This window comes from Streptomyces sp. NPDC050564 (genome assembly GCF_044457265.1).
GTDB lineage: Bacteria > Actinomycetota > Actinomycetes > Streptomycetales > Streptomycetaceae > Streptomyces.
This window is the reverse complement of the sequence record NZ_JBITGS010000022.1, coordinates 1-57671: the sequence shown is the minus strand read 5'-3', so window position 1 is coordinate 57671 and position 57671 is coordinate 1. Positions and strand designations below refer to the sequence as shown.

At 70.1% G+C, this 57671-nt stretch carries 49 protein-coding genes and 1 pseudogene; 22 read left to right on the top strand and 28 right to left on the bottom strand.

Annotation, left to right across the window (positions count from 1 at the left end):
* Window positions 1–270: 270 nt before the first annotated feature.
* On the bottom strand, window positions 271–660 hold the full coding sequence (locus ACIBK0_RS31250; protein ID WP_399087296.1) for a VOC family protein: 390 nt from the start codon (window positions 658–660) through the stop codon (window positions 271–273).
* 160 nt (window positions 661–820) lie between these two features.
* Entirely contained in the window at window positions 821–1474 is a 654-nt protein-coding gene (locus ACIBK0_RS31245; RefSeq protein ID WP_399087293.1) for an HAD family hydrolase, read from the bottom strand.
* A gap of 129 nt (window positions 1475–1603) precedes the next feature.
* Between ACIBK0_RS31245 and ACIBK0_RS31240 the strand changes: the two genes are divergently transcribed.
* Window positions 1604–2344: a class I SAM-dependent DNA methyltransferase gene (locus tag ACIBK0_RS31240; protein ID WP_399087291.1), complete on the top strand. Its 741-nt coding sequence runs from the start codon at window positions 1604–1606 to the stop codon at window positions 2342–2344.
* Here ACIBK0_RS31240 and ACIBK0_RS31235 read toward each other — a convergent pair.
* The 7 genes from ACIBK0_RS31235 to ACIBK0_RS31205 all read right to left on the bottom strand — a co-directional run bounded on the left by ACIBK0_RS31235 (window position 2341) and on the right by ACIBK0_RS31205 (window position 13750).
* A complete protein-coding gene (locus ACIBK0_RS31235; RefSeq protein ID WP_399087500.1) occupies window positions 2341–3396 on the bottom strand; it encodes an ABC transporter ATP-binding protein in 1056 nt (351 codons plus the stop codon). The two genes, ACIBK0_RS31240 and ACIBK0_RS31235, sit on opposite strands and share 4 nt — an antisense overlap.
* Window positions 3397–3494: 98 nt before the next feature.
* Entirely contained in the window at window positions 3495–4559 is a 1065-nt protein-coding gene (locus tag ACIBK0_RS31230) for an ABC transporter ATP-binding protein (protein WP_399087289.1), read from the bottom strand.
* 20 nt (window positions 4560–4579) lie between these two features.
* A complete protein-coding gene (locus ACIBK0_RS31225) occupies window positions 4580–5557 on the bottom strand; it encodes an ABC transporter permease (protein WP_399087287.1) in 978 nt (325 codons plus the stop codon).
* An 81-nt stretch (window positions 5558–5638) separates the two neighbouring features.
* Window positions 5639–7435 (bottom strand): ABC transporter substrate-binding protein, encoded by a 1797-nt coding sequence (locus ACIBK0_RS31220; RefSeq protein WP_399087285.1) that lies wholly within the window; start codon window positions 7433–7435, stop codon window positions 5639–5641.
* 114 nt (window positions 7436–7549) lie between these two features.
* Window positions 7550–8578, bottom strand: a complete 1029-nt coding sequence (locus tag ACIBK0_RS31215; protein WP_399087283.1) for an ABC transporter permease — start codon at window positions 8576–8578, stop codon at window positions 7550–7552.
* Window positions 8579–9198: 620 nt separating this feature from the next.
* Entirely contained in the window at window positions 9199–11106 is a 1908-nt protein-coding gene (gene typA, locus ACIBK0_RS31210) for a translational GTPase TypA (RefSeq protein WP_399087281.1), read from the bottom strand.
* 373 nt (window positions 11107–11479) lie between these two features.
* The gene (locus tag ACIBK0_RS31205; RefSeq protein WP_399087279.1) at window positions 11480–13750 is read right to left on the bottom strand and encodes an ABC transporter family substrate-binding protein; all 2271 of its coding nucleotides are present in this window, start codon (window positions 13748–13750) and stop codon (window positions 11480–11482) included.
* A 505-nt stretch (window positions 13751–14255) separates the two neighbouring features.
* Between ACIBK0_RS31205 and ACIBK0_RS31200 the strand changes: the two genes are divergently transcribed.
* From ACIBK0_RS31200 to ACIBK0_RS31185, 4 genes are all read left to right on the top strand, one after another.
* A complete protein-coding gene (locus ACIBK0_RS31200; RefSeq protein ID WP_399087277.1) occupies window positions 14256–14543 on the top strand; it encodes a hypothetical protein in 288 nt (95 codons plus the stop codon).
* A gap of 109 nt (window positions 14544–14652) precedes the next feature.
* The gene (locus tag ACIBK0_RS31195; protein WP_399087275.1) at window positions 14653–15474 is read left to right on the top strand and encodes a hypothetical protein; all 822 of its coding nucleotides are present in this window, start codon (window positions 14653–14655) and stop codon (window positions 15472–15474) included.
* Window positions 15474–17417, top strand: coding sequence for a fumarate reductase/succinate dehydrogenase flavoprotein subunit (locus tag ACIBK0_RS31190; protein WP_399087273.1), 1944 nt, complete (start codon window positions 15474–15476; stop codon window positions 17415–17417). Before ACIBK0_RS31195 ends, ACIBK0_RS31190 begins: the two co-directional genes overlap by 1 nt.
* Window positions 17414–18184: a succinate dehydrogenase/fumarate reductase iron-sulfur subunit gene (locus ACIBK0_RS31185; RefSeq protein WP_399087271.1), complete on the top strand. Its 771-nt coding sequence runs from the start codon at window positions 17414–17416 to the stop codon at window positions 18182–18184. Before ACIBK0_RS31190 ends, ACIBK0_RS31185 begins: the two co-directional genes overlap by 4 nt.
* Here the strand turns inward: ACIBK0_RS31185 and ACIBK0_RS31180 are convergent.
* Genes ACIBK0_RS31180 through ACIBK0_RS31165 form a run of 4 tightly spaced genes read right to left on the bottom strand, consistent with a single transcriptional unit; the run spans window position 18165 to window position 21255 of the window.
* Window positions 18165–18503 carry a hypothetical protein gene (locus ACIBK0_RS31180; protein WP_399087269.1) on the bottom strand — a complete coding sequence of 113 codons (339 nt, stop codon included), beginning with the start codon at window positions 18501–18503 and terminating at the stop codon, window positions 18165–18167. The two genes, ACIBK0_RS31185 and ACIBK0_RS31180, sit on opposite strands and share 20 nt — an antisense overlap.
* An 11-nt stretch (window positions 18504–18514) precedes the next feature.
* Window positions 18515–18808, bottom strand: a complete 294-nt coding sequence (locus ACIBK0_RS31175) for a hypothetical protein (protein WP_399087267.1) — start codon at window positions 18806–18808, stop codon at window positions 18515–18517.
* 42 nt (window positions 18809–18850) lie between these two features.
* Window positions 18851–19912: a phosphotransferase family protein gene (locus tag ACIBK0_RS31170; protein ID WP_399087265.1), complete on the bottom strand. Its 1062-nt coding sequence runs from the start codon at window positions 19910–19912 to the stop codon at window positions 18851–18853.
* Window positions 19909–21255, bottom strand: a complete 1347-nt coding sequence (locus ACIBK0_RS31165) for a hypothetical protein (RefSeq protein WP_399087263.1) — start codon at window positions 21253–21255, stop codon at window positions 19909–19911. Before ACIBK0_RS31165 ends, ACIBK0_RS31170 begins: the two co-directional genes overlap by 4 nt.
* A gap of 178 nt (window positions 21256–21433) precedes the next feature.
* Here ACIBK0_RS31165 and ACIBK0_RS31160 point away from each other — a divergent pair, with 178 nt between their 5' ends.
* Window positions 21434–23029, top strand: coding sequence for a hypothetical protein (locus ACIBK0_RS31160; RefSeq protein WP_399087261.1), 1596 nt, complete (start codon window positions 21434–21436; stop codon window positions 23027–23029).
* Window positions 23030–23209: 180 nt separating this feature from the next.
* Here ACIBK0_RS31160 and ACIBK0_RS31155 read toward each other — a convergent pair whose 3' ends face one another.
* The 6 genes from ACIBK0_RS31155 to ACIBK0_RS31130 form a co-directional block, all read right to left on the bottom strand.
* The gene (locus ACIBK0_RS31155; protein WP_399087259.1) at window positions 23210–25816 is read right to left on the bottom strand and encodes a SpoIIE family protein phosphatase; all 2607 of its coding nucleotides are present in this window, start codon (window positions 25814–25816) and stop codon (window positions 23210–23212) included.
* 246 nt (window positions 25817–26062) lie between these two features.
* On the bottom strand, window positions 26063–26494 hold the full coding sequence (locus tag ACIBK0_RS31150) for an ATP-binding protein (RefSeq protein ID WP_399087257.1): 432 nt from the start codon (window positions 26492–26494) through the stop codon (window positions 26063–26065).
* 131 nt (window positions 26495–26625) lie between these two features.
* Window positions 26626–27033, bottom strand: a complete 408-nt coding sequence (locus ACIBK0_RS31145) for a (deoxy)nucleoside triphosphate pyrophosphohydrolase (RefSeq protein WP_399087255.1) — start codon at window positions 27031–27033, stop codon at window positions 26626–26628.
* A 91-nt stretch (window positions 27034–27124) separates the two neighbouring features.
* Complete coding sequence (locus ACIBK0_RS31140; RefSeq protein ID WP_399087252.1) at window positions 27125–27307, bottom strand: SPOR domain-containing protein; 183 nt, start codon at window positions 27305–27307, stop codon at window positions 27125–27127.
* 515 nt (window positions 27308–27822) lie between these two features.
* The gene (locus ACIBK0_RS31135) at window positions 27823–28575 is read right to left on the bottom strand and encodes a GntR family transcriptional regulator (RefSeq protein ID WP_399087250.1); all 753 of its coding nucleotides are present in this window, start codon (window positions 28573–28575) and stop codon (window positions 27823–27825) included.
* A 147-nt stretch (window positions 28576–28722) separates the two neighbouring features.
* Entirely contained in the window at window positions 28723–29946 is a 1224-nt protein-coding gene (locus tag ACIBK0_RS31130; protein WP_399087249.1) for a DUF4190 domain-containing protein, read from the bottom strand.
* A 349-nt stretch (window positions 29947–30295) separates the two neighbouring features.
* On the opposite strand from ACIBK0_RS31130, the gene ACIBK0_RS31125 reads away from it, so the two are divergent.
* Window positions 30296–31402: a threonine synthase gene (locus ACIBK0_RS31125; RefSeq protein WP_399087247.1), complete on the top strand. Its 1107-nt coding sequence runs from the start codon at window positions 30296–30298 to the stop codon at window positions 31400–31402.
* A gap of 159 nt (window positions 31403–31561) precedes the next feature.
* On the opposite strand, the gene ACIBK0_RS31120 is transcribed toward ACIBK0_RS31125, so the two are convergent.
* Window positions 31562–32008, bottom strand: a complete 447-nt coding sequence (locus ACIBK0_RS31120; RefSeq protein WP_399087245.1) for a MarR family winged helix-turn-helix transcriptional regulator — start codon at window positions 32006–32008, stop codon at window positions 31562–31564.
* A 151-nt stretch (window positions 32009–32159) separates the two neighbouring features.
* Between ACIBK0_RS31120 and ACIBK0_RS31115 the strand changes: the two genes are divergently transcribed.
* On the top strand, window positions 32160–33143 hold the full coding sequence (locus ACIBK0_RS31115) for an SMP-30/gluconolactonase/LRE family protein (protein WP_399087243.1): 984 nt from the start codon (window positions 32160–32162) through the stop codon (window positions 33141–33143).
* Window positions 33144–33150: 7 nt separating this feature from the next.
* On the opposite strand, the gene ACIBK0_RS31110 is transcribed toward ACIBK0_RS31115, so the two are convergent.
* From ACIBK0_RS31110 to ychF, 3 genes and pseudogenes are all read right to left on the bottom strand, one after another.
* Window positions 33151–35523 carry an SNF2-related protein gene (locus tag ACIBK0_RS31110; RefSeq protein WP_399087241.1) on the bottom strand — a complete coding sequence of 791 codons (2373 nt, stop codon included), beginning with the start codon at window positions 35521–35523 and terminating at the stop codon, window positions 33151–33153.
* A 550-nt stretch (window positions 35524–36073) separates the two neighbouring features.
* A pseudogene (locus ACIBK0_RS31105) lies at window positions 36074–36269 on the bottom strand (Txe/YoeB family addiction module toxin).
* A 142-nt stretch (window positions 36270–36411) separates the two neighbouring features.
* Window positions 36412–37500: a redox-regulated ATPase YchF gene (gene ychF, locus ACIBK0_RS31100; protein ID WP_399087239.1), complete on the bottom strand. Its 1089-nt coding sequence runs from the start codon at window positions 37498–37500 to the stop codon at window positions 36412–36414.
* A gap of 223 nt (window positions 37501–37723) precedes the next feature.
* Here ychF and ACIBK0_RS31095 point away from each other — a divergent pair, with 223 nt between their 5' ends.
* Window positions 37724–38272, top strand: coding sequence for a DUF6542 domain-containing protein (locus ACIBK0_RS31095; protein ID WP_399087237.1), 549 nt, complete (start codon window positions 37724–37726; stop codon window positions 38270–38272).
* A gap of 53 nt (window positions 38273–38325) precedes the next feature.
* Here the strand turns inward: ACIBK0_RS31095 and ppgK are convergent, their stop codons facing one another.
* Together ppgK and ACIBK0_RS31085 are read right to left on the bottom strand one after the other, a co-directional pair.
* Entirely contained in the window at window positions 38326–39075 is a 750-nt protein-coding gene (gene ppgK, locus ACIBK0_RS31090; RefSeq protein WP_399087235.1) for a polyphosphate--glucose phosphotransferase, read from the bottom strand.
* A 29-nt stretch (window positions 39076–39104) separates the two neighbouring features.
* On the bottom strand, window positions 39105–40133 hold the full coding sequence (locus ACIBK0_RS31085) for a 4-hydroxy-3-methylbut-2-enyl diphosphate reductase (RefSeq protein WP_399087233.1): 1029 nt from the start codon (window positions 40131–40133) through the stop codon (window positions 39105–39107).
* 95 nt (window positions 40134–40228) lie between these two features.
* Between ACIBK0_RS31085 and ACIBK0_RS31080 the strand changes: the two genes are divergently transcribed.
* The 5 genes from ACIBK0_RS31080 to ACIBK0_RS31060 all read left to right on the top strand — a co-directional run bounded on the left by ACIBK0_RS31080 (window position 40229) and on the right by ACIBK0_RS31060 (window position 44220).
* On the top strand, window positions 40229–41608 hold the full coding sequence (locus tag ACIBK0_RS31080; RefSeq protein WP_399087231.1) for an APC family permease: 1380 nt from the start codon (window positions 40229–40231) through the stop codon (window positions 41606–41608).
* 34 nt (window positions 41609–41642) lie between these two features.
* Window positions 41643–41978: a MarR family winged helix-turn-helix transcriptional regulator gene (locus ACIBK0_RS31075; protein ID WP_399087229.1), complete on the top strand. Its 336-nt coding sequence runs from the start codon at window positions 41643–41645 to the stop codon at window positions 41976–41978.
* Window positions 41979–42031: 53 nt separating this feature from the next.
* On the top strand, window positions 42032–43240 hold the full coding sequence (xseA, locus tag ACIBK0_RS31070) for an exodeoxyribonuclease VII large subunit (RefSeq protein ID WP_399087227.1): 1209 nt from the start codon (window positions 42032–42034) through the stop codon (window positions 43238–43240).
* Between the two features lie 9 nt (window positions 43241–43249).
* A complete protein-coding gene (locus ACIBK0_RS31065) occupies window positions 43250–43489 on the top strand; it encodes an exodeoxyribonuclease VII small subunit (RefSeq protein WP_399087225.1) in 240 nt (79 codons plus the stop codon).
* Window positions 43490–43629: 140 nt separating this feature from the next.
* Window positions 43630–44220 (top strand): malonic semialdehyde reductase, encoded by a 591-nt coding sequence (locus ACIBK0_RS31060; protein ID WP_399087223.1) that lies wholly within the window; start codon window positions 43630–43632, stop codon window positions 44218–44220.
* Window positions 44221–44289: 69 nt separating this feature from the next.
* On the opposite strand, the gene ACIBK0_RS31055 is transcribed toward ACIBK0_RS31060, so the two are convergent.
* Window positions 44290–44808: a DUF4245 domain-containing protein gene (locus ACIBK0_RS31055; protein WP_399087221.1), complete on the bottom strand. Its 519-nt coding sequence runs from the start codon at window positions 44806–44808 to the stop codon at window positions 44290–44292.
* A gap of 126 nt (window positions 44809–44934) precedes the next feature.
* Between ACIBK0_RS31055 and glpX the strand changes: the two genes are divergently transcribed.
* Window positions 44935–45969: a class II fructose-bisphosphatase gene (glpX, locus tag ACIBK0_RS31050; protein ID WP_399087219.1), complete on the top strand. Its 1035-nt coding sequence runs from the start codon at window positions 44935–44937 to the stop codon at window positions 45967–45969.
* A 75-nt stretch (window positions 45970–46044) separates the two neighbouring features.
* On the opposite strand, the gene ACIBK0_RS31045 is transcribed toward glpX, so the two are convergent.
* Entirely contained in the window at window positions 46045–46416 is a 372-nt protein-coding gene (locus tag ACIBK0_RS31045; RefSeq protein WP_399087217.1) for a WhiB family transcriptional regulator, read from the bottom strand.
* Window positions 46417–46615: 199 nt separating this feature from the next.
* On the bottom strand, window positions 46616–47368 hold the full coding sequence (locus ACIBK0_RS31040) for a DUF1707 domain-containing protein (RefSeq protein WP_399087215.1): 753 nt from the start codon (window positions 47366–47368) through the stop codon (window positions 46616–46618).
* A gap of 165 nt (window positions 47369–47533) precedes the next feature.
* On the opposite strand from ACIBK0_RS31040, the gene ACIBK0_RS31035 reads away from it, so the two are divergent.
* The 7 genes from ACIBK0_RS31035 to ACIBK0_RS31005 all read left to right on the top strand — a co-directional run bounded on the left by ACIBK0_RS31035 (window position 47534) and on the right by ACIBK0_RS31005 (window position 57402).
* Window positions 47534–49201 (top strand): fumarate hydratase, encoded by a 1668-nt coding sequence (locus ACIBK0_RS31035; RefSeq protein WP_399087213.1) that lies wholly within the window; start codon window positions 47534–47536, stop codon window positions 49199–49201.
* Between the two features lie 156 nt (window positions 49202–49357).
* The gene (locus ACIBK0_RS31030) at window positions 49358–49903 is read left to right on the top strand and encodes an SH3 domain-containing protein (protein ID WP_399087211.1); all 546 of its coding nucleotides are present in this window, start codon (window positions 49358–49360) and stop codon (window positions 49901–49903) included.
* Window positions 49904–50120: 217 nt separating this feature from the next.
* Entirely contained in the window at window positions 50121–50930 is an 810-nt protein-coding gene (locus tag ACIBK0_RS31025) for a DUF2690 domain-containing protein (protein WP_399087209.1), read from the top strand.
* 107 nt (window positions 50931–51037) lie between these two features.
* Window positions 51038–52441, top strand: coding sequence for a class II fumarate hydratase (locus ACIBK0_RS31020; protein ID WP_399087207.1), 1404 nt, complete (start codon window positions 51038–51040; stop codon window positions 52439–52441).
* A gap of 116 nt (window positions 52442–52557) precedes the next feature.
* A complete protein-coding gene (locus ACIBK0_RS31015) occupies window positions 52558–53250 on the top strand; it encodes a DUF402 domain-containing protein (RefSeq protein WP_399087205.1) in 693 nt (230 codons plus the stop codon).
* A gap of 310 nt (window positions 53251–53560) precedes the next feature.
* Window positions 53561–55786 carry a SpoIIE family protein phosphatase gene (locus tag ACIBK0_RS31010; RefSeq protein WP_399087203.1) on the top strand — a complete coding sequence of 742 codons (2226 nt, stop codon included), beginning with the start codon at window positions 53561–53563 and terminating at the stop codon, window positions 55784–55786.
* 152 nt (window positions 55787–55938) lie between these two features.
* Entirely contained in the window at window positions 55939–57402 is a 1464-nt protein-coding gene (locus ACIBK0_RS31005; protein WP_399087201.1) for a catalase, read from the top strand.
* The last annotated feature ends 269 nt before the right edge of the window (window positions 57403–57671 follow it).

Below are 57671 nucleotides of genomic sequence, written 5' to 3'. Positions count from 1 at the left end.
TCACCTGCGTGGGTACGACGCCGGTGTCACCGCCCTCGCGGCACGGACTCCGCGCCCTTCGGAAACGTCGCCACCGCGGTCGACCATCTCGTGGCCGCCGGACTGCCGGCCGAGACCGCGGTCGGCGCCGCGAGCTGGACCGCCCGCACCTTCCTCGGCCTGATCACTCTGGCGGAGGGGGCCTCGCCGACATCACGGTCCACGACACCGACCCCCGCCTGGAACTCGGCACCCTGCGCCATCCCCATCGCATCGTGCTGCGCGGCCGTATCATCCGCTGACGCGGGCCACCAGCTCCACCTCGAACCCGTCCGCGTTCTCCAGATACGCGGCGCAGTGCTCGGGCCCGCCGGCGTACGGGTGCCGGTCCGCGAACAGTAGCGACCATCCGTACGCCGGTGCCTCCGCGACCAGCGCGTCGAGCTCCGCGCGGCTCGCGACGTGGAAAGCGAGGTGGTTGAGGCCGGGGCGCAGCCGGTCGTAGCGGTCTCCGGTCAGCGCGGGCGACTGCTCGACCACCAGGTACGTCTCGCCCTGGCGCCGGCTACGGCCGTCCGGCCAGTTCTGGTACGGGGTATGGCCGAGCCGTTCCAGGAGCCATCCCCACGCCTGGACGGCTCGGTCCAGTTCGGGTACCCACAGCTCGATGTGATGCAGCATCCGTGCTCCCCTCGCTCATTCGATGGGCAGCGTGTCAGAGACCTCTGAGCTGGGGGCCATTCGGATCCTCAGGCGGTCTTGGCCGGGGTGCCGGTGGGATGCGGCTCAGGCCGGGAGGTGGGGGCGTTGTGACGGAAATCGGGCTCGGCCATGCGCTGGATCACTCCTCCGACGGATGTGCGGCGGTCAGTTCACGGGCTGCGGCGCGCAGCGAGGGGAAGCAGGCGTGGGCGCGGCCGAGTTCGGCGAGGCGGTGTGTGGAGGCCACGGCGTACACCGTGCAGCCGGCGGCGAGGCCCGCCTCGACGCCGGCGGGCGAGTCCTCGACCACCACGCAGCGGCTCGGGTCGACCGCCAGCCGTGCGGCGGCGGTGAGGTACCCCTCCGGGGAAGGCTTGCCCTCCACGACGTCCTCGGCGCAGACGCGCACCGCGGGCACGGGGAGCCCGGTCCGGGCGAGGCGGGCCGCGGTGGGCGTAGCACGGCTGGAGGTGACGACCGCCCACCGGTGCGACGGCAGGGCCCGCAGCAGGGCGGCGGCCCCGTCGAAGGCGCGGAATCCCGGCTCCTCGGCGGCCATCAGCCGGTCCAGGACCCGGTGTTCCTCGGCGGGATCCAGGGCCGGGGCCACGAGACGGAGGATGTCCGTTCTGCGCTTGCCCTGCGTGACCCGCCAGACCGTCTCGGGGTCCAGGCCGCGCAATCGGGCCCAGGCGCGCCAGACCCGGGCGTGCGCGTCCGCTGTGTCGATCAGTACGCCGTCCACGTCGAACAGGACGGGTGTCGCCGTCCCGACGTCGTCCTTGTGCCGCAACTCCCCACCTGTTCCGGATAGTTGACCGCGACCGCTCCAGCCCGACGCTACGCGACACCACACGGGCGCGCGGGGATTTCCTTTCCGATCAGTGGTTCGACCGAGCCCGCGGACTGAGACACTGCTGCGATGGCTGACCGATCGTTCAGTGACGTCTCACTCGCCGCCCTGTACGACGCCCTCAATCCGTGGGGGCCGAGCGACGACTTCTACCTGGACCTGGTGATGACCGCGCGGTCCGTGCTCGACGTCGGGTGCGGGACGGGGCGGCTGTTGGGGCGGGCCCGGGAGGCCGGGCACCGGGGGCGGCTGTGCGGGCTCGATCCCGCCGCGGCCATGCTGGTGCAGGCGCGGCGCCGGGCCGCCGTCGAGTGGGTGCTCGGGGATCTCGCCTCCTCCCGCTGGGAGCGCGAGTTCGACCTCGTCGTGATGACCGGGCACGCCTTTCAAGTGCTCGTCGGCGACGAGGAGTTGCGCTCCTCGCTGGCCGCGGTCCGGGAAGCCCTCACCGACGACGGCCGGTTCGTCTTCGAGACGCGTAATCCCGCCGCCCGCGCCTGGGAGTCCTGGACCCCGGAGCGTGTGCGCGAGGTGAGCGACGCCCAAGGCGATGTCGTACGCGTCCGGCACGAGGTCGAGACGCCCGTGCCCGGGGACCGCGTGACGTTCACCGAGACGTTCGAGCGCCCGGGGTGGGAGCGGCCGCGGGTCAGCCGCAGCACGCTGCGGTTCCTGGGGGCGGACGCGCTGTCCGGGTTCCTCGGCGACGCCGGGCTCGCCGTCCACCAGCAGTTCGGCGACTGGGGGCGGGGGCCGCTCTCACCCACCGCCCCCGAGATCATCACCGTCGCCCGCCACAGCGGCAGCTAGGGCCTGTCGTCGTCGCTGTCACCCTCCAGCGCCGCCAGCGCCGGATCCAGCACGATGTCCTCCGCGCGGGCCTCGATCGTCGGGTCCTCCGGAAAGTGGCAGGCCGTCAGATGTCCCTCGACGTTGCCCGACAGCTGGATCAGCGGCGGCTCCTCCTGCGCGCACTTGTCCTGCGCTTTCCAGCAGCGCGTACGGAAGCGGCAGCCGGAGGGCGGGGAGATGGGGGAAGGTACGTCGCCCTCCAGGCGGATGCGTTCCTTCTTCTCGGCGTCGATGTCCGCGTCGGGAACGGCCGACATGAGGGCATGGGTGTAGGGGTGGCGCGGGCCGGTGTACAGCGACGTACGGTCCGCGATCTCCACGATCTTGCCGAGGTACATCACCGCGACGCGCTGCGAGAAGTGGCGGACGACCGCCAGGTCGTGGGCGATGAAGACGAACGCGATGCCCATCTCCCGCTGGACTTCCTGGAGCAGGTTCACCACCTGCGCCTGGATGGAGACGTCCAGGGCCGATACCGGCTCGTCGGCCACGATGAGCTTGGGCGCGAGCGCCAACGCCCGGGCTACCCCGATGCGTTGGCGCTGACCGCCGGAGAACTCGTGCGGGAAGCGGTTGTAGTGCTCGGGGTTGAGACCGACCGTCTCCAGCAGTTCGCGCACCCGGGCCTCGCGGCCGCCGGGCGGATTGATGCCGTTGATCTCCATCGGCGAGGAGATGATCGTGCCCACCGTCTGGCGGGGGTTGAGGGAGGCGTACGGATCCTGGAAGATCATCTGGATCTCGGAGCGGATCGGGGACAGCTGGCGCCGGGTGGAGCGGCTGATGTCCTTTCCGCGGTACGAGATCGTGCCCTGCGTGGGCTCCATGAGACGGGTCAGCAGTCGTCCCGTCGTGGACTTGCCGCAGCCCGACTCGCCGACCAGACCCAGTGCTTCGCCGGGGAAGACGTCGAACGACACGCCGTCCACGGCCTGCACCGCGCCGATCGTGCGCTTGATCGGGAAGCCTCCCTTCACCGGGAAGTACTTCTTCAGGTCGCGCACCCGCATCAGCGGTTCGGCCGGGTCCACGTCCCGCTGACCGGGGATGGTGTCGGCCGCGACCGCGGTCTTCTCGTCGCTCACAGCGTCGCTCACAGTCAGTCCCCTCAGCCCAGCCTGGGCCGAATCGTCTCGGTGAAGATGCGGCTCTTTTGTTCCAGCGTCAGATGGCAGGCCGCTCCCCGGCCCTCGGGCAGTTCGGGCCGGACGTCGACGCACCGGTCGGAGCCCTCGACCTCGCTCCGGAAGGCGCATCGCGGATGGAACGGGCACCCCGAGGGCGGGTTCAGCAGCGACGGAGGCGCGCCCGGAATGGGGGTCAGCGGCTCGTCCACGTCCGCCGAGAGGCGCGGCATGGACGCCAGCAGGCCCCAGGTGTACGGGTGTTGCGGAGACTTGAGGACCTCGCGGACCGTACCGCGCTCCACCGCGCGGCCCGCGTACATCACGAGCAGGTCGTCCGCCATGTTCGCGACCACCCCGAGGTCGTGGGTGATCATGATGATCGCGGAGCCGAACTCCTGCTGGAGGTCCTTAAGGAGGTCCAGGATCTGCGCCTGGACGGTCACGTCCAGGGCCGTCGTCGGTTCGTCGGCGATCAGGAGGTCCGGGTTGCAGACCAGGGACATCGCGATCATCGCGCGCTGACGCATACCGCCGGAGAACTGGTGCGGATAGTCGTCCACGCGCCGCTGGGCGTGCGGGATGCCGACCTTCTCCAGCATCTCGATGGCCCGCTCGCGCGCCTCCTTCTTGGAGGCCCCGGTGTGCTTGCGGAACGGCTCGCCGATCTGCCGCCCCACGCTGTGGTACGGCGACAGCGCGGTCAGCGCGTCCTGGAAGATCATCGCCATCTTGTTGCCGCGGAGCTTCTCCAGCTCGGCCTCGGTGGCGGTGATCAGTTCCTTGCCGTCGAGGACGATCTCGCCCTCGATCGTGGTGGTCAGCGGATTGTGCAGGCCCAGGATGGTCAGGTTGGTGACGGACTTCCCCGATCCGGACTCGCCGACGATGCCGAGCGTCGTACCGCGCTCCAGGTCGAAGGAGAGACCGTCGACCGCCTTGACGATGCCGTCTTCGGTGGAGAACCGCACATGCAGGTCACGGACCGACAGGAACGCGTCGGATCCGTCCGGCGCGGGGGCGTCCTCGGGCTTGGTGAGTGTGGTCACTTCAGAGGGCTCCTCAAGCACTAGGACAGCCGCACACGCGGGTCGATCACGGCGTACAACGCATCCACGATGACGTTGAGCAGGAGGATGAACGCGGCGCTGAAGAGCATCACGCCCATGAGTTTCGGCAGGTCCTTGCCGACCACGGACTCCACGGCGAGCCGGCCGATGCCCGCGAGACCGAAGGTGAACTCGGTGACGACGGCGCCGCCGAGCAACGCGGAAAGGTCCATGCCGAGGATGGTGAGGATCGGGATGAGCGAGCCGCGCCAGGCGTACCGGAAGAAGACGTATCTGCCGGTCATGCCCTTCGCGCGGGCCGCGCGCACATGCTCTTCCTGAAGCTGCTCGATCATCGTCGAGCGCGCCATACGGGTGTAGTTGGCGGTGAAGATCACGGACATGACGACCCAGGGGATCAGCAGGCCCATGAACCACTGCGCGGGATTCTCGCTGAACGGCACGTACTTGGGCTTGTCCAGCCAGCCGGTGCTGTAGACGAAGATGCCGAGGACGATCGGGCCGAGGAAGTAGATCTGGAACGAGCTCAGCACCAGCGAGATGGAGCTGAAGACCTTGTCCAGCCAGGTTCCCCGGTAGCGGGCGGCGATCATGCCGGTGCCGAGGCCGACGATGAGGAAGACGATCAGGCCGCCGATCGTGAGCGACAGCGTCAGCGGGAAGCGGTCCATGATCGTGGACCAGACCATCTGCTGGTCACGGAAGGAGACGCCGAAGCAGGGGGCCGGGCAGTGCCCCACGGCGAAGTCCCGCCCGACGAAGATGCCGGAGAGGAACTTCCAGTACTGCACCGGGATCGGGTCGTCGAGTCCCAGGTTCTTGTGGATGATCGCCAGCGCGTCCGGGGTGCAGTTCTTGCCGCACGCGAGAGTGGCCGGGTCCTGGGGGATCGCGTAGTACATGAAGAACGTGAAGGCGCTGATCAGCAGGAGGATGAGCATCGCGCCGAACGTCCGGCGAAGGATGAATCGAAGCATGGCGGAACGCTGCTCTCAGGACGGCGGCCAGGGACAGGAGCGCCCGGGGCGCACTCCGCTGAGTGCGCCCCGGGAGGGTGGTCAGCTCTTGAGGAAGACCCGGGTCGGGTCGGTGTAGCTCGTCACCGTGGAGTAGCGCAGGCCGCCCACATTGGTGCCGGCGATCTGGAACACCTTGGTGTAGTAGATCGGCGACGCCGGGTTGACCTTCTCACTGATGTACTGGTTGAGGGCGGTCCAGGCCTTGGTGGCCTCGGCGGTGTCCGTGATCTTCAGGATCCGCTTGATCTCGGAGTTCACGTGGTCGTCGTTGATGTGCGCGTAGTTCGACGCGCCGTCCTGGATCTGCGTGCCGTCATACAGCGGCGGGAAGACGGTGCTGGCGGAGGACCAGTCCTGGCCCCAGCCGGTCATGTAGATGTCGAAGCCGTTGTCGACCTTGCCGATCTGCTCGTACCAGGTGGCGGCGTCGACTTCCTTCTTCTGGACGTCGAGGCCGATCTTGGTGAGGGCGTTCTCGACGAGGACGGCCTGCTGCTGGCGGACCGGGATGTTGGCGTAGGCATAGACGATCTTCTTGCCCTTGGCGCCGGCTTCGTCGATCAGCTTCTTGGCCTTGGCGATGTCACCGTTGGGGTGCTTGCTCCGGTCGAAGGGGTCGTAGTTCTTCTGGTAGCCCGGAGTGGTGGGCGACATCAGGCTGTTGGCGACCTCACCGCCGTACGCGCCGCCGTCTGCCTTGTAGACCGCGGTGGACGGCATGGCGTAGGTGATCGCGTCGCGGATCTTCTTGTCCTTGATGCGGTCCATGTTGAAGTTCATCTGCCACACGTACGGGGCGTAGCCCTGGATCGTGCGCTTCATCGCCGCGGGGTCGGAGACGACCTTCTGGACCTGGGTGGTGGCGACCTGACCGGTCATCATGATGGCGTTCTTGGCCTCACCGCGGTCGGCGAGGATCGTCTTGGTCTGGTCCTCGTCGTCGTGGTTGATGTCGATGTTGAAGCCGTCGACGTACTGGTGACGCATGGCGTCCGACTTCGGGTCCCAGTTGGTGTTCTTGACCAGCTTCACGCTCTTGCCGGCCTTGAACTCCGAGATCTTGTACGGGCCGACGGCGACGGGCTTGGTGTCGTACTTGGCCTTCGTGTCCGTCTTCTCGGGGACGACGGAGTAACCGGCCATGGCGAGCGCCTGCGGCAAGTCGGGCTGCGCGTCCTTGAAGTGGAAGACGACCGTCTTGTCGTCGGGCGTGGCCAGGACCGTGTCCGGCAGGTGCTTGCCCTTGAACGGGCCCTCGTACGCCTTGCGGTAGGTGGTGCCGGCACCGGACAGCCACTGCTGGATGTACGACGGGCCGTCCGTGATGAACGGGTCGTAGAGCCGCTCGAAGGTGTGGCGGATGTCGGCCGAGTCGATCACATGACCCGTCTCGTCCTTGACGCCGTCCTTCAGCGTGTACGTCCAGGTCTTGCCGCCGTCCGACATCTTGCCGGGGTCGGTGGCGAGGTCGCCGACAACCGTGAGGCCGCCCTTGGCGTCCTCCTTGTAGGTGGTCAGGCCGCGGAAGATGAGCTTGGAGAGCAGACCGGCGTCGCTGACGTAGATCTGGCCCGGGTCGAGGTGCGAGAAGTCGTCCTCCTCGTACACCTGGACCGTGCCGCCGGGCTTGGCGCCGGTGACCTCTTCGGCGGGACCCGTCGAGTCCGCCGCGGTGCCCATCTTCACCGCCGCGGCCTGGGACGCGGCCTCCTCCTTGTTCTTGCTCTTGTCCTTGCCACTGCCGCTGTCACTGCTGCTGCAGCCGGCCAGCGCGAGGGCGCCGGCCGCGACCGCGACGACGGCGGTTCGCGCTCTGCGGGAACTGAGGATGCTCATGGAGTCGAGTCCACCTGCCTGTGAGTTGTGATCAGTGATCCACTGGTGCTGCTTGGCAGTGCACGGCCGGTCGTCGCCGGCTCCCGGGTGGCAGCGGCACCCCCGAACTCGGAGTCAGCGGCCCGTCTTGGGATCGAAGGCGTCCCGGACCGAGTCACCGAGGAGGTTGAACGCCACGACGAAGACGACCATGGCGACACCCGGGAAGAACATGTAGACCGGGTCCTGTTCGTAGATGCCCGACCCGATGGCGAACATCCGGCCCCAGTCGGGGGTCGGTTCGGTGTAACCGACACCGACGAAGGAGAGAAAAGCGACCGACAGGATGGTGCTGGGCAGCATGTAGGTGCCCTGCACCAGGATCGGTGTGACGAGGTTGGGCAGCAGTTCCTTGCGGATGATCCGCCACGGTGAGGCGCCCGCGACCTTCGCGGCCTCGACGAACTCCCTTTCACGCAGGGAGAGTGCGACCGCCCGGATGAGCCGGGCGAGGCCCATCCACCCGAGGAACCACAGCACGCCGATGATCGCGAGCGCGTGGATGTAGGTGGGCGTCTCCTCGTCGGGGGCGACGAACACCGCGGTGATCACCGGCATCGCCGCGATCATGAACAGCTGCTGCGGGAAGGCGAGCAGGAAGTCCGTGAGCCGGCCGAGCCAGTAGTCGACCTTGCCGCCGAAGTAGCCGCCGACCAGGCCGATCAGCACCCCCATGAACACCATCGCGACCGTCGCCGCGAGCGCCGTGTACAGCGAGGTGCGCATGCCGTACAGGAGCTGCATGAACACATCGCGCCCCAGCGTCGGTTCGATCCCGAACCAGAAATCCGACGTGATGCCGCCGTTGGGACCGGCCGGCATGTTGAAGTCGTTCAGGAGCGTGGGGTCGTCCTGCCCGTAGAGCGTGTACGGATTCTTGCCGTACAGCTTCGAGATCAGCGGAGCGAGGGCGGCGATGAGGAAGAAGAAGACCACGATGTACGCGGAGACGACACCGCTGCGGTCGCGCTTGAACCGGCGCCACATCAGCTGGCCGGGCGATCGGCCCTCCAGCTTCTCCGGCACGGCGGAACGCTTCTGCTCGGCCTGCTCGTCGACCTCGGTGGAGGCTTCCGCGCCCTCGATCTCGATCGGACTCGTCATGATTCGTCCATTTCATGGGTACGCCGAGCCCGCGGTCGCCACAGGGTGTGGGCGACCACGGTTCGGACCATGCGGATCAGGAGAGACGTATGCCTAGCGGTCGCTGTGCGCACGGGCGCGGCGTGCGACAACTCGCAGATGAACACGCGTAGTTGGCATCTGGTGCCTCCTCATGACTCAACCGGTGCACGGACAGGAGGGGCCCTTGACTGACCTCCGACACCCCTGACGGAGGGTCAAACACCCCACTGTGCTCGTGAGTCGGCGCTGTCCCCACAGCGCATGACCCATTGACCCGAGCGTTACGCGGCTAACTATCTGACATGAGCCAGATAACCGACCACAGCCTTTAGGTCTCGGTTCCATCACAGCTGACGCGTACATCTTCCAAAATCTGGACAAAATGATCTGAGGGAGAAGCCCGCGAAACGGACGTGTTACATGCGTATCGGGCGGGGGATACCGCATTTCGGACAGCGGGGAGCCGGAAAATGGGTTGCAAAAAACCCGGGTCCCCCCATCCTGGGGAAACCCGGGCTCAGTTGCCGATGATCAGCCATACGGGACGGCGAGAATCAGCCGCACCGGACGACCGTGATCAGCCGAACCGGCGACCGTGATCAGCCGTGCTTGGCGCGGCTCGCGGCGCGGGCGCGCTCGCGGCCGTCCAGGTTGACCTTGCGGATGCGAACGGCCTCCGGGGTCACCTCGACGCACTCGTCGTCGCGGCAGAACTCCAGGGACTGCTCCAGGGAGAGCTTGCGCGGCGGAACGATCGCCTCGAACGAGTCGGCCGAGGACGACCGCATGTTCGTGAGCTTCTTCTCCTTGGTGATGTTCACGTCCATGTCGTCGGAGCGCGAGTTCTCGCCGACGATCATGCCCTCGTACACCTCGGTGCCGGGGTCGGTGAACAGCACGCCGCGCTCCTGAAGGTTCGTCATCGCGAACGCGGTGACAGCGCCGGCGCGGTCGGCGACGAGCGAGCCGTTGTTACGGGTCGCCAGCGTGCCGAACCACGGCTCGTGGCCCTCGTGGATGGAGTGGGCGATACCCGTGCCGCGCGTGCCGGTCAGGAACTCCGTACGGAAGCCGATGAGACCGCGGGACGGGACGACGAACTCCATGCGGACCCAGCCGGAGCCGTGGTTGGACATGTTGTCCATCCGGCCCTTGCGGACGCCCATGAGCTGCGTGACCGCGCCCATGTGCTCCTCGGGCACGTCGATCGTCATGCGCTCGACCGGCTCGTGGACCTTGCCGTCGATCTCCTGGGTGACGACCTGCGGCTTGCCGACGGTCAGCTCGAAGCCCTCGCGGCGCATCTGCTCGACCAGGATGGCGAGCGCGAGCTCACCGCGGCCCTGGACCTCCCAGGCGTCCGGGCGCTCGGTGTCGAGCACGCGGAGGGAGACGTTACCGATCAGCTCGCGGTCGAGGCGGTCCTTGACCTGGCGGGCGGTGACCTTGCGGTCCTTGACCGCGGCCTTGGCGTCCGCGCCCTTGCCGGTGCCACCACGGCCGACCAGCGGCGAGGTGTTCGTACCGATGGTCATGGAGATCGCCGGCTCGTCGACCGTGATCAGCGGCAGCGCGATCGGGTTCTCGGGGTCGGCGAGGGTCTCGCCGATCATGATGTCCGGGATACCGGCGACGGCGCAGATGTCACCGGGGCCCGCCACCTCGGCGGGCTTGCGGGTGAGCGCCTCGGTCATCAGCAGCTCGGTGATGCGGACGTTGGACATCGTGCCGTCGCGCTTGATCCACGTGACGGTCTGGCCCTTGCGGAGCTCACCCTGCTCGACGCGGAGGAGCGCGATACGGCCGAGGAAGTTGTCGGCGTCCAGGTTGGTGACGTGGGCCTGGAGCGGCGCGGTCTCGTCGTAGGACGGGGCCGGGACGGACTCCAGGATCGTGGTGAAGAACGGCTCCAGGCTGTCGCTGTCGGCCGGGACGGTGCCGTCCTCCGGCTTGGTCAGCGAGGCCACGCCGTCACGCGCACACGCGTAGACGATCGGGAACTCGATCTGGTCCTCGTCGGCGTCGAGGTCGAGGAAGAGGTCGTACGCCTCGTTCACGACCTCGTCGATGCGCGAGTCGGGGCGGTCCGTCTTGTTGATGCACAGGATGACGGGCAGGCGGGCCTGCAGCGCCTTGCGCAGCACGAAGCGGGTCTGCGGCAGCGGGCCCTCGGAGGCGTCGACGAGGAGGACGACCGCGTCCACCATCGACAGACCGCGCTCGACCTCGCCGCCGAAGTCGGCGTGGCCGGGGGTGTCGATGATGTTGATCGTGATGGCCTCGCCGCCATCCTTGGGGTGGTACTTCACGGCCGTGTTCTTGGCCAGGATCGTGATGCCCTTCTCACGCTCCAGGTCATTGCTGTCCATCATGCGGTCGTCGAGCGACTCGGCGGCGTGCGCGGCGAAGGCACCGGCCTGCTTGAGCATGGCATCGACCAGGGTGGTCTTGCCATGGTCGACGTGGGCGACGATGGCGACGTTGCGGATGTCGTGGCGCGTGGCCATATTGAGGCGCTTCTCCCGGGGTGAGTGGACGGCCTCCGCTGCGCGGGGCCTGCCGGGCTGAACACGCCACGGCCTTACCCCATGGTACGTGCCCCCGACAGCCCCGACCTCCGCAGGGCGATGACCACGGCCTGAGCTGGGGCCCTGCGCCCCGCCGCAGCCGCCCGCACCGCGGCCCCGCGCACCCCCACCGCAGCCGTCCCGGCCTGGCCCCGCGCACCCCCACCGCAGCCGTCCCGGCCATGGGCACGCGTGCCCATGGCCGCCGTCCCCGCCGGGGGCATTCGCGCCGCCGCCCGCCGTCTCACCGTGGGCACAGCGGTAGCGGGAGCCGGTCGGCGGTGGGGAGAGCCCAGGCCCTAGTGCCCCAGCACTAGTTCTGTGAGGGGCCGGCCGAAGGCTTCGCGGAGGGTTTCAGGTAGCCCATGTCCTCGTAGATCGGGGTCTGGAAGCCGAAGGCGCCGGTGTTGGCGAGGTTCGTGCGGGCGGCGGTGAGCTGGGGGCGCTGGTAGAGAGGGATGGAGCCGGCCGCGGCCCAGATGCGGGCGTCGGCCTTGCGGACGAGCGAGCGCTCCTCGTCCTCGTCCAGCGTGGCGATGGCCTGGTCGAAGAGCTGATCGACCTGGTCCGTGCCGACCCTGGTGTAGTTCTGTTCGACACTGAGGGACCCGTCGGCGGCCGGCACCGGCTTGGCGAAGATGGGGCGGGCGTCGGTGGCCGGGAAGGCGGACGCCGGCCACGAGTACAGCGCCAGGTCGTACTGGCCCGAGGCGATGTGGTCCTTGAAGTAGCTGTCGTCCGAGACCTTCGAGATCTCGGTGTGGATACCGATGCGCTGCAGCATCTGCGAGATGCGGTCGGCGACGGCGTGCAGGGACTCGGAGCCCGGGCCCGAGGGCAGCACGAAGCGGAGCGTGAGCGGCTTGCCGTCCTTGGCGAGCACACCCGCCGCGGCGCCCGCGGGAGCCGCCGTCCCCTTGGGCGCGTACGCCCCCGGCGCCCCGCCCTTTCTGACGTACCGCTGCCCGTCCAGGTGCTTGCCGGCCTGCTCGTCGGCGTACTCCCCCGACTGCTGGCGCTGGTGCCGTTCGCTGTGGTCCTTGGGGTCCTTCTTCTTCTCCCGGTCGGCATCGGAGGGCTTGTCGTCCTCGCCGACGTTGTACGCCCCGTCGTTGGCGTCGGAGGGCTTGTCGTCCTCGCCGACGATGTACGCCCCGTCGTCGCCGGTGCCGTCGGAGTCCGCCTTCTTGCCCTGGGAACCGGCCGCCTTCTCCGTCTTCTTCTGTTCCTTGACCGGCCCGCCGGGCACCCACCCGGCGTCGGTCAGCAGCGCCTGGGCCTCCGCGGTGTTCTGGCCGCCGAGGGCGCCGCTGTTGTCGGCATAGGCCTGCTGGCCCGAGAGGGCGAGATGGCTGCCGACCGGCACGGCCGGCAGGCCCAGCGGCTTCAGCACCACCTGGGCGAGCTCCTGCCGGTCGAGGGCGCGGGCCACGGCACGGCGGACCCGCTCGTCGGCGAGCGGGCCCTCGGAGCCGTTGAGCGCGAGCTGGGTGTAGGCGGGTTCGAGGGACTTGCGGACCACGAAACGACGCAGCGCCGACTGCTGCTCGGCGGCCTTCGCCATCGTCTTGCGCAGCTTCTTGCGGGCACTGGCCTCGTCGGAGGCGGCGTTCTCGTCGGAACCGTGCGCGAGGGCCCAGGACCGCAGCGCCATCGCCGGTGTGATCACGGCGTCGCCCCCCTGCAGCGGGGTGCTGCCCTGATCGCGGGCGGCGAGCGTGATCCGTTCGGCCTCGGAGGGGTCGATCTCGGCCAGATCGAGCTTGTCATCGGCGAGCGCGGTAGCCCGCTGATCACGGGCGACGGCGATCAGATCGATCTCGGAGAGCTTGGTGGGATGGCCCCACCAGCGCGGGTTGCGGGTCAGGCGGACCTGGCCGCCCGTGCGGTCCAGCTCCTTCAGCGCAAAGGGTCCGGCGGTGACCTTCAGCTTCCTTCGCGCCCCGTCGTTGAAGGTGTCCGGGGTGCCCATGACGTCCTTCGGGTACAGCGGTGAGAACAGCGACTTCCAGTCGGCGTAGGGCCGGCTGAAGGTGACCCTGACCTCCAGGTTGTTCTTGCCGCGCTCGATCTTCTCGATCCGGTCGTAGCCGGCGTTGCGGGCCGTCCAGTACGCGGTGTCCTTGCCGGACAGGGCGCGCCACTGGGCGGCGAAGTCGGCGGCGCCGATCTCGCGGCCGTCGCTCCAGACGGCCTGCTGGTTGAGCTTGTACAGCACGACCTGCTTGGGCTCGGTCTCGACGATCTTCGCGGACTCCAGGTAGTCGGGGTTGACCTGCGGCCGCCCGTTCCGGTCGAGCCGGTACATCGACGGCAGCACGGCCCCGGCCACCCGCGAGGTCGCGGCGTCGGCGTCGGCCTGGAAGGTGTTGAGCGTCTCCGGTACGGCGTCCACGGCCCAGCGCAGGGTGCCGCCGTCGGCAACCAGGTCACGGGCCGCGGGCGCGATGTCCTGCCCGGCCACGGGCTGACCCGCCTCGTCCTCCGCGCTGCACGCGGCGAGGACGGGTACCGCGAGCGCGCCCGCGGTGAGGAACGCGACCGAGCGCATCACCGCGCGCAGTCCGACGCCGTCGTGGGACATCACTGCAACCTCCGGGGGCGCTCCGCTGTGGGGCAGGTCGGTTTCTGATCACGTTTGGCGGTATATGGAGTTGATCAGATGTATGCGCCCACTGAAGGGGAGGAGGGCGGCCGGCGGGCGGCGACACGACGGTGCGGGCCGCGAAGTCACCCATGCGGCCCAATGACACCCCGGCGGTGGTGGCCGGCCCGGAGAGGACTTCGCCCCCTCCGCCCCTCCCCGGAGTGGGCTTGTGGCGCAGTTCCCCGCGCCCCTGACAGGGGCGCGGGGAACTGCGCAGTCTTTTGAGCGGGAATCTGGGGGCGCAGCCCGCACGTATGGGACGGGCAGGAGCGGAGGGGGCGAGAAACCCCGGCGCGCGCAGGCGCGTGGCGGCGCGTTCGGGATGGTGCGATCCTGGAATCCGTGCAGATCTCTTCACACGGCCCGGTGTGACGCGCAACACTCGCAGGCGCATGAACGTTGCCGCCTTGGGCCGGAGGGTCCGCGGAAGTGAGGGCAAGTCATGTCCGTGCACGACGACTTGACGTCCGTACAGCGCTGTCTCGACGACCTCGCGAGGTCGGTCGGACGGCTGGAACAGCAGATAGGCACCGGCCTGGAGATGCGCCGGGTGCGGGCGGACGCCGACCACCTGCGCGAGAGCGTCGCGCTGCTGCGCGAGGCCGCCGCCCAGCCGGCCGCGCCACGTCGGCCCGACCTGGTCGCCATCCCCGACACCCCGTACGACAACTCCCTGTGGACGGACTCGGACGACGAGGGCCTCGGCGCCCGCGACCGCCACGCCCCGTGAGCACCCCCGGCGAGCAAGCCGAAGGGTCGACACCGTCACGCGCCGGGGGGCGCACATCCATGCGGTTGCGGCCCGGTGGCGAACCGAGCCCTGAAGAGGAGCAGCAGCGTTGGCCACTGGTACGGAACCCCATCTGAACAGCGGCGGCGTACGGTCCGCCTCGCGGGCCGCGATCACCGCCTCGCATCTGCGGACGGACCGCTGGTGGCTGGCGCCCGCCGCCACCGCGGCCGGATTGCTGGCCTTCGTCGTCTACTCGACCTGGCGGGCCTTCGCGGACACGAACTACTACGCGGCGCCGTACGTCTCGCCGTTCTACTCGCCCTGTCTGGCCGAGCGGTGCGAGACCATGCACGCGGGCCCCAACGCGGACCTCTTCGGGAGCTGGTGGGCCATCTCCCCGGCGATCATCATCCTGATCTTCCCGCTGGGCTTCCGGCTGACCTGTTACTACTACCGCAAGGCCTACTACCGCGGCTTCTGGGCGTCGCCGCCGGCCTGCGCGGTCCCCGAGCCGCACAAGAAGTACACCGGCGAGACCCGCTTCCCGCTGATCCTGCAGAACATCCACCGGTACTTCTTCTACGCGGCCATCATCGTCGCCGGGATCCTCACGTACGACACCGTGCTGTCCTTCCGCGACGAGCACTACAACTGGGGCCACATGGGCCTGGGCACCGTGGTGTTCCTGGTCAACATCGTGCTCATCTGGTCGTACACCGTGTCCTGCCACTCCTGCCGGCACATCGTCGGCGGGAAGCTCAAACACTTCTCCAAGCACCCCGTGCGCTACCGGATGTGGCAGTGGGTGGGGAAGCTGAATGCCCATCACATGCTGCTCGCCTGGGCATCTTTGGTGAGCGTGGCGCTTGCCGACTTCTACGTGTACCTGCTCGCGTCCGGCGCCTTCGACGATCCGAGGTTCTTCTGATGTCCGTGGTCGACCGGCAGGAGTGGGACGTTGTCGTGGTCGGCGCCGGGGGTGCCGGACTGCGCGCCGCCATCGAGGCGCGGGAGCGCGGCGCCCGTACGGCCGTGATCTGCAAGTCCCTGTTCGGCAAGGCGCACACCGTGATGGCCGAGGGCGGCATCGCGGCGGCGATGGCCAATGTCAACGAGCACGACAACTGGCAGGTCCACTTCCGCGACACCATGCGCGGCGGGAAGTTCCTCAACCAGTGGCGGATGGCCGAGCTGCACGCCCAGGAAGCGCCCGACCGGGTATGGGAGTTGGAGACCTGGGGCGCCCTCTTCGATCGTACGAAGGACGGGCGGATCTCGCAGCGCAACTTCGGCGGCCATGAGTATCCGCGGCTCGCGCACGTCGGCGACCGGACGGGCCTGGAGCTCATCCGGACCCTGCAGCAGAAGATCGTGTCCCTCCAGCAGGAGGACATGAAGGAGACCGGGGACTACGAGAGCCGCCTGAAGGTGTACCAGGAGTGCACCGTCACCCGGATCCTCAAGGACGGCAGCCGCGTCTCCGGGGCCTTCTGCTACGAGCGCGAATCGGGCCGTTTCTTCGTCCTCGAAGCGCCCTCCGTCGTGATCGCCACGGGCGGTATCGGCAAGTCCTTCAAGGTGACGTCGAACTCGTGGGAGTACACCGGGGATGGTCACGCGCTCGCCCTCCTTGCCGGGGCGCCGCTGCTGAACATGGAGTTCGTGCAATTCCACCCGACGGGCATGGTCTGGCCGCCGTCGGTGAAGGGCATCCTCGTCACCGAGTCGGTGCGCGGCGACGGCGGAGTGCTCCGGAACTCCGACGGCAAGCGGTTCATGTTCGACTACATCCCGGACGTCTTCAAGGAGAAGTACGCGCAGTCCGAGGAAGAGGGCGACCGCTGGTACGAGGACCCGGACAACAACCGCCGTCCCCCCGAGCTGCTGCCCCGGGACGAGGTCGCCCGGGCCATCAACTCCGAGGTGAAGGCCGGCCGCGGCTCCCCGCACGGCGGAGTCTTCCTTGACGTCTCGACCCGTATGCCCGCCGAGGTCATCCGGCGTCGGCTGCCGTCCATGTATCACCAGTTCAAGGAGCTCGCGGACGTCGACATCACCGCCGAGTCGATGGAGGTCGGCCCGACCTGCCACTACGTGATGGGCGGCATCGCGGTCGAGTCGGACACGGCGGCGGCACGCGGCGTACCCGGCCTCTTCGCGGCCGGCGAGGTCGCCGGTGGCATGCACGGCTCCAACCGGCTCGGCGGCAATTCGCTCTCCGACCTGCTGGTGTTCGGGCGGCGGGCCGGACTGCACGCGGCCGAGTACGCGGCTGGGCTCTCCGAGGGCCGTCCGGCCGTCGACGACACCCAGGTGGACACCGCCGCCGCGGAGGCGCTGCGCCCCTTCTCGGCCGAGGGCCCTCAGCCCGGCGAGGAGAACGGGCGGCCACCCGAGAACCCGTACACCCTGCATCAGGAACTCCAGCAGACGATGAACGACCTGGTCGGCATCATCCGCCGCGAAGCCGAGATGGAGCAGGCCCTGGAGAAACTCGCGGACCTGCGGGTACGGGCGCGCCGGGCGGGTGTGGAGGGTCACCGGCAGTTCAACCCCGGATGGCACCTCGCCCTCGACCTGCGGAACATGCTCCTGGTCAGCGAATGCGTGGCACGGGCCGCGCTGGAGCGTACGGAGTCCCGCGGCGGCCACACCCGCGAGGACCACCCGACGATGGACCGCGCCTGGCGCCGGATCAACCTGCTGTGCCGACTGACCGACCCGACGGGCGGATTGGCGGCGACCGACCCCGTACGCGGCCAGATCGACCTCGTACGCGAGACCACCGAATCCATCCGCTCCGACCTGCTCTCCCTCTTCGAGAAGGAGGAGCTGGTCAAGTACCTCGCCGAAGAGGAGCTGTACGAGTGAGCAGCTATGAGGCCCGCTTCAAGGTGTGGCGCGGGGACGTCAAGGGCGGCGGCCTGGAGGACTTCAAGGTCGAGGTGAACGACGGTGAGGTGGTGCTGGACATCATCCACCGGCTCCAGGCGACCCAGGCCCCCGATCTGGCCGTGCGCTGGAACTGCAAGGCGGGCAAGTGCGGTTCGTGTTCGGCGGAGATCAACGGGCGGCCGCGGCTGATGTGCATGACGCGGATGTCGGTGTTCACGCCTGAGGAGACGATCACCGTCACACCGCTCCGCGCCTTCCCCGTCGTACGTGATCTGGTGACGGACGTCGGCTTCAACTACACGAAGGCGAGGGAGGTCCCGGCCTTCGTGCCCCCGGCGGGCCTCGGCCCCGGCGAGTACCGGATGCAACAGGAGGACGTCGACCGCTCGCAGGAGTTCCGCAAGTGCATCGAGTGCTTCCTGTGCCAGGACACCTGCCATGTCGTCCGCGACCACGAGGAGAACAAGCCGGCGTTCGCGGGCCCGCGCTTTCTGATGCGGGTGGCGGAGCTGGACATGCACCCGCTGGACGCGGCGGCGGAGTCCGGCCTGGACCGCAAGCGCACCGCCCAGGACGAGCACGGCCTCGGCTACTGCAACATCACCAAGTGCTGCACAGAGGTCTGCCCCGAGGGCATCAAGATCACCGACAACGCCCTGATCCCCTTGAAGGAACGGGCGGTCGACCGCAAGTACGACCCGCTGGTGTGGCTGGGGTCGAAGATCAGGAGGCGGGAAACGTAGGAGACGTGGGGGCACTGCCTCCGCGTCTACGGTCCCGGCATGCGCGCTGCCTCATCACGGCGGCGGCGAGTATGCCGGCGCATGCCACGACGGTTAGGGCGATCGAGACGGTGCCGGGACCGAACAGGGCCAGCCACAGCGGCACAAGCGCGAGCGAAGCGGCGAGCACCAGCATGCCCTGGCCCCAGAGCCGGGGCCGGACCACACGGCGACGCTCGCGCCCGAGCACCCAGCCCACGCGGATGGCGGCAACCCCCGCGACGGTCATGATGCCCAGGAGGAAGCCCTCGGCGAGCCCCGCGGTATAGCGCCAGTCCATCGCTGCGCTCCTCAGACCCGACCGGGGCGTTGCGCCGCCAGCTGGAGCATGTTGCCCGAGAGGCCCACGGCGAAACCGACCCAGGCGAAGGGATTCGGGTCGGCGGGCGGGCCGTGGAAGGGCCCCAGGAAAAGGAACATCGACATGCCGACGGCGGCCATGAGCGCGCCATATCCCCACAACTGGGGCCGGAGTACGCGGCTGCGGCCGATCGGCGGCACCCAGCCCGTGGTGACCGCGGCGACGCCGACCCCGGCCAGGCCGAGCAGGACCAGCACGGCCGCTGCGACCAGAAACGTGTTCATCCGTCCCCTCCCCCGAACGTGCCTGCGTGGCGCGCCCTCAGATCATGGCACGCGGGGATTCGGGTCCTCCAGAAACATGACCGTCTGTTGAAGGTTGTACTCCGCGATCCCGCGCATGAGCTCCGGCTCCGGGAAGTCGCCGTCGAGCAGCCGCAGCGGGCCCGCGACGAGGGAGAGGTGCATCGCCAGGCGGTAGAGGCGCAGCCGGTCCTCGTCGAGGCCGTCGGCGCGCAGGGCCGCGTAGTGCTCCTGGAAGCGCAGGCGCAGGAACACGTGCTCCCACTCAGCGTCGAAGTACATCAGGCCCTCGATGTCGATGAGGACCGGATGGCCGCCGGCGTCCACCAGGACGTGGTCCGGACCGAGTTCGCCATGGATGAGGCTGTGGTGACCGCGCGGGCGGATCGCGGCGGCGAGGTCCTGCACGCGGTCGTGGAGCGCCCCGCGCACGGCGGCGATCCGGTCGTCCCGCGCCGCGGCCTCCGCCAGGTCGACCAGGGCCCGGTCCCGCACCACTAGCTCGCACGAACCGCCGTACGAAACACCACCGTTGTCGACGAGGGCGACCTTGCCGAAGCCGGGGGCTCGGTGGCCGCGCAGGGTGTGCAGGGCGTCGGCCAGCTCCCGCAGGGGCGCCGCTGCCGCCGCCGGATCGCGGTTCAGCAACTCCGCCAGGCTGCCGCCGCGCACGTCCTCGACGACCGCTGCGTCCGCCGGGAGGTGCGTGTGGGAGCGGTCGGCGACGAGGAGGCGCGGGGTACGGATGCCGAGCGCGGTGAGCCGGTCGTGCGAGGCCGTGAAGAGATCGATGCCGGTAGCGTGGGAGAAGGGGTCGCGGTGATCAGTGGCGGCCGACGGATCCCCCAAGGGTTCCATCGCGGGTTCCATCAGGGGTTCCATCGGGGCCGTCGGCCAGAAGTCCTCGTCCGGGGACCAGACATACGTGATCGCTGTGGAGTCGTCGTCGAAGGTGAGGCGGTAGACGCCCTTCTTGCTGCCGCCGCGCAGGCGCGCGGCGGCGGTGAGGGTGCGGCTGGGGCCGACGACGGCGCGGGCGAGGGCGGCCAGGTCTTCGCGGGTGAGCGGGGTGCGGGTGCCGGTCATTCGACCCACCCTTCCCGATAGGCCGTCCAGTCCGCTTCCGTGGCGGCGAAATCCACGTACAGGGCGACGCCGAAGTGTGCACGGTGGCGATCCGTGCGGGAGAGGCCGAGCCGGGTGCCGCGTACGGCGGCCGCGACGGTCTCCGCCGAGCCGTGGTGGCTCAGGTCGTCCTCATGGAAGAACGGCAGGCCCATCAGCAAGTCCGTGGACTTCGGGGTGACTTCGAGGGCGAGGGAGGTCTGCTGCGCGACATAGCCGCCGTACAGGCTCTCCAGCGGCATGGCCGTGTCGTACGACATGACGGCGATCTGGTCGACGCGGCGGGCGACCTGGCCGAAGTACCGCTGGGACCACCACTTGGGGTGTCCCGTGAGGGTGCCGCGGAGGGAGTGGGCCGCCGGGAGCGGGTCGATCTGGTGGGCGGCGATGGAAAGGGGAACGCCACGGGCCTTCGTGACCCGGTGCAGGTCGTCGAGGAGGGAGAGGTAGTCGCGGTCGCCGGAGTGGAGGGGTTCCAGGTCGAAGTGGACGCCGTCGAAGCCGGCATCGAGGATCTGGCGGGTGGAGCGCACGACGGCGTCGCGGGTCGCCGCGCGCTCCAGCCGCAGCCCGTCCGGCCCCTCGCCGGCCAGCTCGTCACCGAGCCAGGCCTGGACCCGTACGCCGGGCAGTCGGCGGTGCACGGCCGCGATCATCCAACGGGCCGACGGGTACGCCGTCTCGGGCAGCGTCCCGTCGTGCTCCAGCGGTCCCGCGTGCACGTACAGATCCCGGATACCGGTACTCCGCAGCCGCGCCGCCAGCGCCTTGACGTCCGGGTCCGCCTTCCGCCCGTCCACCCAGGCGTGGCCCAGCCAGATGGCGTCCCGGTTTCTGGTCTGTGTGCCCGGTGCCGGGTCTCCGGCGTAGTCCACCCGGAGGGCGATTCCGGCGGCGAGGGAGGGGAGGAGAAGGGCGAGGAGGAGCGTGAGGGCGATCCGTTTGGGCCAGCGGAGGCGGGGGTGCCGCCAGGTCCGGGCGATCCGGCGGATCGGGGCGGGGACGGCACGGCGCGGGGGCTCCTCGGGGGCAGCCGTCGGGCCTTCCCCGGCCGTCCCGGAGGCCGCGTCGGAGGCCATCCCGGAAGCCGCGTCGGAGGTCGCCTCGGAAGCCGTCCCGGAGGCCGTCCCGGAAGCCTTGTCGGAGGCCATCCCGCAATCCGTCTCGGTGGCCGCGTCGGAAGCCGTGCCGGAAGCCGTGTCCGTGGGGTGCTCTCCGGTGGTGCGGTGATCACCGGGCTCGGGCTCCCCCTCACGCCCCGGCCGCGTCGTTCCCGTGTTCGCCGCCGGCTCGGTGTGGGCCACGGGGGTTTTCGCCCCCGGTTCCGTCCCGTCCGCACGGCCTTTCCCCGTGGATTCCGTGCGTCCTATATCCATCCCCCGTGCCCCTCCCGTACGCCCCCGTATCCCCTCGTACCTTAGGCGCCCCCGCCTCGGCGCACCCCGGTCGCGTCGGCGCGCAAGCGGTCATACGCTCCCAAATGTGACGTCGCCCCAGAGCCGAAACCGATCGCGCCGAGCCGCGTCCCACATAGCCGTGCGGGTGGCGCATGCCGTGCTCGGGGGGCTGGTGGCGGTGGGGTGGTTGGTGCTGCCTCTGGCGACAGTGGGGGCCAGGGACGCGGCGACCGTGACGCCGAGCGTGCGGGTCGCCGACAAGATGGGGGCCGCCCAGGAGGCCGAGGGTGCTCCGGGACAGGACGGGACCACCACCGGGGATCTTGTACTGCCCCTCGTCGCGGTGGGCGCCGCGGCGGCACTGGCGGCGTACGGGTACGCGCGGCGCCAGCGGCGGGCGAGGACGCGCACGACACCCGGCGGCGCCCCGCACGGCGCAGCGTCGGTCCACGAACTGGACGTTCAGACACGGCAGTTGCTGGTCGACACCGACGACTGCGTCCGCACCAGTGCCGAGGAACTCGGTTGCGCCACGGCCCAGTTCGGGGACGAGCCGGTCAAGCCGTACGCGGAGGCACTGGCGTACGCGAAGTCCGAGCTGGCGGCCGCGTTCCGGTTGCGGCAGCGGCTCGACGGCGCGGCACCGCAGGACGGCCGGAGCATGCTGGAGGAGATCGTCCTCCGCTGCACCGAGGCGGGGCGGCGACTGGACTCGGAGGCGGCCGGGTTCGACCTGCTGCGCGCCTTGGAGCGCAACGCGGCGGCCCCCCTGGAGAGAGCGGAGACCCGTTTCCGTGAGCTCGCCACGCGCACCCCGGCCGCCCAGACGACACTCGGCGACCTCCACAAGCGGTACGCCCCCTCCGCGTCCCTCCCGGTCGCCGGCCACGTCGAACAGGCCAAGGACCGGCTGGTGTTCGCCACCGTCCATCTCAACCAGGCGCGGCAGTCCCTCGACCGGGGCGACAGCGGGAAGGCGGCCGCGTATCTGCGCGCCGCGGAGGGGGCCGTCGACCAGGCGGCCGCCCTCGTGGACGGTGTCGAGCGGCTCGCCGCCGAACTCGCCTCGGCCACCGAGCAGTTGCCCGCCGCGCTCGCCGGGGTGGAGGGCGACCTCACGGAGGCCCGCGGCCTGCTTGCGACCGCGGGCGCCGGCCGACTGCCCGGGCGTGTCGCGCACGCAGAGTCGCTGCTCGCCCACGTGCGCCGGGAGACGGCGGCCGGTCCGTACGACCCCCTCGACGCCCTTCGTCGCATAGCCGAGGCGGGCACGACGCTCGCCGAGGCGGGCGACGGGGGCTTGCCCGACGAGCGCGTGCGCGCCCTGCTCGGGCACTTCCTCCTCCCCGCCAGCAGCGCCGCTGCCGTCGCGGCGGATTTCGTCACGACGCATCGGGCGGCTGTCGGATGCGAGGCGCGGACGCGGCAGGCGGAGGCGGAGCATCTGCTCGCCGGCCCGTCCCCCGGCCTCTCCGAGGTCCAGCGGGCCGATGACCTCATCCGTCGGGCGCGGGAGCTGGCGGAGCGGGACGTGCGGGCGTACGGGAACCCGTCCGGAGGCGACGAGGGCGTCGGAGTGGGCGGGGCCGTGCTGGGTGGCATCCTCCTGGGGCACGGTGGCGGGCCCGCGAGTTTCGGCGGACCCCGCACGCGGGCGCGGAGGGCGACACCGGCGGCCTGACCCTGGCCCGGTGCCTGTGCCTGTGCCTGCGTCTGTGCCGGTGCCGGTGCCGGTGCCGGAGGTTTTCGCCCCCTCCGCCCCTGCCCGTCCCGTACCTGGGGGGCTGCACCCCCAGACCCCCGCCAAAAGATCGCGCAGTTCCCCGCGCCCCTGAAACGGGCGCGGCGAACTGCACTGTGCTCAGAACAGACTCAGCAACGCCTCCGCCGGATCCCTCAGCCCCGTCTCCCCGTCCGGCAGCGGGAGTTCGAACCACACGGTCTTCCCCCGGGGGGTCCGTCGCGATCCCCAGGCCGCGGACAGCAGCCCCACGAGCTGCAATCCCCGCCCGCCCTCGTCCGTGTCACGGGCCCGCCGCCGCCGCGGCTGGACGAGCCCCGCGTCCCAGACCTCGCAGACGAGGGTCCGGTCGAGAAGGAGCCGCAGCCGGATCTCGCCCTCGCCGTAGCGCAGCGCGTTGGTCACCAGCTCGCTGACCAGGAGCTCGGCCGTGTCGACGAGGGGCTCCAGGCCCCAGGACACCATCTGCGTACGCGCGTACTCGCGGGCACGGCCCACGCTGCGCGGCTCGCGCGGCAGCGTCCAGTCGCCGACGGACTCGGCGGGCAGCCCCTGGACACGTGCCATGAGCAACGCGATGTCGTCCTCGCCGTGGTGGGTGTCGAGGGTGTTGAGGATGTGGTCGCAGACGTCCTCCAGGGGGCTGGAGGGGTCGGTCAGGGCGCCGACGAAGGCTTGCAGGCCCTCGTCGAGAGGATGGTCGCGGGATTCGACCAGTCCATCCGTGTAGAGCGCCAACAGTGCACCTTCGGGCAGTTCGACCTCCACCTCCTCGAAGGGCTCGCCGCCCACCCCGAGCGGCATCCCCGGCGGTACGTCGAGCATCAGCGCGCTCTCGCCGGGTTCGACCAGCACCGGCGGCAGATGGCCCGCGTTGGCGAAGGTGCACCGGCGCGTCACGGAGTCGTAGACGGCGTAGACGCATGTCGCGAGGTACACCTCGGAGAGGTCGGCGTCGCGCGGCTGGCGGGCCGCGCGGGTGGCCTGCTGGACGCCGCCGGGCGTGCCGAGGCCGCGTGCGATCTCGTCCAACGCCGAGAGGACTTCGGCGGGTTCCAGATCCAGAAGCGCCAAGGTTCTCACGGCCGTACGGAGTTCACCCATCGCCACCGCGGCGCGCAGGCCGCGTCCCATCACGTCTCCCACCACCAACGCCGTGCGGTGGCCGGGGAGTTCGATGACGTCGAACCAGTCGCCGCCGACCTCCGTCGCCGCGTTGCCCGGCAGGTATCGGCAGGCGATGTCCAGGCCGGAGGCCTCCGGGTCACCCGGCGGGAGGAGGGACCGTTGCAGGATCAGCGCGCGCTCGTGCTCACGGCGGTACAGCCGCGCGTTGTCCATACAGACGGCGGCGCGCGCGGCCAACTCCACGGCGAGCGACCGGTCACGGTCCCCGAACGGCTCGCTGCCCTTCGTACGGGAGAACTGGGCGAGCCCGACGACGGTGTCGTGGGCGACCATCGGGACCGCGAGCGTGGACTGGATGAGGCCGCCGTCCTCAGCGGGGATGTGCTGGGGGCGCGCGGTGCGCAGGGCGTCCGCGCAGAGCGAGTTGAAGGGGTAGTGGTGGACCGCGCCCACGGCCACGGGTGCCGGGCCGCCGACGAAGGGCGCGTCGGAGACGGCGCTGGCGAAGGCGACCCGGCGGAGTTCGGCGCTGCCGTCGGCCAGGCCCGGCGGGGTCTCGTCGCCGGCCAACAGGCCCTGATACAGATCCACCGTCGCCAGATCGCAGAAGCCCGGGACCACGACGTCGAGGAGTTCGCGTGCGGTGGTCTCCAGGTCGAGGGAGTTGCCTATGCGGGCGCCGGCCTCGTTCAGAAGGGCGAGATTGCGCCGGGCTGCGGCCGCTTCACGGGCGGCGGCGCGACGGGCCGTGATGTCGGTTCCGAGCCAGGCGATGCCGATGGGGCGCCCGCTGCCGCTGTGCACGCGGTAGAGGTTGACGGACCAGTGGCGGCGCTCGTCGGAGCCGGGCACATGGCCGGTGACGTGCATGTCCGTGATGGAGTCGCCGGTATCCAGGACGCGCCGCAGGGTCGCGGCGACGCGCTCGGCCTCGGCGCGCGGCAGATAGTCGTGGACGCCCTTCCCTCGGTGGTCGTCCACGGTGCCGCCGAAGGTCGAGGCGAACCGCTGGTTGGCGCGCCGGACCCGCAGATCGGTGTCGATCAGCAGGAAGCCGAAAGGAGATTGGCCGAAAATCGCCTGCGAGGCGGCGAGGTCCGTCTCGATGCTGCGCAGGGTACGGACGTCCACGACGATGCATACGGCGGCCCGCTCGCCGTCCTCCGTAGTGGTGGGCATCACGTAGACCTCGGCGAGCCCCTCGGCGCCCTCGCCGCCGTTCGCGGGGGCGGGCATCCGAAAGGGGACCACACCGGTCCACTCCCGGCCGTCCAGGATCTCGGCCATCTTGCGCTGCCCGAAGTCACGTCGGTCGGGGGCGACGAAGGCCTCGATGGGGTCCATGCCGACGGCGCGCTCGGAGGAGATGCCGAAGAGCTGCTCGGCCCGCAGGCTCCACTGGTCGACGAGCCCGTCGGCGCCTATGGAGAACGAGGCGACCTTGATGTAGTCGTAGATCGAACCGGGCGGACTGCTCTGCCACATCGCGTCGCCCGCACCCTCGCCGGGCGTCATGCGCGCGGAATCTCCCGCGGCATCAGTCCTCGCGCCGTCCGACGGGTCCTCGGACTCCGTGGCCCTCGCTGGTATCTCGCTCACGCGAACCGTCCCCTCCAGCTCACCGCGTCCGGCACCGGTCACCGGGGGCGGCTGCCCGCAGTATCCAGCACTACGGCGCCGCACAACACGGTGTTCACGATCACAGCACGGTCCCGATGGTTTTTGGACCGGCCGCGACATACTCCCAGTCTTCTAACCAGGTGGAGCCCCATCGAATCAAAGAGTCCAGTCAGCACCAGTGGCCTGAACCAATCGGTCGCACGCCCCCCCCCGGCCGACGCGCCGTCAGCCGGGCACCGCCAGCTCGAACCAGACCGTCTTTCCGGTGCCCCCGGGGCGGGTCCCCCAGCGCCGGGAGGAGCTGGCCACGAGCTGGAGTCCACGGCCGCTCTCGTCGTCCACGTCGGCGGCCCGTTCGCGGGGCGGATCCGGCAGCGGGTCGGAGACCTCCACCAGCAGGGCGCCGGGCACCCCGACGGGACGCACCAGCCGTACACCGATGGGGCCGGTGGCGTGCCGCAGGGAGTTCGTCACCAACTCGCTGACCAGCAGCGCGGCGATGTCACCGAGGGAATCCAGCTCCCAGGAGCGCAACTGACCCCGGACGACGGCGCGGGCGGTACGGACGGCACCCGGTTCCGCGGGAAATGTCCACTCGGCGCAGTCGCCTTCGGTGTCGATCAAGCCGATCACTTCCCAGGCCAGGAACCCACACATGTCCGGTTTCGTGGGGTTAATGGGCACATACCCGATATCCGCGAGGCCTTACCGCGCATGAAGGCGCACTGTGGCGCGAACGGCGTACGAGACCCACCATCCCGTCCACTCCTACGCCCCGAAGAGCCCCTCTACGCCCCCGCGTCCAGCCTCAGCAGCGCGCCCTTCACCGCCGGCACATCCGCGTCCAGCCAGTCCACGTCCCAGATTTCGCCGGGGGTCAGCCAGCGCAGTTCGTCGTGGTCCTCCAGGGGCCGCGGCTCGGCGGAGCCGGGGAGCAGCCTTGCGGTCCACACCCTCAAGACGTACCCCGGCTTGAGAGGCCACTCGCCGGGGACCCTCTCCAGCGGCTCCGCCTCGACGCCGAGTTCCTCACGCAGTTCCCGTACGAGGGCGTGCTCGGGATTCTCGCCCGGTTCGACCTTGCCGCCCGGCAACTCCCAGCGCCCGGCCAGTGCGGGAGGCGCGCTGCGGCGGGCGGAGAGCAGACGCCCCTCGCTCAGCAGGGCGGCTCCGACCACCACGATCCGTTCCGTCATGCGCCGGAGCCTACGGGAGCGGCGCGAGGCTCCGGCGGCGCGGATCACCACCTGACGGCGGCGAGGGCGATCACTCTGGAGGCGAGCACGATCACCTGGATCCGTTCTGCCCGATCCGCTCGACCCAGTAGAGCTGCTTGTGCCTGCGGTCGTCGAGGCTGTCCGCGATCTTCTGGGCCTCGGCCCGGGTCGCGTACCTGCCCACGCGGTAGCGATTGCCGTTGTCGTCCTGCCGTATGACGAGCCAGGGAAGAGTGATCGTGCCGTCGTTCATCGCGCCCCTCCACTTCCCGCCCCGGGCCCCCGCCGTGCCCCGCTCTCCAAGGAAACCGCAATCCGCATATGCCCGAGCCTACGCCTAACCTTCACGCAGCGAATACGGCTTTTCACAAAGAGGTACGCATGAGGTACGCCATAGGTGCGCAACCAGCCAGGACGGCAGGGGACGCACGCCGTCGAACGCGCTGTCGACCGCCCTCCGCGCGCCCCCTAGCAGCGCGAAGTCCCGCCCGGGAATGGCTCTTGAGAAAGGCCAGATTCCAACCGGGCTTCCCGCGCGGTCCACTTGGCGGACGCCGTGGGTCGGTCCATGGATGGCGTCGGCCACTTCACGGCCTGCGACACCCGGCCGCCGCACGGACAGTGCTCCATGGTTGCTTCACGGGCAGGTGACGCGCGGGCAGGTGGTTACTTCACGGACAGGCCATGCGCGGGCGGGTGGTTACTTCACGGACAGGCCATGCGAGGGCGGGTGGTTACTTCACGGACAGGCGATGCGCGGATACGCGGTTACTTCACGGGCAGGTGATACGCGATCCGGTACCGGTCCGCCGGGACGACGACGTCGGCCGTCTCGACCGGGCGACCCGAGGCGTAGAAGGTCCGCTGGATGACGAGGACGGCATGCCCGGGTACGCCGCCCAGCGCGAGGAGTTCTTCGGCGAGACCTGGGCGCGCTCCCACTTCCTCCGTGACGTTGTCCACGATCACGTCGATGGCCGCCATGCGCTCGACGACGCCCATGCCGCCGAGCGGGCCCTCCTCGGGGAGCATCACCGGCGTACGGCCGGTGACGGCGAGGGGCTCCCAGGACGTGGAGAGCATCATCGCCTCGCCGCCGTCCCGGTAGACGTAGTGCGTGCACATCACGCGGTCGCCGGGCTGGACGGACAGACGCTCGGCGATCTTGCCGCTCGCCTCGACCTGCCGACTGTAGGACTCCCAGGTGCCGCGCGCGGAGATGTCCGCCTGCTCCTGACGGAACGGGGTCGCTCCGCTGTCCGGCCGGTACCCGGAGCGGGCCACCCGGCGCGGCACCGGCCGCTCGCGCACATACGTGCCCGACCCGGAGCGGCCCTCGACCAGGCCCTCGGCCATCAGCACCTTGCGCGCCTCCAGAGCCACCGTGTCCGAGACGCCGTACTCCTCGCGGATCCTCGCCTGTGACGGGAGGCGGGTGTGCGGTGGCAGCGAACCGTCGACGATCTTCTTGCGGAGATCGCCCGCGACGCGCAGGTACGCCGGCTGCTCACCGAAAGTCACTGGCCGCTCCCATCAGATTGTACAGACAGCAACAGCGTGGCAACCGTGGGTTGTGCCATGCAAGCGAAGGCCAGAGAATCACTCGATGTGATGAGTTGTGACCCCCGAGGGCTTTACGCAGGCACTTTCTCCCCGGTATAGCCGCCGTCACACCTCGAAGCCGGTGCCGCTTCCTCCGCCGTCCTGGCCACCGCCGTTCCGGTCGGACGGGGGCGGGGTGGTGGTGAGGCCCAGAGCCTTGCGTGTGGTGACCGTCTTCTCGGGGTCGATCAGCTTCATGCCCTTCTCGTAGTACGCGTAGAAGGTGTCCGCGTCCTGCGCGTCCGCCGCCTTCGCCCACTCCTTCCGGGACAGCTCGATGTCCTTCACGAGGGCGTCGACCGGCGTGCGGACCGAGGGGGCGAACGCGTAGCCGCGCAGAATGCTCGCCTGCGTCGTGAGCGCCACCGAGACCCTGGTCGCCCACTTCTTGTGGCCAGGCAGGTCGTCCTCGACGTACTCCTCGTCGGGCGCCGAGTCCATCGCCGCGTTGATGCCCTGTGCGGCTCGCAGATAGGCGAGTTGGTCCGCGTCGAGCGTGGTCGCGTCCTTGCGCAGCGAACCCGTCAGGTCGCCCTTCTCATCGGTGTTCCCGAACATGCAGGTGATCTCGCGGTCACCGAGGCGCCAGCTCTGCCGCGTCGGCGTGAAGTAGTACACGTCGACGTTGTCCGGGACGGCCCAGGCGTCCATCGCGTACTCGTCCCGCAGCGCGTAGCACTTCTCGTCCGCGGAGTCGGTGATCGCGCCGTCGCCCGGGTAGGCGCCCTTCTCGGCCAGGTGGAAAGCGGCGAAGACCTCGGCGTCGTGCTCCCCCGCGCACGGCACCTTGTCGACGTCGTAGGCCATGCCCTCCAGGGCGCCGCCCGGCGTGTCGAAGCACTCGCCCTTCTTGAGCGAGAAGGCGGCGCCGCCCGAGCCGTTCGCCCCGTCCTTGAAGCCGTCCCAGAAGTCGCGTGCACCGCCGGTGGCGACCGCGACGGCGAGCAGCACGGCGCCGATCGACGACATGACCATGCCGCCCACCGCCATCCCCTTGCCGCGCTCGCCCCGCTTCTTGATCTGCGCGAGCGCCACGATCCCGAGCACCAGCCCGACGGCGGGCAGGAAGCAGAGGATGCCGAGCACGAGCGCGGAGATCGCCAAACCGTTGACGGGCGCCGGACGGTTGTACGGGGAGTAGCCCTGGCCCCAGGGCTGGTACGGCCCCGGATAGGGGGTCTGCTGGTACGGGTACGCACCGGGCGGCATCCCCGGAGTGCCCGACGGCAGCCCTGGAGGGGGGTACTGACCCTCGGGCTGCTGCGGCCCGGGCGGCGGGGGTATGGCCACGAGTACCTTGCTCCTAGTCCAGGCGAGATGGAGCCTGCGTACGACTGCCACATGGCTGCGCGCATCGTAAGCGCGACACGGGCGGGGACGTAATGGAGGTGACGAACGCGACGATTCGGACGGGCAACGACCTGACGGCGCGTTGGCGGGCACGGTGTCGCAGGGCACGGTCGTCTCGGCGGCCGGAGTGTGGCCCCTACTCGACGAGGAACGGATGGGCCCGGGGCAGGTGTCGAGCGCAGCGTAAGGGCCCTGCAGCGCCGCAACGTGACTGCTCTATACCGGTCATGACACAACGTCACCAACCGGCACATCCACCCCCTGCTCCACCTGCGCATAACCTGCGCACATGACACCACTGCCGGATTGCTTCTGCCCCACGGACGGCACCCGCGTCCCGGCCGGCTCCCTCACCTGGTGCTGTCCGGTCTGCCGCGGACCGCTCGATCTGGACTTCGCGCCGACGCCCGCGCCCCTCAAGTCCCTCACCGGACGGGTGAATTCACTGTGGCGCTACGCCGAGTGCCTGCCACTGGCCGCACCCACGGTCAGCCTGGGTGAGGGCCGCACCCCCCTTGTCCCCCTCCGGGACGGCATCTCCGCGAAGCTCGACTTCCTCATGCCGACCCTGTCGTTCAAGGACCGCGGGGCGGTGCTGCTGGCCGAGCTGGCGCTGCGGCTGAAGCCCCGGCAGGTGCTCGCGGACAGCAGCGGCAACGCCGGGACGGCGATCGCCGCGTACTGCGCACGGGCCGCACTGCCGTGCACGGTGTACGTCCCCGAGGGCACCTCACCGAAGAAGCTGGAGCAGATCGAGGCACACGGGGCACGGCTGCGCGTGGTCGAGGGCGACCGGGAGGCGACGGCACGGGCGGCGCGCGAGGCGGCGGACGAGGACGGCGTCTTCTACGCCTCGCACGTCTTCAACCCGTACTTCCTGCACGGTACGAAGACCTACGTCCACGAGCTCTGGGAGGACCTCGGCGGACGGCTCCCCGATGTCGTCGTCGTGCCCGTCGGCAACGGCACGCTGCTGCTCGGCGCCGCCCTCGCCGTCGCCGAACTGCACGGCGCGGGCCTCATCGATCGCCGGCCCGCCCTGTACGCCGTCCAGTCCGCGGCGGTCGCTCCGCTGGCGCATGCCTGGTCCGAGGGCGCGGACGACCTCGTCGGCGACACGCCCATGGCGCCCACCTTCGCCGAGGGCATCGCGATTCCCCGGCCGCCGCGGGCACGGCAGATCCTGCGGGCGGTGCGGGAGTCGGGCGGCTCGTTTCTCACGGTGACGGAGGACCAGATCCGGCACGCACAGATGGACTTGGCTTCGCGGGGGCTGTACGTGGAGTCGACGGGGGTGGCTTGCTGGGCGGCCGTTCGGGAGGGGGCGCTGGGGGAGCGTACGGCGGTGGTGCCGTTGTGCGGGGCGGGGGTGAAGACGGGGCTGGCGCGGGGGTAGGGGGTTTCGCCCCCTCCGCCCCTGCCTCTTCCCGTACCGGCCTTTCGGCTGCGGACCTGTGGGGGCTGATCTCGCAGTTCCCCGCGCCCCTTTCAGGGGCGCGCCCCCAGGGGCGGGACGGGTAGGAGCGGCGGGGGCGGACTCTACGTGTGGCGCTGATCAGACCTGCGGCCGTTCCCTTTCGAGGAGCGCGACGCACCGGCCCAGCAGCCCGACCAGCGCGTCCCGCTCCTCGTCCGTGAACTCGGCGGCCAGGGCGCGCTCGACCCGTACCGCACGGCCGTCCGCGTCGGCCATGACGGTGCGGCCCTCGTCGGTGAGCCGGGTCTCCAGGACGTTCTTGTGCCACTCGTGCGGGGTGCGCTCGATGAGGCCGCGGTCCTGGAGGTTGTTCAGGATCGTGTTCATGGTCGGGGGCGTGACCACGCAGAGGCGGGACAGGGCGGCGGCCGAGATGCCGGGGTTGGTACTGAGGTGGAGCAGCGCCGAGTACTGGGCGACGGTCACGCCCGCCGGTTTGAGGACCGCGGTCTTGGTCGCGTTGAGAGCCTGCTCGGCCCGCTTGAGGTGGGAGCCGAGGCGCTCGGACACGGGCATGGACGTCATCTCCGCATGGTAGCGGCGCACGGTATGGGCGATACGAAGATGAGCCCTCACGCATGCATAAATACATTGACGATGATTAGAGTTCTAACTTAGATTCGTACTCGTTGCTCATCCTCAGGAAGTTTCGAGAAGCCGACCGAGAGGCACCGTCGTGTCCGGTTCGATCCAGCGCCGCACCTTACTGACCGCCGCCGCCCTGACAGTGGCGGCGACCGCCGTGGGCACACCGCCCGCGACCGCCGCACCTCGCATCTCCACCGCCTACGAACTGCCCGGCGACCGCGCCTACCCCGAGGGCATCGCGGCGGACCCGCGTACGGGCGACCTGTACGTGGGCTCGTACACCACCGGCGCCGTCTACCGGGCGACACCCGGCCGACGTACGGCCGAGGTCTTCCTGCCCGCGGGCACGGACGGCCGGAACACCGCCAACGGTCTGAAGGTCGACCGGGCGGCCCGCCTCTGGGTGACCGACTCGACGTCCGGGGTCGACGTCTACGACCTCCGCTCCCATGCCCTGCTGGCCCGCTTCGACGTACCCGGCGACGCGCCGCGCTTCGTCAACGATCTGGCGATCACCGCGGACGGCAGCGCCTATCTGACGGACAGCGTGCGGGAGGTCATCTACCGGGTGACACCGGCCGACCTGGCGCGGGCGGTCTCACACGGCGGCCGCTCCTCGCTGACCACGGCCTACGACCTCAGCGGCGTCGTCGCCCCGCACCCTTCCGGCACCTTCACCCTGAACGGGATCGTCGCGGGGGACGGCCTGCTGCTCACCGTCGACATGACCGCGGGCGCCCTCTACCGGATCGACCTCGCCACCGGTGACGTACGCCAAGTCGCCCTGTACGGCGGCGACCTGGTGAACGGCGACGGTCTGGAACTCGTCGGTGGCACGCTGTGGGCCGCCCTCAACAGGACCAACACGATCACCCGCTGGCGCCTGTCGGCCGACGGCACCGCGGCCCGTCTGGAGCGGAGCGTCACCGACACCGCGCTCCAGATCCCGACAACACTCGTCCGCCGGCACGGGCGCACCCTCGTCGTCCGCTCGCAGTTCGACAAGGGCGGGCCGATGGGGCCGGGCACGCCCGAGACCCCGTTCACCGTGGCGTGGGTGCACGGGATCTGACCCGCGCTCAGCCCTCTGCGGCCAGCCGCCGCTGCTCCTCCTCGACGATGCGTCGGGCGAGCCCGGCGTCCGACACATCGACCGCGTCCGGTGTCGCCTCCGCCATGTCGCTGCGACGGGCGTAGGCGTCGAAGAGCCGGTCCTTGTTCCGCAGGATGTGCAGAAGGCGGTCGTCCACGCTGTCGGTCGCGAGGAGGCGGTGCACCTGAACCGGGCGGACCTGGCCCATGCGGTGGGCACGGGCCACGGCCTGGTGCTCCAGGGTCGGTTTGACCTGGGGCTCGCAGAGGACGACGACGGACGCCGCCTGCAGATTGAGGCCGACGCCGCCGGCCTCGATCTGGCAGAGCAGCACCGCGTGCCCGTCGGCCGCCGCGAACTCGTCGACGAGGCGCTGGCGGTGGGCGGCGGGCACGCTCCCCGATATCGGCCCGAACACACCGTCGCCCGGGGTGTGCCGGGCGGTGGCGTCCAAGGTCTCGCGGACCGTGGCGAGCACGTCGCGGAAGTAGGAGAACACGACGACCTTCAGCCCGTTCACCGCCGCCTCGGACACCAGCTCGCGCAGTCGCTGGAGCTTGGCGGACTTCTCCGCGTCGGCGTACGCGGCCCTGCGCATCGCCATGAAGTTCCCGGCCTCGACCGCCTTCCGGTACGCCTCCTGGTCGGCCGCGCTGAACTCCTCCCACTCGTCGACCTGAAGCAGCGCGGGCAGTTCGGTGAGGACATCCTGCTGGTTGCGGCGCAGATAGGCCGGGGCGACGGATCTGCGGAAGGCGTGCGGACCGGCGGCCGCGCTGCTGTTCCGGATCTCGGGCAGCAACTCGGGGCGGAGGTAGCGGACGAGGCTGCGGAACTCCTCGACGCGGTTCTCCATCGGGGTACCCGTGAGGAACAGGACGCGGTCGCAGCGGTCGGTCCAGGCCGCGACGGCCTTGGAGCGACGGGCGTCCGGGTTCTTCACGTAGTGGGCCTCGTCGACGACGAGCATCCCCGGCGTCGCCGCGCCGTGGGAGGCCCCCGGCTTCGCGCCGTCGGGCGCGGGCAGGCCGTTTCTTCCGACGGGCGCGGGCAGGCCGTTTCTTCCGACGGCTGTGGGCAGGCCGTTTTCCCCGTTCGGCGCGGGCCGGCCGTTTCCGTTGGGCGTGGGCAGGCTGTGCAGCACGTCGTACGTGGTGATCGCGACGCCGCCGCGCTCCCGCCACTCGGCGTACGCGTCGTGCCGGTCGACGCCGTGCACCGGCAGGGCCCGCAGAGTGCTGCGCGCGCGGATCTCGCGGGTCCAGTTGATCAGCACGCTCGCCGGGCACACCACCAGGAAGTGGCTGTGTCCCTCCCCCGCGAGGTGGGCGAGCACGGCGATGGCCTGGACGGTCTTGCCGAGCCCCATCTCGTCGCCGAGCACGACCCGGCGCTGGGCCAGCGCGAAACGGGCGCCGAAGGACTGGTAGCCGCGCAGCGAGACCCGGCGGTGGGTGTCGTCGAGTGACTGCCCGTGGACACGCTCGACGACCTCCGACGGCAGGAAGCCCTCGGCGGCCTCGACGTCCGTCGTGTGCTCGGAGATCTCGGCGAGCTGGCTGTAGTACTCCGTGGAGCGCAGCTCGAAGTCGACCCAGGCCTCGATGTCGGAGGCCGGTTCCCGCAACAGGTCCGTGGACGCCTGCGCGAGCAGCAGCCGTACGTCCCGGGCGGCGGCGTCGGCCGTCAGCTCGCGAATCCCGGCGACCGCCGCGAACGCGCTCCGTCGGCGGCGCCGCCCCATGATCGCCAGCCGCAGCCATCCGGCGGCAGGTCGGGCCTCGGGCAGCAGCACGCCCAGCCGCTCGTCGAGCCGCTCGGCGGTATCCACCGCGCGCCGCAGCTCGGGCCCGGCCTCGACAAGCCTGCGCAGCGCGACGACCAGGGCGGTGGTGCGGGGCTCGGGGCTGTCCACGTCCATGCGTACGGAGACCGTGTCCTCGACCGCCCTGGCGATCTGGCGCGCGGCGGCGAGCGCCTGGTCGGCGGTCTGGGCACCGACCCCCGGGATCTGCCGCAGCTCGTAGCGGCTCGCCTCGTGGACCGCGCGCACCGAGGAGAGCCCGGCCGCCTCGACGGCCCCGAGGCGCAGCCGCCCCTCGGTGACGTCCTTCAGCCGGGAGACGGGGATCGACTCCAGCTCCTTGGCGACGAGTTCGGCCTGCAGCGGCGCCAGTGCCGCGCGCACCGCTTCCAGGGCGCGGGCGTGATCGGCGAGCACGGTGCGCGCGGACTCGTGCAGCCGCGCGGCTTCCGCGAGCAGGGCACGCGCCTTCCGTCCGACGGGCGGTTCCTCCCCGCCGGGACCGCCGCCGAGCCCCCGGGCCGGTCCGTCCGCCGCCTCCTCGACACCCGCCATGACACCCCTCATGTGCCGTCCGCACCGATGCGCGCATCCTTCCACGCGGCACTGACAGTCGAAGGCGGTGGAGAGGAGACGACAACCGCCCCGCTGCCCGGTGACAGCGACGGCGGGGCGGTTGCGGAGGGCCTTGCGGGATACCTTCGGGCCGAAGAGCGACCAGGGAGCGGACATCCGGTGTGGGGGCCGAACTCGCTTCGCCGGCAGGAGCTCGTGCTCGGCGCGCTCGACGCACACCGGGACGGGAGGGCGGTCGGGTGATTCGGCCCGATCGCACCCCCCTGCCCTTGGGCCGGGTGACTTCCGCATCGGCCGGCGTCATTGACTCCGAGCCGGTCCCGCGATGGAGCACGCCCTCCAGCGATGTCCGCCAGGGAGCGGCAGGCACGGCCCCGCCGACCGGTGAGTCACACACGAGCTGACATGTGTACGCCTCGCCCGACCGCCCTGACTCCAGAGCACCAAGAAAGGGGTCCACCCCCAAAGGCGAACCCCGGAAACTTCCGCTCCACATGGGAGCGCCAACCCAGTACGGACGACCCAGCGGTCAGTAGTGGTAGCGGGCCGCGATGATCACGATCTCCTTGTCCGTGACCAGGTCGGTGCTCGTCGTCGATCCGCCTCGACCATGCCCTGGGCAAGTGGTACTTGAGCGGCTCGGGCTTGCCGATCCCCGTGAAGGGGTCACGCTTGACGTCTTCGATGAGCTTGTTGATCCGAGCGAGCATCTTGCGGCCGCTCATGCGGCGCCAAATGGCTGTCGGCCTGTCCGAAAGCCCAGCACCATCCCGGCGCGGGAAACAGCAAGGGGTCGACTCCCGGAAGAGCCGACCCCATTTGACCCGCATGTTTGCCGGGTCGCCAACGTGGTGTTACTTCACCCACTCACACGTTGAAGCGGAACTCGACCACGTCGCCGTCCTGCATGACGTAGTCCTTGCCCTCCATACGGGCCTTGCCCTTGGCGCGGGCCTCGGCGACCGAGCCCGTCTCGACGAGGTCGTGGAAGGAGATGACCTCGGCCTTGATGAAGCCCTTCTGGAAGTCGGTGTGGATGACACCGGCGGCCTCGGGGGCGGTGGCGCCCTTCTTGATGGTCCAGGCGCGGGATTCCTTGGGGCCGGCCGTCAGGTAGGTCTGCAGGCCGAGGGTGTTGAAGCCGACGCGGGCCAGGGTCGCGAGGCCGGGCTCCTCGGCGCCCACCGACTCCAGGAGCTCCATCGCGTCCTCCTCGTCGAGCTCGGCGAGGTCCGCCTCCAGCTTGGCGTTGAGGAAGATCGCCTCGGCGGGGGCGACCAGGGCGCGCTGCTCGGCCTTGAAGTCGTCGTCGACCAGCTCGTCCTCGTCCACGTTGAAGACGTAGAGGAACGGCTTGGTGGTCAGCAGGTGCAGGTCGTGCAGCAGCTCCTCGTTGCCGGAGCCCTGGACGATGCCCTGCGAGAAGAGGGTGTCGCCCTTCTCCAGGATCTCCTTCGCCGCCTCGACCGCCACGACCTTGGGAGCGACGTCCTTCTTGATGCGCGACTCCTTCTGGAGGCGCGGCAGGACCTTCTCGATCGTCTGGAGGTCGGCGAGAATCAGCTCGGTGTTGATCGTCTCGATGTCGTCCTTGGGCGAGACCTTGCCGTCGACGTGCACGACGTTCTCGTCCTTGAAGGCACGGATGACCTGGCAGATCGCGTCGGACTCGCGGATGTTCGCGAGGAACTTGTTGCCCAGGCCCTCACCCTCCGAAGCACCCTTCACGATGCCCGCGATGTCGACGAAGTCGACTGTCGCCGGAAGGACGCGCTGCGAGGCGAAGATCTCGGCCAACTTGGTGAGGCGGGTATCCGGGACGCCGACCACGCCCACGTTCGGCTCGATCGTGGCGAACGGGTAGTTGGCCGCGAGCACGTCGTTCTTGGTCAGGGCGTTGAACAGGGTCGACTTGCCGACATTCGGCAGACCGACGATTCCGATCGTGAGCGACACGTTGCGACTTCCCGTACGTGAGGATGGGCGAAAGGCCCTCGGAGAGCGCGGGCCGATCCACCAGTCTACGGCGTGACCGGGCCCGCAAGGGCGACGCATCGAACGCATGGCCAAGGTCTGCTCATCGGCGTGTCTGAGGGGCTATTCCACACATAAAACGACCTAAGTTGGTCCAGTGGAGCAACACAGGACGCGTCCCCCTCGGCCGAGATCGCGACGTGGCATGCCCGTTCCCGCACAGGGCGGGCGCGGCGGGCACGTCGACGTCAGGCGGGGCGCCCCGGTGGCACGGCGGCCCGCGCCGCCGCTGGTCCATGCAGCGCGCAGGGTGCCGAACCCCCGGCTCACCGGGCTGGGCAGCGGGCTGTTCTGCGGTGCGTCGATGTTCGCACTCGGCTGCCTCGACCAGTTGCTGTTCGGGGCGTCGCTGATGGTGTACGGGATGTTGTTCCTGCCGGTGTGTGCGCTGACCGCGGTGTGGGTGCGGCGGGGGGACCTCGTGACCGCGCCCGTCGTCGTACCGCTCGCGTTCACCTTCGGGCTGCTGGCGGTCGCCGACCACAGCGGGGGGATCGCGGGCCGTGTCATGGGGCTCTTCACCGCGCTCGCCACCCAGGCGGGGTGGCTGTACGGGGGGACGCTGATCGCGGGGCTGATCGTGACCGTCCGCAAGGTCGCGCTCATGAGCCGCCGGGCCGCTCAGCGCAGGGCCCAGGCCGCCGCTTCGCGCCGAGCCTTCCCACCTTCCCGACCGTCTCGGCCGACCGGGTAGCCGGACTCGAGACGACGCCGGGGAGGCCTGGCCCTCGGTCCTCGGAGCCGCGGCTACTGCGCCGTCTTCGCGGCTCTCATCGCCGCTCCCACGATTCCCGCGTTGTTCCGCAGCTGGGCCGGGACGATCTCCGCCTTGATGCCCTCGATGAGGGGCAGGAACCTGTCGGCCTTACGGCTGACGCCGCCGCCGATGATGAAGAGCTCGGGCGAGAAGAGCATCTCCACGTGGGCGAGGTACTTCGTGACGCGGCGGGCCCAGTGCTCCCACGTGAGCTCCCCGTCGTCCTTGGCCTTGGTGGAGGCGCGCTTCTCCGCGTCGTGGCCGTTCAGCTCCAGGTGGCCCAGCTCCGTGTTCGGGACCAGCTCGCCGTCGATGAAGAGCGCGCTGCCGATGCCCGTGCCGAAGGTGAGGAGGATGACCGTGCCCCGGCGGTCGCGCCCGGCGCCGAACTGTATCTCGGCGACGCCCGCCGCGTCCGCGTCGTTCAACACGGTTACCGGAAGGCCGCCCAGCCGTTCGCTCAGCAGGGCCCGCGCATCGGTGTCGATCCAGTTCTTGTCGACATTGGCCGCCGTACGGATGGTGGCACCGGCAGTGACCACCCCGGGGAACGTGATGCCGACCGGACCCGTCCAGCCGAAGTGGCCGACGACCTCCTTCACACCGTCGGCCACCGCGTCGGGCGTCGCCGGATGCGGAGTGAGCACTTTGTAGCGCTCCTCCGCCAAGTCGCCGCGGTCCAGGTCCACAGGAGCGCCCTTGATCCCGGAACCGCCGATGTCCACACCGAAGATCTGCATGGCCCTACGTTACGTCGTACGACTGACAGTCACTTCTCGGAGGAGGCCTCGGAGAGCGCCGTGCCCGTGCGCTGCTCCACCAGCGCGGCCGCCTCCGCGCGCAGATCACGGCGCAGCTCCTTCGGCAGCGAGAAGGTGATGGACTCCTCGGCCGCCTTGACGATCTCCACGTCCTCGAAGCCGCGCCGCGACAGCCATTCCAGGACCTGCTCGACCAGGACCTCCGGGACCGAGGCGCCCGAGGTGACGCCGACCGTCGTCACACCCTCCAGCCACGCCTCCTCGATCTCGTCGGCGAAGTCCACGAGGAACGCGTCGCGCGCGCCCGCGAGCTTGGCGACCTCGACGAGCCGCTTGGAGTTGGAGGAGTTCCGCGAGCCGACCACGATCACCAGGTCCGCTTCCGCGCCCATCTGCTTCACGGCCAGCTGTCGGTTCTGCGTCGCGTAGCAGATGTCGTCGCTGGGCGGGGAGATGAGCTGCGGGAACTTCTCCTTCAGCGCGTCGACCGTCTCCATGGTCTCGTCGACCGACAGCGTGGTCTGGGAGAGCCAGACCACCTTGGAGGGGTCGCGGACCTCGACCTTGGCGACGTCCTCGGGACCGTCGACCAGGGTGATGTGGTCCGGCGCCTCACCGGAGGTGCCGATGACCTCTTCATGGCCCTCGTGCCCGATGAGGAGGATGTCGAAATCCTCGTCGGCGAAACGGACGGCTTCCTTGTGGACCTTGGTGACCAGCGGGCAGGTCGCGTCGATGGTGGCGAGCCTGCCGGCCGCGGCCTCGTCATGGACGACCGGGGCGACGCCGTGCGCGGAGAACATGACGATGGACCCCTCGGGGACCTCCGCCGTCTGCTCGACGAAGATCGCGCCCTTCTTTTCCAGGGTCTGCACGACGTACTTGTTGTGGACGATTTCGTGGCGGACGTAGATCGGGGCCCCGTACTGCTCAAGAGCCTTCTCGACGGCGATCACGGCGCGGTCCACGCCCGCGCAGTAGCCCCGGGGAGCGGCGAGCAGGACACGGCGGCCAGGCGAAGCAGTCATGCGTCCCATCGTAAGGCCGCGCTCGGCAGGTCAAAGATCGCCTCCTTGGGGAGACTGATGGGGAGCCGGGAGGGGTGGGGCCTGCGCGACCCTCGGGAGGCACGATGTCCGGCACGGAGCCGGCGGCGGACACAGCCGGCCCGACCGGCGCGGAGCACGAACTGCGGCGCAGCCTCGGCTTCCGGGACCTCGTCGTCTACGGGCTGCTGTTCATCGCCCCCATGGCGCCGGTCGGTGTCTTCGGGACCCTCGACGCGAAGTCGCACGGGGCGGTGGCGCTGGTCTACGTCGTCGCCACCGTCGCGATGGCGTTCACCGCATTCAGCTACGCCCAGATGGTCCGCGTGGTCCCTCAGGCGGGCTCGGTGTTCGCCTACGCGCGCGCGGCGCTCGGAAAAGGGGCCGGGTTCATCGCCGGGTGGATGGCGATGCTGGACTATCTGCTCATCCCCGCGGTGGCGTACCTGTTCTCCGGGATCGCGATGAACTCCCTGGTTCCGGGCGTCTCCCGGTGGGTGTGGACGGCGTTCGCCGTGGTCATCACCACGGTGTTGAACCTGTGGGGTGTGCGGGCCGCAGCACGAGTCGGCTTCCTGGTGCTCGCGATGGAAATCGTGGTCCTTCTTGTCTTCGTCGTGTCGGCCGTCGTCATGCTCGCGCGTGACGGGGCCCACCGCGGGTGGCTGTCCCCGCTGTCCGGCGACGGCTCGCAGGGCGCGTTCGCCCTGTCGGCGGTGATCGGCGCCGTCTCGGTCGCCGTGCTGTCGTATCTCGGCTTCGACGCGATCGCGACGTTCGCGGAGGAGGCCACCGGCGGTTCGGAGAAGGTGGCACGGGCGGTGCTGTTCTGTCTGGCGCTGGCGGGTGTGCTGTTCGTTGTCCAGAGCTATCTGGTGGCGCTCCTTGAGCCGCTGTCGTCCGCGCAGCTCGCCGCCGATCCCGCGAAGCAGGGGGCGGCCTTCTACGACGCCGTGGACTCCTCGGTCGGGTCGTGGCTGCACAATCTGGTGGCCGTGAGCAAGGCGATCGGGGCCGCGTTCGCCGCGCTGGCCGGGCAGGCCGCGGCAGGGCGGCTCGTCTTCGCCATGGCTCGCGACCGGCGGCTGCCGCGGACGCTGTCGCGGACCGACTCGGGGGTGCCGCGGGCGGCGCTGCTGTGCGCGGCCGTCATCACGCTGGTCGCGGCGGTGTGGGCGGCTCGGCGCGACGACGGCCTCGACAAGCTGGTGTCGGTCGTCGACATCGGCGCGCTGACGGCGTTCACGTCGCTGCACGCGAGCGTGGTGGGCTGGTTCGCGGTGCGGCGGCTGGGCGGGCCGGTCGTGTGGTGGCGCCATGTCCTGATCCCCGTCGTCGGCGCCGGGATCACCGTCGCCGTGATCGTCGAGGCGTCCGGCACCGCCCAGGTGGTGGGCGCGATCTGGCTGGCGGTGGGGCTGGTGGTGCTGTTCGCCCAGCGAGGACGGGACGGGGCGGAGGCATAGGGCGCGTCGTGGGGATCGGGCCGGGACCGAGGTCGTGAAGCCCAAGCACGTGGGGCTGCTCTCCGTCATCGGCTCCGGCGCGCCCGCGTCGCAGCAGGACGTCGCCCGGACGATGGGCGTCGTGCCGAGCCTGGTGGTGACGCTCGCCGACCAGCTCGAAGAGCTGGGCGCCATCGACCGAGTACGTGACCCGGACGACCGGCGCCGCCACCGGCTCGGGCTGACACAAGAAGGGCGCGCCCTGCTCGCGGAATGCACGGCACGCGCGCGCGCCCTCGACGAGGAGCTGACCGCAGGACTGAGCACGGCGCAACGAGACGCGCTGGCCCGCGCGATGGGCGTACTGGCGCGCGAGGCCGGGCTCCCGTAAACCGTGCCTCAGGAGTGCGGGCACTGTCGGTGGTGGCGGTTACGCTCGGGCGCATGGCTCTCAACACGTCCGCGGACGCTCCGCTGCCCGTCGGTGAGGTGTCGCGGCTCATCGGGGGGTGGATCGACCGGCTCGGCGCGGTGTGGGTCGAGGGGCAGATCACCCAGTTGTCGCGGCGCCCGGGCGCGGGGGTCGTCTTTCTGACGCTGCGCGATCCGTCGTACGACATCTCGGTGAGCGTGACCTGCTACCGGCAGGTGTTCGACGCCGTCGCCGACGTGGTGAGCGAGGGCGCCCGTGTCGTCGTCCACGCGAAGCCCGAGTGGTACGCGCCTAGGGGACAGTTGTCGCTGCGGGCCGCCGAGATAAAGCCCGTGGGTGTCGGTGAACTGCTCGCCCGGCTCGAGCAGTTGAAGAAGTCGCTGGCCGGTGAGGGACTGTTCGCGGCCGACCGCAAGAAGCCGCTGCCCTTCCTGCCGCAGCTCATCGGGCTGGTGTGCGGGCGGGCCTCGGCGGCGGAACGCGACGTGCTGGAGAACGCGCGGCACCGCTGGCCGGCCGTCCGCTTCGAGGTCCGCAACGTCGCCGTGCAGGGCGTGCACGCGGTGCCCCAGGTCGTGCAGGCCGTGAAGGACCTGGACGCGCTGGACGACGTCGACGTGATCATCGTGGCGCGGGGCGGCGGCAGCGTGGAGGACCTGCTGCCGTTCTCGGACGAGCAGCTCGTGCGGGCGGTCGCGGCCTGTCGTACGCCGGTCGTGTCGGCCATCGGGCACGAACCCGACAACCCGCTGCTCGACCACGTGGCCGACCTGCGCGCGTCCACGCCGACCGACGCCGCCAAGAAGGTCGTGCCGGACGTCGGCGAGGAGTACGAGCGGGTGCGGTTCCTGCGGGACCGGGCGCGGCGCAGCGTCCAGTCCTTCATCGAGCGGGAGGAGCGCGGCCTCGCGCACGCGTTGGCCCGGCCCTCCATAGAGGATCCGCACCGCATGGTCGATGAGCGGGCGGACCAGGTGGCCGCCCTGCTGGACCGCGGCCGGCGCACCCTCGGGCACCTCCTCGACCGCGCCGACTCGGAGCTGACACACACCCACGCGCGCGTGGTGGCCCTCTCCCCCGCCGCGACCCTCCAGCGGGGGTACGCGGTGCTGCAGAAGGCCGACGGCCATGTCGTCCGGGGGCCGGACGAGGTGGCGGCGGGCGAGGAGCTGCGGGCGCGGGTCGCCGAGGGTGAATTCTCCGTACGAGTCGATGCATAGGGTGGGCGCATGACCAGCAAGGTGAACGAGGCGCTCGGGTACGAGCAGGCGCGGGACGAGCTCATCGAGGTGGTACGCCGTCTGGAGGCGGGCGGTACGACCCTGGAGGAGTCCCTCACCCTGTGGGAGCGGGGCGAGGAGCTGGCCAAGGTGTGCCGGCGGTGGCTCGAGGGCGCACGGGCGCGGCTGGACGCTGCGCTGGCCGAGGAGGAGCAAGAGGGCGCGGGCGGCTCGGCCGACTCCGAGTAGCGGCAGTTCTTGAAAGTTGAAGCACATGTGAAGTGGATCACTTCGGGCGAGTTTTGGTTGAAGCTTAAACCTTCATGTCATACCTTCGGGAGCACAATCCGATCCCCCCGGATCCCCGCTCGTCCCGAGAAGGTTTCACCATGTCTCTCGTTCTTGACCCCACCGCCCAGGACCTGCTGTTCCGCGAGGCCCGCACCGCGAACACGTTCACCGACGAGCCGGTGACCGACGAGCAGGTGCAGGCAATCTACGACCTGGTCAAGTACGGCCCGACCTCCATGAACCAGTCGCCGCTGCGCGTGACCCTGGTCCGCTCCCCCGAGGCCCGCGAGCGTCTCGTGCAGCACCTGGCCGAGGGCAACCAGCAGAAGACCGCCGCCGCCCCGCTGGTCGCGATCCTCTCCGCGGACAACGAGTTCCACGAGGAGCTGCCGGAGCTCTTCCCGCACTTCCCGCAGGCCAAGGACCTCTTCTTCGGCGAGCGCTCGGTGCGTGAGGGCAGCGCCGCCCTGAACGCCGCCCTGCAGGCCGCGTACTTCATCATCGGCGTCCGCGCCGCCGGCCTCGCCGCCGGCCCGATGACCGGTCTCGACTTCGCCGGCGTCCAGAAGGAGTTCCTGGACGACGACCACACCCCGCTGATGGTCGTCAACATCGGCAAGCCGGGCGAGGACGCCTGGTTCCCGCGCTCCCCGCGCCTGGAGTTCGACCAGGTCGTCACGACGGTCTGATCCTTTCCGCAGGTACGATGAGGGCCCCCGGCAATGGCGCCGGGGGCCCTCATCGCGTTTCCGAACGGTTCAGGACGTCTTCAGCGCCTGCGCCAGCTTCGTCAGTTGGGCGAACGACGCGGTGCCGGTCACCACCGTCGTGGAGCCCTTGCCCTTGAGCACCAGGGCGTCGTAGCGACCCCCCGTGTACCGCTGCCACGTCTGGTCGCCGATCCGCTGGGTGGTCTTCGTTTCCTCGGCGCCCTGGCTGGCCGTGTCGATGAAGACGGCCGGCTTCTGAGTGGACTGCTCGATCGCCGCGTACTGGCCGTCGGGGTCATGGAAACCCAGGTGCCAGGTGTCGAACTGAGAGCCGTCGTACCGCACGGACGTCGCCTTCCACGTCCGGGGCAGACCCTCGGGTGCCGCGACGGGATAGCTCGCCGCGCGGCGCGCCGTGAGGAGCTCGACACGGTAGTCGACACGCTTGAGGGGAGGCTCGGAGTCGTCGTGCGGGATGAAGATGTAGATGACGCCCGCCATGAGCCCGATGAGGCCCAGGGAGAGAATCATGTCCCGGACCGACTGTTTGCCTTTCGTACCTGCCACGTACCTATCGTCGCAGGTGCCCTGGCCTGCTCATCCGTGGGGCCCCCTGCTCATTTTGTCAGCCTGACGATAGAGTCGGGACACACCCTCATCCGGCCGTCGTCGTATCAGAAAGGATGCGTCTCGATGACCGAGAATCATCAGCTGCCGTCCGAACTCGAGGTCCCTTCCGAGGCCCCCGACCGAAATCTCGCCCTGGAACTGGTCCGCGTCACCGAGGCCGCCGCCATGGCCGCGGGCCGCTGGGTCGGCCGCGGCGACAAGAACGGCGCCGACGGCGCCGCTGTCAGGGCCATGCGGACCCTCGTCTCCACCGTCTCGATGAACGGCGTCGTCGTCATCGGTGAGGGTGAGAAGGACGAGGCCCCGATGCTCTTCAACGGGGAACGCGTCGGCGACGGAACCGGTCCCGAGTGCGACATCGCCGTCGACCCGATCGACGGCACCACGCTCACCGCCAAGGGCATGTCGAACGCGATCGCTGTGCTGGCCGCCGCCGACCGCGGCACCATGTTCGACCCGTCCGCGGTCTTCTACATGGACAAGCTGGTCACCGGCCCGGAGGCCGCCGACTTCGTCGACATCAACGCGCCCGTGTCGGTGAACATCCGGCGCGTGGCCAAGGCCAAGCGCTCCACGCCCGAGGACGTCACGGTCGTCATCCTCGACCGGCCGCGCCACGACGGGATCATCAAGGAGATCCGGGAGACCGGCGCGCGCATCAAGCTGATCACCGACGGCGATGTCGCCGGCTCGATCCTGGCCCTGCGCGAAGGCACCGGCATCGACCTGCTGCTGGGCATCGGCGGCACCCCCGAGGGCATCATCTCGGCCTGCGCGGTCAAGTGCCTCGGCGGCACCATCCAGGGCAAGCTGTGGCCCAAGGACGACGAGGAGCGGCAGCGGGCGATCGACGCCGGTCACGACCTGGACCGCGTGCTGACCACGAGTGACCTGGTCTCCGGCGAGAACGTCTTCTTCGTCGCCACCGGCATCACCGACGGCGAGCTGCTGCGTGGGGTGCGGTACCGCGCCGAGACCGCGACGACCGAGTCGATCGTCATGCGGTCCAAGTCGGGCACGGTCCGGCAGATCACCTCGGAGCATCGGCTCAGCAAGCTGCGGGCCTACAGCGCGATCGACTTCGACCGGGCGAAGTAGTTCCGGCCGGGTTCGCCGGGCAACGGGAAAGGGGCGCTCCCTGTGCGGAGGGGCGCCCCTTTCCCGTACGTACGGTCAGCCGGCCGCCGCTATCGTCCCCCGCGTGGCCTTCTTGAGTTCCAGTTCGCGCCGGCGGCGTCGGGCGAGCACCACGCGGCGCTCGGCGGCGGTGAGGCCGCCCCAGACTCCGTACGGCTCGGGTTGCAGCAGCGCGTGTTCGCGGCACTCGACCATCACCGGGCAGCGGGCACAGACGCGTTTCGCCGCCTCCTCACGGGACAGCCGGGCGGCAGTGGGCTCCTTGGAGGGGGCGAAGAACAGGCCGGCTTCGTCTCGTCGGCACACGGCTTCCGTGTGCCATGGGGCCTCCTGATCCCTGTCCCGCACTGGCGCCCGCTGGGCCGGAACGGCAGCTACCTGCAGAGACTGATGCGGCGGTTGCAGCACGGTCTACTCCTGACGACGGCTTCGCGAGCGTGCCGGGCACCGCGGAAAGGTCCACAGCGCCCTCCAAGAGACGATGCAGCAAGGCCTACCCGCTGTGCGCGCGCCTATGCACTGAGTTCCGAAGCCCGGGATTTCTCGTTCGCGCCAAGACCGGTACAACTGGACCAATCCGCTGCCGGAGCCCCCGAATTCACAAGCGTCAACGGTCCAGGTGCTTGCGCAAACTCCTGTCCACCCGGTCGGCCACCCGTTCGGTCACGCGGCCCGTCACCCGGTCGAGGATGTCGGTGACCAGCTTGCCCCGCTTGGGCCTTGCCTCGACATTGCCCAGCACGGCCAGACCGTCGACATAGACGACCGGTGCGTGTGGGTCGCCCGAATCCAGCGTGTCCACTTCGAAGTTGCCCAGTACCCCGCCGCCGTTGCCCCGCAGTGAGACGTTCTCCGGGACGCGGATCTCCACGTTGCCGAAGACCGAGATCGCCTTGATCACGACCTGCTGGTACTCGAAGATCGCCTCGCTCAGGTCTATCTCGACACTGCCGAAGACCGAGTACGCGTGGATACGGCGCCCGGCGCGCCAACGGCCCTTGCGGACAGCGGCGCTGAAGACCGCCACCACGTTCTCGTCGGCCTCCACCGGCATCGCGTCGGCGGTGGGGCGGTTGGGCGCGGAGGTGTACGCGGGGGTCGCGCGGCCCGTGTGGGCGGCGGGCAGGTCTCGTACGAAGTGGTCGAGTTCGCCCACCGTCTTCGTGGCCAGCACCCCCTCCACCCGCTCGGCGTGCTCCTCCGGGGTCAGGCGCCCCTCGGCGAGGGCCTCGCGCAGGATGTCGGCGATCCGGTCACGGTCGGCGTCGGAGGCACGGAGCTCGGCCGGCTCCGCCGCCAGGGATGCGGTCGGCTTCGCCGACGTGGGCGCGGTCGGGGCGGGGCTCTTCTGAAGGTCCACGACAGCAGCGTACCCAAACGCGATAGATCGCGACTAGGGGTGTGGACGACTGTCGGACAAGCAACTGAGCCTTACCTCACAGACTCGGTGTCCGTGCCAGGTTCTACGCTGGTGGACGCTGCCAATGGAGGCCAGCCGCTGTCTGTCGAGTGAGGAATGGGCGAGATGCCTGAGTTCGCGTACACCGATCTGCTCCCCCAGGGAGAGGACACCACCCCGTACCGGCTGGTGACCTCCGAGGGTGTCTCCACCTTCGAGGCCGACGGGCGCACGTTCCTCAAGGTCGAGCCGGAGGCGCTGCGCAAGCTCGCCGAGGAGGCCATCCACGACATCCAGCACTATCTGCGGCCCGCCCACCTGGCCCAGTTGCGGCGGATCATCGACGACCCGGAGGCGTCCGGCAACGACAAGTTCGTCGCCCTCGACCTCCTGAAGAACGCGAACATCGCCGCCGCGGGTGTCCTGCCCATGTGCCAGGACACCGGCACGGCCATTGTCATGGGCAAGCGCGGCCAGAACGTGCTCACACGGGGCGGCGACGAGGCGGCCCTCTCGCGCGGCATCTACGACGCGTACAAGAACCTGAACCTGCGCTACTCGCAGATGGCTCCGCTCACCATGTGGGAGGAGAAGAACACCGGCTCGAACCTGCCGGCGCAGATCGAGCTGTACGCGACCGACGGCGGCGCCTACAAGTTCCTCTTCATGGCCAAGGGCGGTGGCTCGGCCAACAAGAGCTTCCTGTACCAGGAGACGAAGGCCGTTCTGAACGAGGCCTCCATGATGAAGTTCCTGGAGGAGAAGATCCGTTCGCTCGGTACGGCCGCCTGTCCGCCGTACCACCTGGCGATCGTCGTCGGCGGAACGAGCGCCGAGTACGCCCTGAAGACCGCCAAGTACGCCTCCGCGCACTACCTGGACGAGATCCCGGCCGAGGGCTCCGAGCTCGGGCACGGCTTCCGGGACAAGGAGCTGGAGGAGAAGGTCTTCGAGCTGACCCAGAAGATCGGGATCGGCGCACAGTTCGGCGGCAAGTACTTCTGCCACGACGTCCGCGTGGTCCGCCTCCCCCGCCACGGCGCGTCCTGCCCGGTCGCCATCGCCGTGTCCTGCTCCGCCGACCGGCAGGCCGTCGCGAAGATCACCGCCGAGGGCGTCTTCCTGGAGCAGCTGGAGACGGACCCGGCGCGGTTCCTCCCGGAGACGACCGACGAGCACCTCGACGAGTCCTCCGACGTGGTCAAGATCGACCTGAACCAGCCGATGGACGACATCCTCGCCGAGCTCACCAAGTACCCGGTGAAGACCCGGCTCTCGCTCTCCGGCCCGCTCGTCGTGGCCCGCGACATCGCGCACGCAAAGATCAAGGAGCGGCTCGACGCGGGCGAGGAGATGCCGCAGTACCTGAAGGACCACCCGGTGTACTACGCGGGCCCGGCCAAGACCCCCGAGGGGTACGCGTCCGGCTCCTTCGGCCCGACGACCGCCGGGCGCATGGACTCCTACGTCGAGCAGTTCCAGGCGGCGGGCGGGTCCAAGGTGATGCTGGCGAAGGGCAACCGCTCCGCCCAGGTCACCAACGCCTGCGACACGCACGGCGGCTTCTACCTCGGCTCCATCGGCGGGCCCGCCGCCCGGCTCGCCCAGGACTGCATCAAGAAGGTCGAGGTCGTCGAGTACGAGGAACTCGGCATGGAGGCCGTCTGGAAGATCGAGGTCGAGGACTTCCCGGCGTTCATCGTGGTCGACGACAAGGGCAACGACTTCTTCCAGAACCCCGCCCCCGAGCCGACGTTCACCCACATTCCGGTGCGGGGTCCCGGGCTGACGTAACGTCCCGGGACGCCACAGCGTCGACACTCCGCCTGGATGCTGTCCCACTTCGTCCCAGGAACGAGTGGGACAGCATCTTTGCGAACTATGCCGGAAAAGCTCCGTGCTGACTGGATCACAGCCTGTGATCCGCAGGTCAACTCGGAGGGAAATCCCATGATTCGACGCACCTTGCGCAACGGTCTGGTGGCCGCGATCGCGGCCGTCGCCGTCTTTCCTGTGACGGCCGTCGCCTCCGCCGCCCCGGCACCGCAGGCTCCCGGCTGGGTCACGCCCACGCAGATCTCGACGCCGAGCTGGTACCCGACGGCCCCGCAGTCCTCGATTCCCGGCCTGCCCGGCGCCCGGCACGCCCAGCGGAAGGCGCCGAAGCGACACGCCCGACGCCACGTGACGACCCACGTACGGCACCACGTCACGACGCACTACCGGCGGTACCCCATGACGCACGCCCGGCGTCACGTCACGGCCCACACCTGGGGCCGCGTGGCCACCCACTACCTGCGGCTGAACGTCCGTTCCGGACCGGGGACCGGCTACCGGGTGATCGGCTCGCGCTCCATCGGCCACGTGGTGGCCATCACCTGCAAGAAGCAGGGCTCCTACGTCCTGGGCAACCGGCGCTGGTACAAGCTCGCCCACCACAAGGGCTACGTCTCCGCGCGCTACGTGCACAACCGCAGCGCCGTCCGCTGGTGCTGAAGGGCGCCGCTCCGCTCGGCCCCTGACATCCGGAACCTCCTGACGGGGTGTCCGTCACCCCGTCAGGAGGTACTACCGGTCAATCAGCCGATCACACCGCCTTCCGGTGGCAAAACAGCAGGTCAACTCCCCTTCATATTCCAGTGATCGTGGTGTGGCCCGGCGCCTTGCACGGGAAAGCATCAGGGCGGTCACCCCGGCACGGCGAGGGAGCGAGATGGAGAGCCACGTGATGGTCAAGAGGCAGCCGCTGCCCCACTCGTCGGGCGACGCGGAGCAACTCCTGGTGGAGCGACTGCGCGCCCTCAAGCAGCGGACGGGGCTGAGTCTGGCCGCGCTGGCCACAGCCACCCCGTTCAGCAAGTCGACCTGGCACCGCTATCTGAACGGCGACCAGTTCCCGCCGCGCGCAGCGGTCGACGCGCTCGGCCGGCTCGCGGACACCGACCCCGGTCCGCTCCTCGACCTGTGGGACGCCGCCGCCCGGGCCCAGTCCAGTGCGGCGAGCGCGCCGCAGCAGCCGCCGGGCCCGGAAGCATCCAGGCCGGAGGGCGCCCGGCGCCCCCGCCGGGGGAATCGCGCCTTCGTCGCCCTCGCGGCGGTGGCCGCCACGGTGGCGGTCACCGCCGGCGCGGCGGACGTCCTGGACTTCGACGAGGCGCCGGCGCCCCGGGCGGCCGCCTCCTGTCGCGGCAGCGGCTGCCAGGGAGAGTTCCCGACCGCCGAGACCTGCGGTCGGGACGCCCGGACGGAGAGCAGCGTCGTCAAGGGCGCCCAGGTCGTGCTGCTGCGTTTCTCCCCGTCCTGCGCCACGGTCTGGTCCGAGGTGCGCACCCGGGCCGGTGGCGCGCGGGAGATCTCGATCAGGTCGGGCCAGGACGAACTGTCCGCCACTTACGAGGGCGACAAGTCGGACGGATACACCAGCCCGATGCTGGCCGCCTCGAGCCCGCACGGGGCGCAGGCGTGCGCCAAGGTGGGCGGAAAGCCCGCGTGCACCGGCCTGTTCGGCGTTCCGCGCCGCTGACTCCCAGCGGGAGGACACCGTATGACGCAGGACACTCCGTTCCGGTCCTTCTGCCACGGGAACACGGGACAGGTCCGCGATGCTGTCCTCACTGGAGGTGATCGGCAATGGCCGATGAACAGGCAGAAGCCCCGTACCGGATCGAGCACGACTCCATGGGTGAGGTCCGCGTCCCCGCCGACGCGAAGTGGCGGGCCCAGACACAGCGGGCCGTGGACAACTTCCCGATTTCCGGGCAGCAGCTGGAGCGCGCCCACATCGAGGCCCTCGCCCGGATCAAGGCGGCCGCCGCGAAGGTGAACGGCGAGCTGGGGGTGATCGACAAGGACGTCGCGGAGGCGGTCCAGGAGGCGGCCGGTGAGGTCGCCGAGGGGCGCTGGGACGCGCACTACCCCGTCGACGTCTTCCAGACGGGATCCGGCACGTCCTCCAACATGAACACCAACGAGGTCATCGCCACGCTCGCGACCGAGCGGCTCGGCAGGGACGTACACCCCAATGACCACGTGAACGCGTCGCAGTCGTCGAACGACGTCTTCCCGTCCTCGATCCACATCGCCGCCACCGCCGCCGTGACCCGCGATCTCATTCCCGCGCTGGAGCACCTGGCCGGCTCGCTCGCGCGGAAGTCCGAGGAGTTCGCCGACGTCGTGAAGTCCGGGCGTACGCACCTGATGGACGCGACGCCGGTGACGATGGGGCAGGAGTTCGGCGGGTACGCGGCCCAGGTGCGCTACGGGGTGGAGCGGCTCCGGGCCTCGCTGCCGCGTCTGGCCGAACTGCCGCTCGGGGGGACGGCCGTGGGCACCGGGATCAACACCCCGCCCGGGTTCTCCGCCGCCGTCATCGCGGAGGTGGCCCGGGACACCGGGCTGCCGCTCACCGAAGCGCGCGACCACTTCGAGGCTCAGGGGGCGCGCGACGCGATCGTCGAGACCAGCGGGCAGCTGCGCACCATCGCCGTCGGGCTCACCAAGATCGCCAATGACCTCCGGTGGATGGCGTCGGGGCCGCGGACCGGACTGGCCGAGATCAGCCTTCCCGACCTCCAGCCGGGGTCCTCGATCATGCCCGGCAAGGTCAATCCCGTCATCCCCGAGGCCGTGCTGATGGTCGCCGCCCAGGTGATGGGGAACGACGCGACGGTCGCCGTCGCCGGGGCCGCGGGCAACTTCGAGCTGAACGTGATGCTGCCCGTCATCGCCAAGAACGTGCTGGAGTCGATCCGGCTGCTCGCCAACGTCTCGCGGCTGCTCGCCGACCGCACCGTCGACGGGATCGTCGCGCACCGCGAGCGGGCCCGCGAGTACGCCGAGTCGTCACCGTCCGTGGTCACCCCGCTCAACAAGTACATCGGGTACGAGGAGGCCGCCAAGGTGGCCAAGAAGGCGCTCGCGGAGCGGAGGACGATTCGCCAAGTCGTCCTGGAGTCCGGGTATGTGGAGCGCGGTGACCTCACGCTGGAACAGCTCGACGAGGCGCTGGATGTCCTGCGGATGACGCGTCCGTAACGGCGTTCGTCCCTTCGGCAGACGCCTGATGACACCTCCGTAACGTCCTGTGTCCGGCGCCGAGAACCGTGACGCGCGCCGCAGCGTCGTATGCCCGGGGCACCTAATATCTGGTCATGGCAGACGGTGGAGCGGTGAGAGACGTGGAAGCGGGCGGGTCGACGGCGCACTGGGCCCCCGGGAGTCAGATCCTGTGGCGGTACCGGGAGAACGCCGGCCCGCGCTTCCACATCTGCCGCCCCGTGACCGTCGCACGGGACGACGACGAGCTGCTCGCGGTGTGGATGGCGCCCGGCACGGAGTGTGTGAAGCCGGTGCTCGCCGACGGTACGCCGGTGCACGGGGAGCCGCTCGAGTCGCGCTACACCAAGCCACGCGCGGTGCGGCGCGACCGCTGGTTCGGCACCGGGGTACTGAAGTTGGCGCGGCCCGGCGACGCCTGGTCGGTGTGGCTGTTCTGGGAACGGGGCTGGCGTTTCAAGAACTGGTACGTGAACCTTGAGACCCCGCTGGCCCGTTGGGAGGGCGGGGTCGACTCCGAGGATCATTTCCTGGACATCTCCGTCCACCCGGACCGGAGTTGGCGCTGGCTCGACGAGGACGAGTTCGCGATGGCGCAGCGGGCTGGTCTGATGGACGCTCAAACGGCGGCTCGGGTAAGGGAAGCGGGGTGGTCGGCGGTGGACGTGATCCGCGCCTGGGGCGCGCCGTTCGCGGACGGCTGGCAGCACTGGCGCCCGGATCCGTCGTGGCCGGTTCCCGCCCTGCCCGATGACTGGGACCGTACGCCCGCGCACGTGTCCTCATGAGACCCTTGATGCGCCCCCGTGGTACAACCGTAGGATCGTCTTCCGCAAGGGCGCACGGCAGCAACAACTCCCGCAGTATGAGCCGGGCTTGACCATACGTCACCGAGGGGCGGCAGGACGTGAGCGAGGGGTACGAGGGCCACGACGGCGCGGCCCGCAGACGGCCGTGCCGACGGCGCGGGCTCGCATGGGCGGCCGCGCCCGTCGTAGGGCCAGGCCCCGACGACGCGCAGATTCCGTTCCCGGGACACACATTCCGGGTATCGGGGCTGCGGGACGAACTGCACGCACGGCGTGCAGCCCCGGACGGATGGATTCGACACGCGTGACGGAGCACCCCACCTCGCACGAGCGCCGCCAGCCCGGCGCCGGCCGGCCGCCCGCCCCCGCGGACCCCCGCGGGGCGCTCCTGCGTACCCCGGAGCAGCCGTCCACGCTGCCCGGCGCCACCGCGTTACCCGTCCAGGCCCGCACCGGCGACGCACCCAAGGGTCCCGGTACGACCACGTCGTACGGCAAGCACGGCCCCACCGGCGGTCAGACCTCCGCCGGCACCGACATGTCTCCTTCCTCCGGCTCCACTGCGTCCCCCGGCTCAGCCTCGGCCACCGGCTCCGCCTCGGTCCCCGGCGCCGGCGCGCCCACACCGCCGCCCGCCTCCCCCAGCTCCGAGCACTCCCAGCCCTCGGCCGCCGAGCCCGATCCGCACCGCCCGCGCCCCGTTCCCGAAGCCATCCCGGCGCAGCCGGCCAACGAGCAGGACCGGCCGTCGGGGAGCGCCGGCGGCAAGGACCGGCGCACCGGGCAGGGGCTGCCGCCGGGTGGCCCGATGCCGATGCGGCGCGACGGGGACCGGCTGCGCTTCGTGGGCGCCGCGACCCGCCGCATCGCCCGGGGCATCGACCTGGACGAGATCGTGATGGGCCTGTGCCGGGCCACCGTGCCGACGTTCTCCGACGCGATCCTCGTCTATCTGCGCGACCCGCTGCCCGTCGGCGACGAGCGGCCCACCGGCCCCGTCGTGCTGCGGCTGCGGCGCACCGACCGGATCCCCGAGGAGCGGGACACCGACGGCGGCTTCATGCCCGCGCTGCAGCCCGAGCCCAGCGAGCTGCAGGCGATGACCGCCGAGCTGTGCGAGGTGCGCCCCGGCGGTGCCCTCGCCGAGGTGCTGCGCGGCGTCCGGCCGGTGTTCGCGGACGCGCCCGCCGCCCGCGCCGCGCTGCCCGAGCTGCTCGGCGACGACCTGGTGGTGCCCGGCGGGCAGCGCGCGATCCTCGCCCCGCTGCGCGGTCGCCGCCGGGTGATCGGCGCGGCGCTGTTCCTGCGCCGTCCGGAGCGGCTGGCCTTCGAGGCCGACGACCTGCTGGTCGCCGCCCAGCTGGCCACGCACAGCGCGCTCGGCATCGACAAGGCGGTGCTGTACGGGCGCGAGGCGTACATCGCCGACGAGCTGCAGCGCACGATGCTGCCCGAGACGCTGCCGCGACCCACGGGCGTACGGCTGGCCTCCCGGTATCTGCCGGCCGCGGAGACCGCGCGCGTCGGCGGCGACTGGTACGACGCGATCCCGCTGCCGGGTAGCCGCGTCGCCCTCGTCGTCGGTGACGTCATGGGCCACTCGATGACGTCGGCGGCCATCATGGGCCAGCTGCGGACCACCGCGCAGACCCTCGCCGGGCTCGATCTGCCGCCGCAGGAGGTGCTGCACCACCTCGACGAGCAGGCGCAGCGGCTCGGCACCGACCGCATGGCGACCTGCCTGTACGCCGTCTACGACCCGGTCTCGCACCGCATCACCATCGCCAACGCGGGCCATCCGCCACCGGTCCTGCTGCATCTGGGCGGGCGGGCCGAGGTGCTGCGGGTGCCGCCGGGTGCCCCCATCGGCGTTGGCGGGGTGGATTTCGAGGCGGTGGAGCTGGACGCGCCCGCGGGCGCCACGCTGCTGCTGTACACGGACGGTCTGGTCGAGTCCCGCCTTCGCGACGTGTGGACCGGCATAGAGCAACTGCGGGAGCGGCTCGCGGCCACCGCGCAGCTGACCGGCCCCGACCATCCGCCGCCGCTCGAGGCGCTGTGCGACGAGGTGCTCGACATGCTCGGCCCGGGCGACCGGGACGACGACATCGCGCTGCTCGCCGCCCGCTTCGACGGGATCGCGCCGAGCGATGTCGCCTATTGGTTCCTGGAGCCGGAGGACGCGGCCCCGGGGCGGGCCCGTCGGCTGGCCCGGCGTGCACTGTCCCGCTGGGGCCTGGAGGACATGACCGACTCCGTGGAGCTGCTCGTCAGCGAGGTCGTGACGAACGCCGTGCGCTATGCGTCACGGCCGGTGACGCTACGGCTGCTGCGGACGGATGTCCTGCGCTGCGAGGTCGGCGACGACGTGCCGCAGCTGCCGCGGCTGCGGCAGGCGCGCGCCACGGACGAGGGCGGGCGCGGGCTCTACCTGGTCAACAGGCTGGCCAGGCGGTGGGGCGCGACACGGTTGAGCACCGGAAAGGTGGTCTGGTTCGAATTGAACCGCGGCTGAGGGGTACCCACGCGGGGCGCCCCCCAGCAGTCGTTCAGAATCGTGCCGGAGTTGGACCCAGTCCAAATGTTGCCGACATCCTGTCGGCGGAGTTGACTGCTGGGGTGAGCGAAGCGACCTAACCGACCCTCTTCTTCGACGGGAGGACGCTCGTGACGCAGGCACCCCAGAAGGCTCCGTACACCACGAACAACGTCGGAATTCCGGTGGAGAGCGACGAACACTCGCTCACCGTCGGACCCGACGGCCCGATCCTGCTCCAGGACCACTACCTCATCGAGAAGATGGCCCAGTTCAACCGGGAGCGAGTACCCGAGCGGGTGGTGCACGCCAAGGGCAGTGGCGCGTACGGATTCTTCGAAGTCACCAACGACGTCAGTCAGTTCACCAAGGCAGATCTCTTCCAGCCGGGCAAGCGCACCGAGATGCTGGCCCGCTTCTCCACCGTCGCTGGTGAGCAGGGCTCGCCCGACACCTGGCGCGACCCCCGCGGCTTCGCGCTCAAGTTCTACACAGAGCAGGGCAATTACGACTTGGTGGGCAATAACACCCCGGTCTTCTTCGTCCGTGACACGATCAAATTCCAGGACTTCATCCGCTCGCAGAAACGCCACCCCGCCACCGGGCTGCGCAGCAACGACATGCAGTGGGATTTCTGGACGCTCTCGCCCGAGTCGGCGCACCAGGTGACCTGGCTGATGGGCGACCGCGGGATCCCCAAGACGTACCGCCACATGAACGGCTACGGCTCCCACACCTATATGTGGATCAACGGCGCCGGTGAGCGGTTCTGGGTGAAGTACCACTTCAAGACCGACCAGGGCATCGACTTCCTCACCCAGGCCGAGGCCGACGAGCTGGCCGGGACGGACGGGGACCTGCACCGCCGGGACCTGTACGAGTCGATCGAGTCCGGGAACGCGCCGACCTGGAGTCTGAAGGTCCAGATCATGCCGTTCGAGGACGCGGTGGACTACCGCTTCAACCCGTTCGACCTGACCAAGGTCTGGCCGCACGGGGACTACCCGCTGATCGACGTCGGCCGGATGACCCTCAACAGGAACCCCGAGGACTACTTCATCCACATCGAGCAGGCCGCCTTCGAGCCCTCGAACCTGGTGCCGGGCATCGGGCCGTCTCCGGACAAGATGCTCCTCGGCCGGCTGTTCTCGTACCCGGACACCCACCGGTACCGGATCGGCCCCAACTACGCCCAGCTGCCGCCGAACCGGCCGCACGTCCCCACCAACTCGTACGCCAAGGACGGCCCGATGCGCTACGAGCCGTCGAACGCGTCCCGTCCGTACGCGCCCAACTCCTACGGTGGTCCCGCGGCCGACTACGGGCGCTTCGGCGACCCGGCGAGCTGGCAGACGGCCGGTGAGATGGTGCGCGAGGCGTACCAACTGCACCGCGAGGACGACGACTGGGGCCAGCCGGGCACGATGGTCCGCCAGGTCCTCGACGACGCGGCCCGCGACCGGCTCGTCTCGAACGTCAGCGGACACCTGAAGGCCGATGTGTCGCGCCCGGTCCTGGACCGCGCGGTGCAGTACTGGCGCAACATCGACAAGGAGATCGGGGACCGGATCTCCCAGAACGTCAACGGAGGCTGAGCACCAAGGAATTGGTCGTGGGGCCCGGGGGGGTGGTCGCGGGCCGGGCGCCCCCCCCGGGGGCCCGCCCCCCCGGGGCCGGGCCGGGGGACCCGCGGGGTGTGGGGCGCGGGGGGGGGGGGTGGGGGGGTGGCGGCGGGGGGCCCCCCCGGGGGTGGGGGGGGTGGATTTGGTGGCGGTGGGGATGCAGGCCCCGGCGGGCGCCACGCTGCTGCTGGACACGGACGGTCTGGTCGAGTCCCGCCTTCGCGACGTGTGGACCGGCATAG

Excerpts from the sequence above, each read along its gene's own strand:
- ACIBK0_RS31150 (WP_399087257.1), bottom strand. The coding sequence starts at position 26,494 with ATGTGTGGGTTCCTGGCCTGGGAAGTGATCGGCTTGATCGACACCGAA.
- ACIBK0_RS31120 (WP_399087245.1), bottom strand. The coding sequence starts at position 32,008 with ATGACGTCCATGCCCGTGTCCGAGCGCCTCGGCTCCCACCTCAAGCGG.
- ACIBK0_RS31225 (WP_399087287.1), bottom strand. The coding sequence starts at position 5,557 with ATGCTTCGATTCATCCTTCGCCGGACGTTCGGCGCGATGCTCATCCTC.
- ACIBK0_RS31200 (WP_399087277.1), top strand. The coding sequence starts at position 14,256 with ATGTCCGTGCACGACGACTTGACGTCCGTACAGCGCTGTCTCGACGAC.
- ACIBK0_RS31020 (WP_399087207.1), top strand. The coding sequence starts at position 51,038 with ATGGCCGATGAACAGGCAGAAGCCCCGTACCGGATCGAGCACGACTCC.
- ACIBK0_RS31035 (WP_399087213.1), top strand. The coding sequence starts at position 47,534 with ATGCCTGAGTTCGCGTACACCGATCTGCTCCCCCAGGGAGAGGACACC.
- ACIBK0_RS31095 (WP_399087237.1), top strand. The coding sequence starts at position 37,724 with ATGCCCGTTCCCGCACAGGGCGGGCGCGGCGGGCACGTCGACGTCAGG.
- ACIBK0_RS31025 (WP_399087209.1), top strand. The coding sequence starts at position 50,121 with ATGGAGAGCCACGTGATGGTCAAGAGGCAGCCGCTGCCCCACTCGTCG.
- ACIBK0_RS31125 (WP_399087247.1), top strand. The coding sequence starts at position 30,296 with ATGACACCACTGCCGGATTGCTTCTGCCCCACGGACGGCACCCGCGTC.
- ACIBK0_RS31140 (WP_399087252.1), bottom strand. The coding sequence starts at position 27,307 with ATGAACGACGGCACGATCACTCTTCCCTGGCTCGTCATACGGCAGGAC.
- ACIBK0_RS31015 (WP_399087205.1), top strand. The coding sequence starts at position 52,558 with ATGGCAGACGGTGGAGCGGTGAGAGACGTGGAAGCGGGCGGGTCGACG.
- ACIBK0_RS31220 (WP_399087285.1), bottom strand. The coding sequence starts at position 7,435 with ATGAGCATCCTCAGTTCCCGCAGAGCGCGAACCGCCGTCGTCGCGGTC.
- xseA (WP_399087227.1), top strand. The coding sequence starts at position 42,032 with ATGGCTCTCAACACGTCCGCGGACGCTCCGCTGCCCGTCGGTGAGGTG.
- ACIBK0_RS31235 (WP_399087500.1), bottom strand. The coding sequence starts at position 3,396 with ATGCGGGTGCGCGACCTGAAGAAGTACTTCCCGGTGAAGGGAGGCTTC.
- ACIBK0_RS31010 (WP_399087203.1), top strand. The coding sequence starts at position 53,561 with ATGGATTCGACACGCGTGACGGAGCACCCCACCTCGCACGAGCGCCGC.
- ACIBK0_RS31085 (WP_399087233.1), bottom strand. The coding sequence starts at position 40,133 with ATGGGACGCATGACTGCTTCGCCTGGCCGCCGTGTCCTGCTCGCCGCT.
- ACIBK0_RS31065 (WP_399087225.1), top strand. The coding sequence starts at position 43,250 with ATGACCAGCAAGGTGAACGAGGCGCTCGGGTACGAGCAGGCGCGGGAC.
- ppgK (WP_399087235.1), bottom strand. The coding sequence starts at position 39,075 with ATGCAGATCTTCGGTGTGGACATCGGCGGTTCCGGGATCAAGGGCGCT.
- ACIBK0_RS31110 (WP_399087241.1), bottom strand. The coding sequence starts at position 35,523 with ATGGCGGGTGTCGAGGAGGCGGCGGACGGACCGGCCCGGGGGCTCGGC.
- ACIBK0_RS31060 (WP_399087223.1), top strand. The coding sequence starts at position 43,630 with ATGTCTCTCGTTCTTGACCCCACCGCCCAGGACCTGCTGTTCCGCGAG.
- ACIBK0_RS31190 (WP_399087273.1), top strand. The coding sequence starts at position 15,474 with ATGTCCGTGGTCGACCGGCAGGAGTGGGACGTTGTCGTGGTCGGCGCC.
- typA (WP_399087281.1), bottom strand. The coding sequence starts at position 11,106 with ATGGCCACGCGCCACGACATCCGCAACGTCGCCATCGTCGCCCACGTC.
- glpX (WP_399087219.1), top strand. The coding sequence starts at position 44,935 with ATGACCGAGAATCATCAGCTGCCGTCCGAACTCGAGGTCCCTTCCGAG.
- ACIBK0_RS31250 (WP_399087296.1), bottom strand. The coding sequence starts at position 660 with ATGCTGCATCACATCGAGCTGTGGGTACCCGAACTGGACCGAGCCGTC.
- ACIBK0_RS31145 (WP_399087255.1), bottom strand. The coding sequence starts at position 27,033 with ATGACGGAACGGATCGTGGTGGTCGGAGCCGCCCTGCTGAGCGAGGGG.
- ACIBK0_RS31205 (WP_399087279.1), bottom strand. The coding sequence starts at position 13,750 with ATGTCCCACGACGGCGTCGGACTGCGCGCGGTGATGCGCTCGGTCGCG.
- ACIBK0_RS31030 (WP_399087211.1), top strand. The coding sequence starts at position 49,358 with ATGATTCGACGCACCTTGCGCAACGGTCTGGTGGCCGCGATCGCGGCC.
- ACIBK0_RS31175 (WP_399087267.1), bottom strand. The coding sequence starts at position 18,808 with ATGAACACGTTTCTGGTCGCAGCGGCCGTGCTGGTCCTGCTCGGCCTG.
- ACIBK0_RS31240 (WP_399087291.1), top strand. The coding sequence starts at position 1,604 with ATGGCTGACCGATCGTTCAGTGACGTCTCACTCGCCGCCCTGTACGAC.
- ACIBK0_RS31215 (WP_399087283.1), bottom strand. The coding sequence starts at position 8,578 with ATGACGAGTCCGATCGAGATCGAGGGCGCGGAAGCCTCCACCGAGGTC.
- ACIBK0_RS31180 (WP_399087269.1), bottom strand. The coding sequence starts at position 18,503 with ATGGACTGGCGCTATACCGCGGGGCTCGCCGAGGGCTTCCTCCTGGGC.
- ACIBK0_RS31170 (WP_399087265.1), bottom strand. The coding sequence starts at position 19,912 with ATGACCGGCACCCGCACCCCGCTCACCCGCGAAGACCTGGCCGCCCTC.
- ACIBK0_RS31080 (WP_399087231.1), top strand. The coding sequence starts at position 40,229 with ATGTCCGGCACGGAGCCGGCGGCGGACACAGCCGGCCCGACCGGCGCG.